The 56,174-nt window shown below is 68.2% G+C and carries 51 protein-coding genes (1 of these 51 running past the window's edge); 29 read left to right on the forward strand and 22 right to left on the reverse strand.

Going from position 1 to position 56,174, the window contains the following annotated elements:
• Positions 1-957, forward strand: a 957-nt coding sequence (locus ABNQ40_RS05440; protein WP_158285594.1) for a glycosyltransferase family 2 protein, incomplete at its 5' end; no start/stop codon positions are given.
• 61 nt (positions 958-1,018) lie between these two features.
• On the opposite strand, the gene ABNQ40_RS05445 is transcribed toward ABNQ40_RS05440, so the two are convergent.
• The 3 genes from ABNQ40_RS05445 to ABNQ40_RS05455 form a co-directional block, all read right to left on the reverse strand.
• Positions 1,019-1,789 (reverse strand): DUF3750 domain-containing protein, encoded by a 771-nt coding sequence (locus ABNQ40_RS05445; RefSeq protein ID WP_391345737.1) that lies wholly within the window; start codon positions 1,787-1,789, stop codon positions 1,019-1,021.
• Positions 1,790-1,919: 130 nt separating this feature from the next.
• Complete coding sequence (gene cysE, locus ABNQ40_RS05450; protein WP_247880191.1) at positions 1,920-2,756, reverse strand: serine O-acetyltransferase; 837 nt, start codon at positions 2,754-2,756, stop codon at positions 1,920-1,922.
• A 74-nt stretch (positions 2,757-2,830) separates the two neighbouring features.
• Positions 2,831-3,811 (reverse strand): helix-turn-helix domain-containing protein, encoded by a 981-nt coding sequence (locus tag ABNQ40_RS05455; protein WP_109050362.1) that lies wholly within the window; start codon positions 3,809-3,811, stop codon positions 2,831-2,833.
• A 161-nt stretch (positions 3,812-3,972) separates the two neighbouring features.
• On the opposite strand from ABNQ40_RS05455, the gene pobA reads away from it, so the two are divergent.
• Positions 3,973-5,172, forward strand: a complete 1,200-nt coding sequence (gene pobA, locus ABNQ40_RS05460) for a 4-hydroxybenzoate 3-monooxygenase (RefSeq protein ID WP_391345739.1) — start codon at positions 3,973-3,975, stop codon at positions 5,170-5,172.
• 112 nt (positions 5,173-5,284) lie between these two features.
• On the forward strand, positions 5,285-5,641 hold the full coding sequence (locus ABNQ40_RS05465; protein ID WP_109050360.1) for a Lin0512 family protein: 357 nt from the start codon (positions 5,285-5,287) through the stop codon (positions 5,639-5,641).
• Between the two features lie 10 nt (positions 5,642-5,651).
• Here the strand turns inward: ABNQ40_RS05465 and ABNQ40_RS05470 are convergent, their stop codons facing one another.
• A complete protein-coding gene (locus ABNQ40_RS05470) occupies positions 5,652-6,050 on the reverse strand; it encodes a DUF6157 family protein (RefSeq protein ID WP_109050359.1) in 399 nt (132 codons plus the stop codon).
• A 199-nt stretch (positions 6,051-6,249) separates the two neighbouring features.
• Between ABNQ40_RS05470 and ABNQ40_RS05475 the strand changes: the two genes are divergently transcribed.
• Positions 6,250-6,660 carry a DUF2000 domain-containing protein gene (locus tag ABNQ40_RS05475; RefSeq protein WP_109050358.1) on the forward strand — a complete coding sequence of 137 codons (411 nt, stop codon included), beginning with the start codon at positions 6,250-6,252 and terminating at the stop codon, positions 6,658-6,660.
• Between the two features lie 13 nt (positions 6,661-6,673).
• Positions 6,674-7,273 carry a LysE family translocator gene (locus tag ABNQ40_RS05480; RefSeq protein WP_391346064.1) on the forward strand — a complete coding sequence of 200 codons (600 nt, stop codon included), beginning with the start codon at positions 6,674-6,676 and terminating at the stop codon, positions 7,271-7,273.
• Positions 7,274-7,289: 16 nt separating this feature from the next.
• Here the strand turns inward: ABNQ40_RS05480 and ABNQ40_RS05485 are convergent, their stop codons facing one another.
• The 3 genes from ABNQ40_RS05485 to ABNQ40_RS05495 all read right to left on the reverse strand — a co-directional run bounded on the left by ABNQ40_RS05485 (position 7,290) and on the right by ABNQ40_RS05495 (position 9,973).
• Positions 7,290-8,105 (reverse strand): AraC family transcriptional regulator, encoded by an 816-nt coding sequence (locus ABNQ40_RS05485; protein WP_391346067.1) that lies wholly within the window; start codon positions 8,103-8,105, stop codon positions 7,290-7,292.
• A 107-nt stretch (positions 8,106-8,212) separates the two neighbouring features.
• On the reverse strand, positions 8,213-9,214 hold the full coding sequence (locus ABNQ40_RS05490) for an AraC family transcriptional regulator (RefSeq protein ID WP_109050356.1): 1,002 nt from the start codon (positions 9,212-9,214) through the stop codon (positions 8,213-8,215).
• 255 nt (positions 9,215-9,469) lie between these two features.
• Positions 9,470-9,973 carry a winged helix-turn-helix transcriptional regulator gene (locus ABNQ40_RS05495; RefSeq protein ID WP_391345742.1) on the reverse strand — a complete coding sequence of 168 codons (504 nt, stop codon included), beginning with the start codon at positions 9,971-9,973 and terminating at the stop codon, positions 9,470-9,472.
• Between the two features lie 85 nt (positions 9,974-10,058).
• Between ABNQ40_RS05495 and ABNQ40_RS05500 the strand changes: the two genes are divergently transcribed.
• On the forward strand, positions 10,059-10,712 hold the full coding sequence (locus tag ABNQ40_RS05500) for a glutathione S-transferase family protein (RefSeq protein WP_391345743.1): 654 nt from the start codon (positions 10,059-10,061) through the stop codon (positions 10,710-10,712).
• Positions 10,713-10,761: 49 nt separating this feature from the next.
• On the opposite strand, the gene ABNQ40_RS05505 is transcribed toward ABNQ40_RS05500, so the two are convergent.
• The 3 genes from ABNQ40_RS05505 to ABNQ40_RS05515 all read right to left on the reverse strand — a co-directional run bounded on the left by ABNQ40_RS05505 (position 10,762) and on the right by ABNQ40_RS05515 (position 13,532).
• A complete protein-coding gene (locus ABNQ40_RS05505; protein ID WP_109050353.1) occupies positions 10,762-11,406 on the reverse strand; it encodes an HdeD family acid-resistance protein in 645 nt (214 codons plus the stop codon).
• Between the two features lie 76 nt (positions 11,407-11,482).
• Positions 11,483-12,154, reverse strand: coding sequence for an outer membrane lipoprotein carrier protein LolA (locus ABNQ40_RS05510; RefSeq protein WP_109050352.1), 672 nt, complete (start codon positions 12,152-12,154; stop codon positions 11,483-11,485).
• A gap of 103 nt (positions 12,155-12,257) precedes the next feature.
• Positions 12,258-13,532 (reverse strand): UbiH/UbiF/VisC/COQ6 family ubiquinone biosynthesis hydroxylase, encoded by a 1,275-nt coding sequence (locus ABNQ40_RS05515; RefSeq protein WP_098736091.1) that lies wholly within the window; start codon positions 13,530-13,532, stop codon positions 12,258-12,260.
• Positions 13,533-13,936: 404 nt separating this feature from the next.
• Between ABNQ40_RS05515 and glnK the strand changes: the two genes are divergently transcribed.
• Entirely contained in the window at positions 13,937-14,275 is a 339-nt protein-coding gene (glnK, locus tag ABNQ40_RS05520) for a P-II family nitrogen regulator (RefSeq protein WP_012977707.1), read from the forward strand.
• A 113-nt stretch (positions 14,276-14,388) separates the two neighbouring features.
• Here the strand turns inward: glnK and ABNQ40_RS05525 are convergent, their stop codons facing one another.
• Positions 14,389-14,952 carry a DUF2239 family protein gene (locus ABNQ40_RS05525; RefSeq protein ID WP_391345747.1) on the reverse strand — a complete coding sequence of 188 codons (564 nt, stop codon included), beginning with the start codon at positions 14,950-14,952 and terminating at the stop codon, positions 14,389-14,391.
• Positions 14,953-15,212: 260 nt separating this feature from the next.
• Here ABNQ40_RS05525 and ABNQ40_RS05530 point away from each other — a divergent pair, with 260 nt between their 5' ends.
• Complete coding sequence (locus tag ABNQ40_RS05530; protein WP_109050350.1) at positions 15,213-16,469, forward strand: aminotransferase class I/II-fold pyridoxal phosphate-dependent enzyme; 1,257 nt, start codon at positions 15,213-15,215, stop codon at positions 16,467-16,469.
• Between the two features lie 59 nt (positions 16,470-16,528).
• Positions 16,529-19,129, forward strand: a complete 2,601-nt coding sequence (locus ABNQ40_RS05535; RefSeq protein WP_391345749.1) for a DNA translocase FtsK — start codon at positions 16,529-16,531, stop codon at positions 19,127-19,129.
• A 263-nt stretch (positions 19,130-19,392) separates the two neighbouring features.
• On the opposite strand, the gene znuB is transcribed toward ABNQ40_RS05535, so the two are convergent.
• Both znuB and znuC read right to left on the reverse strand, forming a co-directional pair.
• The gene (gene znuB, locus ABNQ40_RS05540; protein ID WP_109050349.1) at positions 19,393-20,178 is read right to left on the reverse strand and encodes a zinc ABC transporter permease subunit ZnuB; all 786 of its coding nucleotides are present in this window, start codon (positions 20,176-20,178) and stop codon (positions 19,393-19,395) included.
• Complete coding sequence (gene znuC, locus ABNQ40_RS05545) at positions 20,171-20,971, reverse strand: zinc ABC transporter ATP-binding protein ZnuC (protein ID WP_199235348.1); 801 nt, start codon at positions 20,969-20,971, stop codon at positions 20,171-20,173. Before znuC ends, znuB begins: the two co-directional genes overlap by 8 nt.
• Before the next feature lie 89 nt (positions 20,972-21,060).
• On the opposite strand from znuC, the gene znuA reads away from it, so the two are divergent.
• Positions 21,061-22,059: a zinc ABC transporter substrate-binding protein ZnuA gene (gene znuA / locus ABNQ40_RS05550; protein ID WP_109050348.1), complete on the forward strand. Its 999-nt coding sequence runs from the start codon at positions 21,061-21,063 to the stop codon at positions 22,057-22,059.
• 103 nt (positions 22,060-22,162) lie between these two features.
• The gene (gene dapB / locus ABNQ40_RS05555; RefSeq protein WP_109490995.1) at positions 22,163-22,960 is read left to right on the forward strand and encodes a 4-hydroxy-tetrahydrodipicolinate reductase; all 798 of its coding nucleotides are present in this window, start codon (positions 22,163-22,165) and stop codon (positions 22,958-22,960) included.
• A 37-nt stretch (positions 22,961-22,997) separates the two neighbouring features.
• Here dapB and ABNQ40_RS05560 read toward each other — a convergent pair whose 3' ends face one another.
• Complete coding sequence (locus tag ABNQ40_RS05560; protein WP_109050347.1) at positions 22,998-24,590, reverse strand: response regulator; 1,593 nt, start codon at positions 24,588-24,590, stop codon at positions 22,998-23,000.
• A gap of 115 nt (positions 24,591-24,705) precedes the next feature.
• Positions 24,706-25,344 carry a LysE family translocator gene (locus tag ABNQ40_RS05565; RefSeq protein ID WP_109490994.1) on the reverse strand — a complete coding sequence of 213 codons (639 nt, stop codon included), beginning with the start codon at positions 25,342-25,344 and terminating at the stop codon, positions 24,706-24,708.
• A gap of 372 nt (positions 25,345-25,716) precedes the next feature.
• On the opposite strand from ABNQ40_RS05565, the gene ABNQ40_RS05570 reads away from it, so the two are divergent.
• Together ABNQ40_RS05570 and ABNQ40_RS05575 are read left to right on the forward strand one after the other, a co-directional pair.
• Positions 25,717-25,965, forward strand: a complete 249-nt coding sequence (locus ABNQ40_RS05570; protein WP_098736097.1) for a hypothetical protein — start codon at positions 25,717-25,719, stop codon at positions 25,963-25,965.
• A 94-nt stretch (positions 25,966-26,059) separates the two neighbouring features.
• A complete protein-coding gene (locus ABNQ40_RS05575; protein ID WP_098736280.1) occupies positions 26,060-26,350 on the forward strand; it encodes a hypothetical protein in 291 nt (96 codons plus the stop codon).
• A gap of 102 nt (positions 26,351-26,452) precedes the next feature.
• On the opposite strand, the gene ABNQ40_RS05580 is transcribed toward ABNQ40_RS05575, so the two are convergent.
• Complete coding sequence (locus ABNQ40_RS05580) at positions 26,453-26,704, reverse strand: hypothetical protein (RefSeq protein ID WP_109048879.1); 252 nt, start codon at positions 26,702-26,704, stop codon at positions 26,453-26,455.
• Between the two features lie 497 nt (positions 26,705-27,201).
• Here ABNQ40_RS05580 and ABNQ40_RS05585 point away from each other — a divergent pair, with 497 nt between their 5' ends.
• Both ABNQ40_RS05585 and ABNQ40_RS05590 read left to right on the forward strand, forming a co-directional pair.
• Positions 27,202-30,759, forward strand: a complete 3,558-nt coding sequence (locus tag ABNQ40_RS05585; RefSeq protein ID WP_109048878.1) for a PAS domain-containing hybrid sensor histidine kinase/response regulator — start codon at positions 27,202-27,204, stop codon at positions 30,757-30,759.
• A gap of 54 nt (positions 30,760-30,813) precedes the next feature.
• Positions 30,814-31,545, forward strand: a complete 732-nt coding sequence (locus tag ABNQ40_RS05590; protein WP_109048877.1) for a response regulator transcription factor — start codon at positions 30,814-30,816, stop codon at positions 31,543-31,545.
• Between the two features lie 3 nt (positions 31,546-31,548).
• Here ABNQ40_RS05590 and ABNQ40_RS05595 read toward each other — a convergent pair whose 3' ends face one another.
• Positions 31,549-32,193 carry a LysE family translocator gene (locus tag ABNQ40_RS05595; RefSeq protein WP_109048876.1) on the reverse strand — a complete coding sequence of 215 codons (645 nt, stop codon included), beginning with the start codon at positions 32,191-32,193 and terminating at the stop codon, positions 31,549-31,551.
• A gap of 132 nt (positions 32,194-32,325) precedes the next feature.
• Between ABNQ40_RS05595 and ABNQ40_RS05600 the strand changes: the two genes are divergently transcribed.
• Both ABNQ40_RS05600 and ABNQ40_RS05605 read left to right on the forward strand, forming a co-directional pair.
• On the forward strand, positions 32,326-32,835 hold the full coding sequence (locus ABNQ40_RS05600) for an Lrp/AsnC family transcriptional regulator (protein WP_391345755.1): 510 nt from the start codon (positions 32,326-32,328) through the stop codon (positions 32,833-32,835).
• 125 nt (positions 32,836-32,960) lie between these two features.
• The gene (locus ABNQ40_RS05605; RefSeq protein WP_391345757.1) at positions 32,961-34,148 is read left to right on the forward strand and encodes a DNA polymerase IV; all 1,188 of its coding nucleotides are present in this window, start codon (positions 32,961-32,963) and stop codon (positions 34,146-34,148) included.
• Positions 34,149-34,957: 809 nt separating this feature from the next.
• Here ABNQ40_RS05605 and ABNQ40_RS05610 read toward each other — a convergent pair.
• Positions 34,958-35,437, reverse strand: coding sequence for an Lrp/AsnC family transcriptional regulator (locus ABNQ40_RS05610; protein WP_109048873.1), 480 nt, complete (start codon positions 35,435-35,437; stop codon positions 34,958-34,960).
• A gap of 218 nt (positions 35,438-35,655) precedes the next feature.
• Between ABNQ40_RS05610 and ald the strand changes: the two genes are divergently transcribed.
• The 7 genes from ald (at position 35,656) to ABNQ40_RS05645 (ending at position 43,965) form a co-directional block, all read left to right on the forward strand.
• Positions 35,656-36,780, forward strand: coding sequence for an alanine dehydrogenase (gene ald, locus ABNQ40_RS05615; protein ID WP_391345759.1), 1,125 nt, complete (start codon positions 35,656-35,658; stop codon positions 36,778-36,780).
• A gap of 756 nt (positions 36,781-37,536) precedes the next feature.
• Positions 37,537-38,442 carry a branched-chain amino acid ABC transporter permease LivH gene (locus ABNQ40_RS05620; protein ID WP_109491242.1) on the forward strand — a complete coding sequence of 302 codons (906 nt, stop codon included), beginning with the start codon at positions 37,537-37,539 and terminating at the stop codon, positions 38,440-38,442.
• 5 nt (positions 38,443-38,447) lie between these two features.
• The gene (livM, locus tag ABNQ40_RS05625; RefSeq protein WP_391345762.1) at positions 38,448-39,947 is read left to right on the forward strand and encodes a high-affinity branched-chain amino acid ABC transporter permease LivM; all 1,500 of its coding nucleotides are present in this window, start codon (positions 38,448-38,450) and stop codon (positions 39,945-39,947) included.
• Complete coding sequence (locus ABNQ40_RS05630) at positions 39,944-40,840, forward strand: ABC transporter ATP-binding protein (RefSeq protein WP_109047231.1); 897 nt, start codon at positions 39,944-39,946, stop codon at positions 40,838-40,840. Before livM ends, ABNQ40_RS05630 begins: the two co-directional genes overlap by 4 nt.
• Before the next feature lie 3 nt (positions 40,841-40,843).
• A complete protein-coding gene (locus tag ABNQ40_RS05635) occupies positions 40,844-41,554 on the forward strand; it encodes an ABC transporter ATP-binding protein (protein ID WP_014189439.1) in 711 nt (236 codons plus the stop codon).
• Position 41,555: 1 nt separating this feature from the next.
• The gene (locus ABNQ40_RS05640; RefSeq protein ID WP_391345764.1) at positions 41,556-41,909 is read left to right on the forward strand and encodes a DUF6867 family protein; all 354 of its coding nucleotides are present in this window, start codon (positions 41,556-41,558) and stop codon (positions 41,907-41,909) included.
• 370 nt (positions 41,910-42,279) lie between these two features.
• Entirely contained in the window at positions 42,280-43,965 is a 1,686-nt protein-coding gene (locus ABNQ40_RS05645) for a methyl-accepting chemotaxis protein (protein WP_109048506.1), read from the forward strand.
• A gap of 18 nt (positions 43,966-43,983) precedes the next feature.
• Here the strand turns inward: ABNQ40_RS05645 and ABNQ40_RS05650 are convergent, their stop codons facing one another.
• The 3 genes from ABNQ40_RS05650 to ABNQ40_RS05660 all read right to left on the reverse strand — a co-directional run bounded on the left by ABNQ40_RS05650 (position 43,984) and on the right by ABNQ40_RS05660 (position 47,670).
• A complete protein-coding gene (locus tag ABNQ40_RS05650; RefSeq protein WP_109048507.1) occupies positions 43,984-44,652 on the reverse strand; it encodes a hypothetical protein in 669 nt (222 codons plus the stop codon).
• 24 nt (positions 44,653-44,676) lie between these two features.
• Positions 44,677-46,095 (reverse strand): selenium-binding protein SBP56-related protein, encoded by a 1,419-nt coding sequence (locus ABNQ40_RS05655; protein ID WP_109048508.1) that lies wholly within the window; start codon positions 46,093-46,095, stop codon positions 44,677-44,679.
• Positions 46,096-46,491: 396 nt separating this feature from the next.
• Positions 46,492-47,670 (reverse strand): acyl-CoA dehydrogenase, encoded by a 1,179-nt coding sequence (locus tag ABNQ40_RS05660; RefSeq protein ID WP_098735821.1) that lies wholly within the window; start codon positions 47,668-47,670, stop codon positions 46,492-46,494.
• A 289-nt stretch (positions 47,671-47,959) separates the two neighbouring features.
• Between ABNQ40_RS05660 and ABNQ40_RS05665 the strand changes: the two genes are divergently transcribed.
• The 3 genes from ABNQ40_RS05665 (at position 47,960) to ABNQ40_RS05675 (ending at position 53,032) form a co-directional block, all read left to right on the forward strand.
• Positions 47,960-49,678 carry a VTT domain-containing protein gene (locus tag ABNQ40_RS05665; protein ID WP_109048509.1) on the forward strand — a complete coding sequence of 573 codons (1,719 nt, stop codon included), beginning with the start codon at positions 47,960-47,962 and terminating at the stop codon, positions 49,676-49,678.
• A gap of 42 nt (positions 49,679-49,720) precedes the next feature.
• A complete protein-coding gene (locus ABNQ40_RS05670) occupies positions 49,721-50,371 on the forward strand; it encodes a DUF1345 domain-containing protein (RefSeq protein WP_109048510.1) in 651 nt (216 codons plus the stop codon).
• Between the two features lie 270 nt (positions 50,372-50,641).
• Positions 50,642-53,032 carry a mechanosensitive ion channel family protein gene (locus tag ABNQ40_RS05675; RefSeq protein WP_109048511.1) on the forward strand — a complete coding sequence of 797 codons (2,391 nt, stop codon included), beginning with the start codon at positions 50,642-50,644 and terminating at the stop codon, positions 53,030-53,032.
• Here the strand turns inward: ABNQ40_RS05675 and ABNQ40_RS05680 are convergent.
• Positions 53,029-53,937 (reverse strand): LysR family transcriptional regulator, encoded by a 909-nt coding sequence (locus ABNQ40_RS05680; RefSeq protein ID WP_109048512.1) that lies wholly within the window; start codon positions 53,935-53,937, stop codon positions 53,029-53,031. The two genes, ABNQ40_RS05675 and ABNQ40_RS05680, sit on opposite strands and share 4 nt — an antisense overlap.
• Positions 53,938-54,090: 153 nt before the next feature.
• On the opposite strand from ABNQ40_RS05680, the gene ABNQ40_RS05685 reads away from it, so the two are divergent.
• Positions 54,091-55,464 (forward strand): aspartate aminotransferase family protein, encoded by a 1,374-nt coding sequence (locus tag ABNQ40_RS05685; protein WP_109048513.1) that lies wholly within the window; start codon positions 54,091-54,093, stop codon positions 55,462-55,464.
• Between the two features lie 92 nt (positions 55,465-55,556).
• Positions 55,557-56,174, forward strand: the 5' portion of a protein-coding gene (locus ABNQ40_RS05690; protein ID WP_109048514.1) for a CoA-acylating methylmalonate-semialdehyde dehydrogenase. Its footprint extends 882 nt past the window's final position; 618 of the gene's 1,500 nt are visible here — the first part of the coding sequence; its start codon is at positions 55,557-55,559; its stop codon lies beyond the right edge, outside the window.

The raw sequence follows: 56,174 nt of genomic DNA on the forward strand, positions 1-56,174 counted from the left end.
ATGAAATCCAGCATCGTTCTTAGCGTTCACAACAAAGCTCATTATCTTGATGTTTTTCTCGATCAACTTCGCCGATCCGCCCGTGACGCGGAACTGGTGGCGGTCGACGATGGAAGCACTGATGGCACTCAAGCGATTTTAGGATGCTATGCAGACCGGCTGATCGTCACCGACGACATCTGGGAGGTTCGTGCAAACAACGCCGGAATTGCTGCCACGACCGGAGATTGGGTCGCCATCGTGCAGGATGACGACTTTATATTGGCAGCCGACTGGCTTGATGTCTGTGTCGACTTCATGGAAAGCAATGGGATCGACATCCTGAGCGGTCGCGGAGTCGGACAGATTGGTGTGCGTTGCGTAGGTTCTGAAAATCCTCCACAAAGTTCCTGGCAGATACCGAACAAGATCGAAGCATTGGACAACATTCCGGACCCACCGGTAATTGATGGGGGCCATTATGTTTATCTCCATACCATCGCCAAACGATTCCGATTGCCTTCGGACAATCGGTTCGAGTCCATGGTTACATTATGCCCTATGGTGATTCGTTCGCCTCTGATCCTATCCCGACGAGCATTGAATATGGTCGGCCTTTTTGATGAGGGCTTTGCCCCTCTTCTTTATGACGATCTCGATTACTGTATGAGGGCAAATGCGCATGGGCTGAAAGTGGCGTTCACCAGCATACCTCATTTCAGTCGTTTTGCCGGCGGAAGCAAGATTCTCTATACCGATCCGAACAAGAAACGCCTCTTTCAGGAGGTCGAGCGCCGCAACAGGCACAAGCTTCTGGCACGCCATAAACATCATTTCGTAAAACCACAGGATATTTCCGTGCAGAACGTTGGAATTCTTCGATTCGATCTGCTGCCACCTCGATTTTCCTCCTGCGCCGGCTTTGCCGACGCGTATTTCTCCGCCCAATCATGGAATCCTCTCTTCAAGGCCCCCTAATTCCCTTGGGCTTTGCGATCGCCCTCAATCGGCGGGCGCCGTCCTTATGATCGGGCGCAAGTCAGGACTTGCCCTGCGCCGCATCGATGTTCCCCGACCCGAACCATCCCACCCGTCCGATCCCCGGCAGTTTGACCGCAAGGTCCAGCGGGTCGATGCCGATGGTCAGTCCCAGCACATTGACCTCAACCCCCTCCTCCAGAGCCAGCAGCAGGCCGGCGACGCCGAACAGGCTGATCTGCCAGCCGGTGCCGCTCGGCGCCCGCGCGAACACGCCGCGGCCCAGAAAATCCTTGCCCAATGCGGTCGATGGCAGGTCGAGCCGCAGTTCCGGCACGGCGCGGGCGACCCAGGCGGCGAAGGTGTTGCTGTTGGGGCCGGGCCAGACGCGGTACTCGCCGGCATAGGGGTAGCCGGCGGCGGCCTTGGCGATCTTGGGAATGGCGGCTTCGGCGGCGGGGCCGCGCAACTCCGCCAGCAGGGCGGGCTGGGCACCGAACCAGCGGCCGTCGGGGTCGCGGTTGCTGACGGACACCACCGACAGGCCGCGGTAGGCGCGCCAGCCGATCACCTCGTAGACCGTGTAGCTGCGGGCGCCGGCCGGTTTTACCGCGAACCAGGGATGCACGCCGAAGGCGCCGCGCCAGGACAGCACGCGGGCGGCATAGACCTGGACCACCGCCTCCGGCGTCGTCGTCGCATCGGGGGCGAGGCCGACCGGGCTGCGGTCGATGCGGCTCCAGTCGACGGCGGTCGGCACCGCACCGGAGGCGAGCAGGAACACCGGCCCGGCCAGAAGCAGGACCAGCGTCAACAGAAATGCCAGCAACACCCTCACGGCCCTCGCGCCCTGCCCTCAGCTCCGGGCTTCCCGCCCGCCTTCCATATAGGCACGGCCCATATAGGCACAATGACCGCGGATTTCCGGTGACAGCGGAGGGACAGCGCGCGGAAAAGGGTGCTCAGATGCTGTAATCGCCCTGTTGCAGGCTCTGGTCCATGGTGAGTGCGGGGGCCGGTTCGTCGCGGCACCAGCCGACCACCTTGGCCGGCACGCCGGCGACGGTGGCGCAGCCGGGAACGTCCTTCAGCACGACGCTGCCGGCGCCGACCTTGGCATGGGCGCCGATGATGATGTTGCCCAGCACCTTGGCCCCGGCGGACAGCAGCACGCCGTCGCGCACCTTCGGGTGGCGGTCGCCATGCTCCTTGCCGGTGCCGCCCAGCGTGACGTTCTGCAGGATCGACACGTCGTTGCCGATCACCGCCGTCTCGCCGATCACCACGCCGGTGCCATGGTCGATGAACACGCCGCGCCCGACCGGCACCGCCGGGTGAATGTCGACGGCGAAGGCTTCCGACACCCGGCTTTGCAGGAAATGGGCAAGGTCGTGCCGGCCGCCCCGCCACAGCCAGTGGGCGACGCGGTGCCATTGCAGGGCATGGTAGCCCTTGAAATAAAGGAAGGGCGTCAGGCAGCCGTCGGCGGCGGGGTCGCGCGCCAGGATGGCGGCAAGGTCGGCGGCGGCGGCCTCGACGATGGCCGGGTCGGCCTCCATCGCGTCGCGCACCACGGCGGCCAGCCGGTCCTCCGGCATGGCGCGGTCGGCCAGCTTGCGCACCAGCAGGGCGGCCAGCGCCGGGCCGAAGCCGTCGCGAGCAAGCACAGCGTCATAGAGGAAGGGAGCCAGGCCGCTCTCCTCCTCCGCCACCCGGACGGCGTCGGCGCGAAGGCGGCGCCACAGCGACTGTTCGACCGTTTCGGCCGGCTCGCGCATCGTGACGTCCAGGCTGTCCATCGCCACCACCCTCTCCGGCAAACCGGGCCCAAGCATTGAATCGGTCCGCATCCCCGCCACGGGACGCAAGGCTGTTACTGTGGTGAGACGCCCCCGGTCCGGTCAAGGCCGTTCCCGTCAAGGCTGCCTCCCGTTCCGCCATCCGCATGGGCGCGGCGGAAGGCCTGCGGCGACCGCCCCTCGCGCTTGGTGAAGAAGCGGGAGAAATAGGCCGGATCCTCGAACCCCAGGGCATAGCCGATCTCCGCCATGCCATGGCCGGTGTAGATCAGCGAGCGGCGCGCCTCCAGCATCAGCCGGGCATGCACCAGCTGCAGGGTCGACAGGCCGGTGACCCGGCGGCAGGCGGCGTTCAGCCGGCCCGGCGTGACGCCCAGCGCCGCGGCATAGCGCTCCACCGGCCAATGCTGGCTGAACCGTTCGTCGACCATCGGCCGCAACCGGGCGAGCAGCCTGAGGTCGGGCGACGCCCCCTGCCCGTCGCGGTCCGCGCTGTCCCGCCGCCGGTCGGCCGCCAGCCGTGCGGCGGCGACCAGCAGCAGCATCACCTGCGCCGCGATGGCGCTGGCCCGGCCGACATGGTGGGCGCGGAACTCCCGCCTGATCTCGGCGAAGCAGCGGTCCAGTGCCGCCGCCCCGTCCGAGCCGGCCTCGAGGTTCCAGGCCTGCGGCAGGGCCGGGGCGTCGCGCAGCTCCGCCTCCGGCGCCGCGGCCAGCACACCGGCCAGGAACCCCTCCGACATGGTCAGCACATGCCCGTCGGTGCCGGGATCGAAGCGGAAACCGTGCACCACCTGCGCCGGCACGACGATCAGCGCCGGGGCGCGGAACGCCACCTCCACCCCGTCGGCGGTCAGCCGCCCGCCGCCCTCCCCGACCAGCAGGGCATGGCTCAGCCCGTCGTGGCGATGCGGGCGGACCTCCCAATTGTACAAGCGCATCCGTTCCGGAATTGTCTCGATATGGACGAAGCGCAGCTCCGGCACCGCCGGCGGTTCGCCGTACAGCCAATAGCGGGGAATGGGTTCGGCACCGTGGGCAAGGTGGGCGGACATCGCACGGGGCTCCGTCGGGCAGGCGTTGAAAAGTACAAGCCTTTCGCCGGTTCGTCTATGTCCGGCCCTCCCGCCCGGGAATAGCATGAACACCAATGATTGGTGTGGACAACAATTTGCAAAAACACACCTGCCCCTGGTCCCCAAGGAGGGCGAGAGACATGCATTCCACCAAACCACCCCGCACCCAGGTCGCCATCGTCGGCGTCGGCCCGGCCGGCCTGTTCCTGTCCCATCTGCTCCACCGCCAGGGCATCGAGTCGATCATCCTCGAACACCGCAGCCGCGAGGAGATCGAGGGCACCATCCGCGCCGGCGTGCTGGAGCAGTGGGTGGTCGACCTGATGAACGGAATGGGGCTGGGCGAGCGCATGATGCGGGAGGCCCATTTCCATTCCGGCATCACGCTGCGCTTCGACCGCCGCAGCCACCACATCGACATGGCGGAGCTGACCGGTGGCAAGCGCGTCACCGTCTATGCCCAGCACGAGGTGATCCGCGACCTCGTCTCTTCCCGGCTGGAGGATGGCGGCACCATCCTGTTCGGCGTGTCCGACGTGCAGTTCCTCGACCTCGACGGCAATGCGCCGCGCGTGCGGTTCCGCCGCGGCCCCGATGGGCCGCTGGAAGAGTTGCGCTGCGACTTCGTCGCCGGCTGCGACGGTTTCCACGGGCCGAGCCGGCAGGCGATCCCCGAAGCCACCCGCAACGAATACCAGATGGTCTATCCCTTCGGCTGGCTCGGCATCCTGACCGAGGCGCCGCCGTCGCACCCCGAACTGATCTACGCCAACCACGAGCGCGGCTTCGCCCTGCTCAGCACCCGCTCGCCGGAGGTGCAGCGGCTCTACATCCAGGTCGATCCCAAGGACGACATCGCCAACTGGTCGGACGACCGCATCTGGTCCGAACTCCACCGTCGGCTGGAGGACGACAACGGCTGGACCCTGACCGAAGGGCCGATCTTCCAGAAAGGCATCATCGCCATGCGCAGCTTCGTCTGCGACCCGATGCAGTATGGCCGCCTGTTCATCGCCGGCGATGCCGCCCACATCGTGCCGCCGACCGGCGCCAAGGGGCTGAACCTCGCGGTCGCCGATGTGCTGGTGCTGTCGCGCGCCCTGACCGCCTATTACAAGTCCGGCACCACCGAGGGGCTGGACGGCTACAGCGCCACCTGCCTGCGCCGCATCTGGAAGGCGGAGCGCTTCTCGTGGTCGATGACCACCATGCTGCACCGGAACGAGCGGGAATCGCCCTTCGAGCAGCGCGTCCATCTGGCGGAACTGGACTATCTGGTCCACTCCCGCGCCGCCATGACGGCGCTGGCGGAGAATTACGTGGGGCTGCCGATGGAGTGAACGGGGGCCGATTGCCTTCCACCCCCCGAAAATCCGCCGCCGCCCCCTAGCCCTTGCCGCGGGTCCGCGCCATCATCCCCGTCATCCGACACCGACAGGAAAGCCCGGCGCGATGAAGCAGGTGATGTTCGTGGAACTCGGCATGGGGGTGGATCTGCATGGCCAGGACGTGACCAAGGCCGCCGTCCGCGCCGTGCGCAACGCCATAGAGCGCAACTCGATGCCGGGCATGCGGGCGCTGGTGGACGGCGACACCGGCAGGATGCAGGTGCGCGTCCACCTCGCCGTGCCGGCCGATGCCGACCGGCTGGACCACGAGGCGGTGAAGGCCGTCTTCCCCTATGGCGCGGTCAGCATCCACGTCACCAGCGGCGGCATGCTGGCGCCGAGCGGCATCTTCCTGGCCGACAAGAACGACCGCAACGAGCAGATCTACGTCGTCAACGCGGCGGTGGAGGTCGGCATCTGAACCGGCGCCGTCAGCCGCGGCTGTTGCGCATCCCGGCGACGACGGCCAGATCCGGGCGTCGGCTCAGGTCACGATAGGCATCGCTCTCGATTCCATAGGCGGCGACCCGCCCGGCGCCGTCATGGTGCAGGCCCCAGCCATACTGCTTCACCAGCGGTGACGCCCGCAGACAGGCCTGCGGCTTGGCGAAGAGACGGTCGCGCGCCGCCTCGCGTTCTTCCGGCGGGATGCCGTTGCGGATCATGTAGACCTCCAGCAACAGATCGTCGCTGGTCAGGACGTAGGGCCGCTCCAGCAGCAGCGAGATCTGCAGCGCGCCGACCGTGCCGGCCTTGGACGGAACGATGCCCGCCTGCACCTTACCGTCAGCTGCGGCCGTGATGAAGGTATTGATGTAGTTCGTGGACATCCCGGCGCCCCAAGTAACCGCAAGAAGCACCTCCAGGCGGTGGTGCTGCCGGGACAGTGTAGGCGGTGCGGGCACCGGTTGCAGCCCTGCTTCACCCCTGCTCTCCTTCCGGCCCTGGGTAATTTCCTTCAATACCCGCCCCCGCCCGCCCCGCGACAGTCCGCCGGCCCGACCTTGGTCCAACAAAGGGAAAGCCGACGTGACACGCTGCGCCTTCATCATCGACCATGCCCTGCCGCCGGGGCTGATCGCCAACACCGCCGCCGCCCTGTCGATGACGCTGGGGAAACTGCGGCCCGATCTGGTCGGCTGCGACCTTCGGGATGCCGACGGCGTCAGTCATCCCGGCATCACCACCATCGTGATGCCGATCCTGGTGTCCGATTCCGAAGGCCTGCGTGCGCTGCGCCGGCAGGCGGCGGAGCGGGAGGCCGAAGGGGTGGGCGTGGTCGGCATGACTGACATCGCCCAGCGCGCCAAAAGCTATGACGATTACAGCCGGCGCCTCGCCGCCACCCGGCAGGGGGAGCTGCGCTATCTCGGCCTCTGCCTGCACGGTCCGGCGGCGCTGGTGCGCTCGCTGACCGGCTCGCTGCCGCTGCTGAAATAGGACGGCGGCGATGATGACGCTCTATCTGTCGATGGCCGGCTTCGCGCTGGCCGCCTCAATCTCCCCCGGCCCGGTCAATGTGGTGGCGCTGTCCAGTGGCGTCTCCCACGGCCTGCGCGCCACCCTGCGCCATGTCGCCGGCGCCACGCTGGGGTTCGTCCTGCTGCTGGTGCTGGCCGGGCTCGGGCTGGCGGAACTGCTGCGCGGCTGGCCCGCCGCCGCCGCGCTCATCCGCTGGGCCGGCGTCGCCTTCCTGCTGTGGATGGGCTGGACGCTGTGGAGAAGCGACGGCAGAAGCGGCGGCGGGATCGCCGACGCCGAGCCGCCCCCGTCGCCCTCCGTCCTGCAAGGCGCCGCCATGCAGTGGCTGAATCCCAAGGCCTGGGTCGCGGCGTTGGCCGGGGTCGGCGCCTATGCCGGGGACGATCCGGCCCGGCTCTGGATCTTTGCCGGGCTCTATTTCGTCATCTGCTTCCTGTCCGTCGCCTGCTGGGCCTATGCCGGCGCCCGGCTGCGCCATCTGCTGGCGGATGGGCGGCGGATGCGGCTGTTCAACCGCGCCATGGCCGCCCTGCTCGCGGCCAGCGCCGTCCATATCGGCATCGCCGCCTGATTGCGCCGCCTGACCCTCACTCCCGGCACATGTACTGGCCGGGCGTGGCGGCGACATGGCGCTTGAAGGCCCGCTGGAAATGGGCCTGATCGGCGAAGCCGGCATCGAGCGCCACCTCCACGATCGGCCGGCCGCGCTGCAGCTCCCGCCGTCCGAACTGGATGCGGCGGTTGATCTGGTAGGCGTGCGGGGTCAGCCCGTAGCGCGCCTTGAAGGACCGCACCAGATAGGAGGGCGACAATCCCGACACCTCGGCGATGTCGGCCAGCCGCAGCGGCTGCGTGCAGTGGGCGGAGATGAAGTCGGCGGCCCGGTCCAGCGCCGCATGCCCGCCGTGCTCATCGACGGTGGACGGCACCCCGCCCAGCGCCTGCCGCAGCCCGGTGAAGAAGGAGCGGACCGCCTCCGCCCTCCCGGCACTGTCGGGCTCCGGATCGAACAGCACGCCGAACAGCCGGTCCAGCCGGCCGGCCAGTTCCGCATCGCGGCTCAGAGGCGGGGCGAAGGGCCGGAATACCGTTTCCCCCTCGACTGCCGCCAGCCAGGCAGCATCGGCATACAGCATCCGATAGGACCAGGGCCGGCTGTCCAACGGGTTGCAGGCATGGGCCTCGTCCGGGTTCATCAGCACGACGGTGCCCGCGCCGACCCGGTGGCACTCGGCGCCGATGCGGAAATCGCTGGCGCCGCCGGTGACCAGCCCGATGGAGAAGGTCGAATGGCTGTGCCAGCCGTAGCAGACCTCCTGCCCGTCCTCGATGCTGCGCGCTTCCAGATGCGGAAGTGCCGGGTCCCGCCAGAAGCGGTGACGATTCCTCGATGCGCGCGCCATGCCGGCCCTGCCCTGCCCCGGAGATGTCCCGGCGGCGATCTTATGGCAGGAGGCGCCCAGCCGCCACAAGGTCGCCGCCATCCAGCTCCGCCGGGGGGCTGGCGACATCAGCCCTTCGCGTCGCGCATCTTCGCCGGCGACATGCCGAACCAGCGGCGGAAGGCGCGGCTGAAGGCGCTGACCTCCGAATAGCCCAGCAGCGCGCCGATGTCGGCGACCGGGACATGGCGCTGACGGATATAGACCGCCGCCAGATCGCGCCGCACCCCCTCGACCAGATCGGAGAAGCTCAGCCCCTCGTCGGCCAGCCGGCGTTGCAGGGTCCAGCGGGCGATGCCCAGCCGGTCGGCGATGTCCTCGACGTAAGTCGGGCCTTCCGGCAGCCGCGCCCGCACCTCCGCCTTCACCCGGTCGAGCAGCGGCGGCGTGCCGGTACCGCGGGCGATGTCGATCAGCGTGCCGCACAGCCCGGTCAGCCGCGCCATGTCGCCGCCGGGCATGCGGCGGTCGAGATCGCGGTCGCGCAGCAGGATGGCGTTGGTGCGCTGGCCGAAATGGGCCGGCGCGTCGAACAGTGATTCATGCTGGCGCCAGCCTTCCGGCTTGGGATGCTCGAAATGCACCTCCTCCGGCATCCACGCCGGCCCAAGGCAGGCGCGCACGACATTGGCGAACATGCCCATGGTCAGCTCGGCATCCTGCCGCCGCTCGACGATGCGCCCGTCGAGGATGCGGTATTCCAGCCGCAGCAGTTCTCCCTCGCGGACGAAACGCGTCTCGGTCGCCTGCTGGTGGAAGGGGAACAGCCGGGCCAGATGGTCGAGCGCCGCTCCCAAGGTCGGGGCGGCCAGCGCGATGGAGCCGATCAGCCCCAGCATCTCCGGCTGGAACTGGCGGCCGAACATCAGGCCGAAATTGTCGTTGCCGGTCTCCGCCGCCGCCACCTCCATCATCGCCACATAGGCGCGGAGGTCGAGCGCCAGCGTCGGCTGGCCGAGCGCTCGCTCCTCCACGCCCGCGCGGTGGAACACCTGATCGGGGCAGCCGCCCTGGGCGGCGATGAAGTCCGACACCCCGCAGGCCGCGGCGGCCAGGATGTTGTGTTGCACAGTTCCTGTGCGGCTCCCGCCGGGCTGGCCGGCAGTTTGCCCAAGAGTCGGTCGGTGCGGCGTCATGACACAGCCCCTCGCAGCCGTTTTGCCGCAACGCAGCAAACATCGTGCCGATCTCAGGCTGCCAGAGACTGTTCGTGTAGGAAATTATACGATAGACTTACGATCATGCAGGGAAACTGCAAGCAATCGCCGCCCCATCCCAAGCGGACCGGGCCGGAGGCGGGCGTTCTCCCCTCGCCGATGGGCTTGTCAGTTCGACGCCTGCCGGATTGCCTCGTAGGCAGCGTTCAGTCGCTGCAAGACGGAATTCGAGACCGACGGGCCGCATGCGTCGGCATTCAAGTGGCGCGCGCGCAGTTCGTCCATCAACTCTTCCCACAAGGGAGGACCGCCCTCTTCGAGAAGCTGCGCACGGATCGACAGCTCTCTGGACGCAGGAGCATGCCGCCGCCCCCATGCCCCCATCTGCGTCAGCAACGGAACGAGTTGGATCGCCGGTTCGGTCAGGCTGTAGATCACGCTTTGCCGGTGACGCGGGTCGTCGGCCTTGGTCAGCAGGCCCGCGGCGAGCAGCCGCTTGAGCCGGTCCGCCAGCACATTGGACGCGATGCCCTCCTCCGAGCGGGTAAGGAGTTCGCGATACCGGCGCCGGTCGCCGAAAATGATGTCGCGGATGACGATCAGGCTCCAGCGGTCGCCCAGGACCTCCAGCGTCAGGTTGATCGGACACCCCGACCGATGTGCGTCCTGCAAGACCGGTCTCCTTCCACTTGCAAAGTAGGATCGGTCGCGGTAGATTTCAACTGCTTGCATATCGCAAGCGGTTGGAGGTGCCCCGATGTCGCTGACGCTCTATGCACATCCCTTCTCCTCGTATTCCCAAAAGGTGCTGATCGCGCTCTGGGAGAATGACATTCCCTTCACCTATCGGAATTTGGAGGACCCCGGCGCGGCGGCGGAGCGCGCGGCTCTCTGGCCGCTCGGGCGCTTTCCGGTGCTGGTGGACAATGGCCGCACCGTGGTGGAATCCAGCATCATCATCGAGCATCTGGATCTCCATCATGCCGGGCCGATCCGGTGGCTGCCCGACGACGGTGACGCCGCCCTGGAGGTCCGGCTGATGGATCGGTTCTTTGACAACTACATCATGACGCCCATGCAGGCCCCGGTGTTGGAGTCGATACGGCCGGACACGACGCGGCTGGACGAGGTGAAGGAGAAAGCCCGCCGGGATCTCGATACGGCCTATGCGTGGCTGGAGGAAAGGCTGTCGGGCAGACGCTGGGCGGCAGGCGACAGCTTCACCATGGCCGACTGCGCCGCAGCTCCGTCGCTCTTCTATGCCGATTGGGTTCATCGGATCGGCCCCAGCTTTCCGCAGCTGCGGGACTATCGCTCACGCCTGCTGGCGTGGCCGTCCATCGCGCGTGCCGTCGACGAGGGGCGCCCTTACCGGTCCTATTTCCCGCTCGGTGCACCCGATCGTGACTGACCGGTTACGGGAGCGGCTTCACGGGAACAGTCATCATCGACGGAACGGCTCAAACCGCCGCCGCCATTCCCCCGCCGCCCGAGGCGTCGTTTTCCCGATGGCAGTGCCGCAGGCGGAAGGCCGTCACCAGCGCCAGCACGCCGAAGGCGATCAGGTAGGCTGCGACACCCCAGGCGAGCGCCAGCAGGCCCAGCGCCGGCAGGATCCACATGCTGAGCCCGAACAGGATCGACATCGCGCCGGCGACGCCCCAGGCCCATTTGCCGTGGGTGCGCTCCATCCGCCATGCCCCCATCACCTCGGCGAAGCCGGTGATGACCGACCAGGCGGCGATCAGGAACACCAGCGCGAACAGGCTGGCGGCCGGCCACAGCGCGGCGACGATGCCGGCGATCAGGCTGACCACCCCTTCCAGGATGAAGGGCAGCGAGCGTTCATGGTGGCGGGAGGCGCGGAGCCCGGCCAGGATGGCGAAGACGCCGTCGAGCAGCAGATAAGCGGCGAAGGTCAGCGCCAGCGTCGCCACCGTCACCCCGGGCATCAGCAGGGCCAGCACCCCCAGCAGGATGGCCGCCGCCCCGCGCAGCGCCAGCGCCCACCAGTTGCGCGCCAGCACCCTGTTCATGCTGCGCAGACGGCCCGCCGGATCAAGCTTCAGATCCGGGCCGGGCCGACCGGCCTGATCGTTGGACATGGTAAGCCTCCCGCTGTCACCCTGTGCAATGACAACAGGAGGCGAAGGGTTTTGTTGCCCGACTCGCTCCGGCCGCTCAGTTGTTGCGGCCGAAGTCCGACCCGCGCGCCGGCTCCTTGAAATAGAACATCTCGCGGTCGAAGGTGACGTCGGTCCGCGGGTTCAGCAGCGCCACCTCGGTGGTCAGGCCCTGGGCGTCCAGCACCCGCCACTTGCGCAGCTGGAACGGCCGGTCCTCGAACACCAGGGTCAGGGTGCCCTTGCCGGCGTCCTTGGTCTCCAGCAGGCTGACCTCGATCACGCCGGGGGCCTGGAACACGTCGGTGACGGTGACGTCGCCCGACAGCCGGATGTTCTTTCGCAGGATGAAGTCGGCCAGCGTCGAGCCGATGGGGGCGCTCGACTGCTGGCGCATCTCGCCGTCCCAATAGAAGACGAAGGTGCCGTCGGCGACGATGAAGTCCTTCAGCGGCCGGTCATACTCCAGCCGCATCTTGCCCGGCCGCCACAGGGAGAAGGTGCCGGTCGCCTGCCGTCCGTTCGGCGCCACCTGCAGGAACTTCGATTGCAGGGTGGTGATGCCGTTCAGATACTCCTCCACCTTGGCGACGACCGCCTGGTCCTGCGCCGTCAGCGAAACGGGGGTGGCCGGCGCGGCGATGGCGGGCGGGGCGAAGGCGGCCGGCAGCGGGGCCAGCAGAGCGGCGGACAGCAGGGCGGCGGAAAGGCGGCGAAGCACGGTCTTCATCCTCGGTCGTTCGGAGCCCGGCTCCTTAACCGGCCGGTATGGCGGACATAAGGCGTCCGCCCCCCGCTGCCAAGGATTACCGGTGCCGACTCTTAGTGGCTGCTTAAAGAGGCTGGCCCTTGATCATCCGCGGCAGGTCGCCGACCACGCCCATGGCGTGCTTCATGAAGAAGCGCTTGACCGGCGGCAGCCGGTTGATCACCGCCATGCCCAGGTCGCGCGCCAGCTTCACCGGCGGGATGCTGTTGGAGAACAGATGGACCAGCCCGTCGCACACCGCCGCCAGCAGCACGGTGTCGAACCGGCGCCAACGCTGGAAGCGGGCCAGCACCTCCGGCCCGCCGACGTCCAGCCCCAGGCGATAGGCATCGACCACCACCTCGGCCAGGGCCGCGACGTCGCGCATGCCGAGATTGAGCCCCTGGCCGGCGATGGGGTGGATGGCGTGCGCCGCCTCCCCCACCAGGGCCAGCCGGTCGGCGATGAAGCGGTCGGCCAGCAGGACCGACAGCGGCCAAGCCTCGCGCTTGGTCAGCAGCGTGATCTCGCCGAGATAGCCGCCGGAGCGCCGTTGCAGCTCGTCGACGAACTGGTCGTCGGGCAGCTTCAGATAGGTGTCGACCAGCGAGGTCTTCTCGCTCCACACGATGGAGCAGCGGTTGTCCGTCATCGGCAGGACGGCGAAGGGGCCGTTGGGCAGGAAATGCTCGACCGCGACGCCCTTGTTCGGCTCGGTGTGGCGGATGGTGCAGATGATGGCGCTCTGGTCGTAAGACCAGCGCCGCACCCTGATCCCGGCGCTGTCGCGCGCCATCGACCGCCGCCCGTCGGCGCCGACCAGCAGCCGGCCGCGCACGGTGCGCCCGTCGGCCAGCCGGACCGACACGCCGGACCGCGTCCGCTCCACCGTCACCGCCTTGGCCGGCGCCAGATGGACCAGCCCCGGCAGTTCGGCCGCGCGGGTGAACAGGGCGTGGCGGATGTCCTTGTTGTCCAGGATCCAGCCGAAGGGCTGGTGCTTGCCCTCCATCGCCAGCTCGGTGTGGTCGTAATGGATGAACAGCGGCGAGAACTGGTCGGCGATGCGGATGTCCAGCATCGGGCCGGCCTTGTCGGCCATGTGGTGCCACACGCCCGCCGCATCCAGCACCATCTTCGAGGCGTAGGAGATCGCCGTCGTGCGGATGTCGAAATCCCGTTCGCCCATGCGCTCGGGGCTGTCCTGGTCGATGCAGACCACCGGCACGCCGGCACCGGCCAGCGCCGCCGCCATGGTCAGCCCGGCCAGGCCGCCGCCCAGCACCACGACCTCCGTGGTGATGTCTCCGCCCTGCGGGGGGACGGTCGCGTTGCCCGATTCGGTGCCCGGTACGGCCATGATGCTCGCTGCCTTCTCGCCTTAAAATGCCTGTGCCGGCCGCCGGCGGGACTTGAGCCTTGCCCCTGGACCTCACCGGTGACGCCGCGATCAGACAATTGTCGCACTGCGGCGTCCTGTCCAGTGTCCAGTCCCAGCCCGGCACAGGCAGACCGCCGGACAGATTGTCGCTGGACGTATTTTGGGCAAATGCCGCCTTTTTGGGCGCCCAATCAACAGGCATATTCCCATCGTTGCAGCGCATTTCAACCGGCACGATTCTTGTAATCGTTGATTTTTGCGGTCGACGCGAACAGGCTTGGGCCAACGGCGGGGGAACGGTACGGTGTCGGGCCGGACTGGAACCGCAACGGGGCTGCCACAGCCTTGCACGCGGCCGGAACAACGCTTTAAGGGGAAGCCACATGAAACTGGTTATGGCCATCATCAAGCCGTTCAAGCTCGACGAAGTGCGCGAGGCGCTGACGTCGCTCGGGATCCAGGGCCTGACCGTCAGCGAGGTCAAAGGCTTCGGCCGCCAGAAGGGCCAGACGGAAATCTACCGCGGCGCCGAATATTCCGTGAGCTTCCTGCCCAAGGTGAAGGTCGAGGTCGCCGTGTCCGACGACCAGTACGAGCAGGTTGTCGAGGCGATCCAGAAGGCCGCCAACACCGGCCGCATCGGCGACGGCAAGATCTTCGTGCTGGAGATCGCCCAGGCCGTGCGCATCCGCACCGGCGAGACCAACGCCGAGGCGCTGTAAGGCCGCCGACCCTCGGGGTCCGCTCCTTCCGGCGGGAACGGACCCGGCGGGCGCGCTTCCCGCGCGCCTGTCCTCACATCTTCAGCCGGCTTCTTATCCCTCGGTCGCCATCCTCAGTCGCCGAAGACATCCGCTGCCATCGCACCGGCATAGTCGCGCACGTCGGCCGGCCAGTCCGCCGTCAGCGCCTCGAACCGCGCGCGGTCCGCGGCATAGAGCGCCCGCACCGCCTCCTCATAGCCCGGACGGTCGCCGGCCAGTTCCAGCATGACACGGTAGGCGGTCTCCTGCGCCCGGCGCACCCGGTCCTTCGCCTCGCCGCCCTTGCGCGCCTCGTCCACCAGCTTGCGCAACGCCACCGACGCGCCGCCCGGCTGGGCGTTCAGCCAGTCCCAATGGCGCGGCAGCAGCGTCACCTCCCGCGCGACCACGCCCAGCTTCGGCCGTCCAGGCCCCCGCGGCGGCGGCGAGAGACGCCACGCAAGCTCGTCATCGCTTCCCCGCAGGTCGATGTCGACCACCTTGCCGGTGGCATCGTCGAACACCAGCACCGGCGGCCCATCCGGCTCCGCATCCAGTGCCGCCCGCACCGCCCGCGCAACGCTCAGCGCATCCCCGGCGGCCAGGCGGCGCTCGCCGCGGAAGGCGGTGCAGAGGGTTTCGGCGGTGACGGACATGGTCGGAACTCCTGTCGTGAGGAGCACATTTTACCCGGATAAAAATCCGGCGTCAATATCGCCCGGATGAAATAGAGGGGCGGCCCGTAAGGACACTGTCTTCCGTCTCCTGTGACCGTTCGGCCACCCGCCGCGCCCAAAGGTTCTGGGCGCTTGTGCCCCCCGTGCCCCGCCGATAGGATCGGTCCCTCATCGAAGACATGGCCGCCTCCCCGGGCCGGGGTGCGGCATCCGGGGTTGCGAAGAGGGTTGCGGTCGCCATGGTTTCTGCGGATTTCAGCGTCAACAGCGGTGCCGTCTTCACCGAGGCGATCGGCAACGACCGGCTCGACCTGCTGACCGATTATCCCTTCACCCGGCTGGCCAATCTGCTGGCGCCGATCACCCCGCGCGCCAACGTCGCTCCCGTCCTGCTGACGGTGGGCGAGCCGCAGCACACTCCGCCCGCCATCATCGAGGAGACGCTGCGCGCCGGCGCATCCGGCTGGAACAAGTATCCGCCGGTCGGCGGCACGCCGGAGTTCCGCGCCGCGACCGGTGACTGGCTGACCCGCCGCTACGATCTGCCGACCGGGCTGCTGCATGCCGACAGCTCCATCCTGCCGCTGTCCGGCACGCGCGAGGCGCTGTTCATGCTGGCCCTGCTGGCGGTGCCGACGCAGAAGGCCGGGCGCCAGCCGGCGGTGCTGATGCCCAACCCCTTCTATGCGCCCTATGAGGGGGCCGCCGTGATGGCGGGGGCGGAGCCGGTGTTCCTGTCGGCAACGCGCGAGACCGGCTTCCTGCCCGACCTCGACGCACTGACGCCGGAGCTGCTGGAGCGCACGGCGCTCTTCTACCTCTGCACCCCCGCCAACCCGCAAGGGGCCGCGGCGACGCCGGCCTATCTCGCCAAGGCCATCGCTCTGGCGCGGCAGTATGGTTTCGTGCTGGCGGTCGACGAATGCTATGCCGAGATCTGGCTGGACGCCCCGCCGGCCGGCGCGCTCCAGGTCGCGGCCAGCCTGCCGTATAAGGACGGCAAGCCCTGGTCCAACCTGCTGGTCTTCCATTCCCTGTCCAAGCGGTCGAGCGCCGCCGGCCTGCGCTCCGGCTTCGTCGCCGGCGACCCGGCGCTGATCGGCCGCTTCTCCCGCCTGCGCAGCTACGGCTGTGCCGGCATGCCGCTGCCGATCCTGGCCGCCAGCACCGCGCTGTGGCGCGACGAGGCCCATGTGGAGGAGAACCGCGCCGCCTACCGCGCCAAGTTCGCGGCGGCGGAGGCGGAGTTGGGCGGCCGCTACGGCTATCACCGCCCGGCCGGCGGCTTCTTCCTCTGGCTGGAGGTCGGCAACGGCGAGGAGGCCGCCAAGCGGCTGTGGGCGGAGGGCGCGGTCCGCGTCCTGCCCGGCGCCTATCTGTCGCGCAGCAACCCCGGCGAGCCGAACCCCGGCGAGGCCTTCATCCGCGTCGCCCTGGTGCAGGACACTGACACCGTCGCCCAGGCCTGCGCGTCCATCGTCCGCATTCTCGGCTGACCGGTTCCGGCCGGTCTCAGCTTTCAGTTTCGGTTTCTACAGCACGAGGTTCCCGTCCCATGGCCCGACCCGCCGGCCCCTCCTCCGCGCGCCCCCGGCCCAGCCTGGGACGGCCCGCCCCCAGCCCGCGCAAGGGAGCGCCCCGCGAGGCCGCGAAGGAGCCGGGGAAGGACCGCATGCGCTCCGGCCGCAACCGGCAGGAAAAGCCGCCCTTCTTCTCGCCGGCCATGCGCGCCTTCGTCGTCGCCCGCGCGCGCGAGGCGATGGGGTTCGTGCTGGGGCTGTTCGGACTGCTGCTGATGGTGCTGCTGGGCAGCTACGACCCGCATGACGCCTCGCTGAACTCGGTCCCCGCCACGGCGGGAGGCGCGCACAACCTGTTCGGCATCCCCGGCGCCTATGCCGCCGACCTGCTGATCCAGTCGCTGGGCTGGGCCGCCTTCGTCATCGCGCTGGTGCCGATGTTCTGGGGCTGGCGGCTGGGGGCCCAGCGCAAGCTCGGCAACCCGCTGTTCCGCACCGTCCTGGCGCTGTGGGGCGTGTTCCTGGTGGCGATGGCGCTGGCCGGCCTGACCGACGCCTCCACCGATCCGCTGGCCCCGCTTCCGGGCGGCAGCATCGGCCAGGTGCTGCTGCGCGGGGTCGGCAACCTGTTCGGGGCCGAGCCGATGGTGGCGACCGTCGCCGCGGTGGGCGGCGGGCTGGTGCTGTTCCTGGCGGCCGGGCTGTCGATCGGCGAATGGATCGCCAGCTTCCGCGCGCTCGGCCGCGGCATGGTCAACGGCGTCCGCCTGATCCGCCAGGGCGCCCGCAACGGCGTGGACTCCCTGCGCCGCCACGGCCGCACTGCCGCGCAGGCCGCCTCGGTCGCGGTGGACGCCTCGCTGCGCGGCGACAAACGCGACATCCCGCGCTTCGACGAAGCCGTTCAGGTGACGCCGCTTCCCCCCGCCGGCCTCGACGCCGGCCGGATTCCGCCGACGACCGGCACCGCGGCAAGCCCGGCCGCCGCCACCAGCGGAGCCGACAAGCCGGCACGCACCGTTCCCATCGTCACCCCGCCCAAATCCGCCGCACCGGAGAACAAGGGCGACAAATCGGACCCGCGCCAGAGCCGCCTGCCGCTGGGCGAGGAGGAGGGTCCGCAGGGCTACGAGCTGCCGCCGCTCGACCTGCTGCAGGTTCCGCCGACCGGCATCCGCGGCGAACAGCTGGACGAGGCGGCGCTTCAGCGCAATGCCAGCCAGCTGGAAGGCGTGCTGGGCGATTTCGGCGTGCGCGGCGAGATCCAGAAGGTCCATCCCGGCCCGGTCGTCACCCTGTACGAGCTGGAACCGGCCCCCGGCACCAAATCCTCCCGCGTCATCGGCCTTGCCGACGACATCGCCCGCTCGATGAGCGCGGTGTCGGTCCGCGTCGCCGTGGTCCCCGGCCGCAACGTCATCGGCGTCGAGCTGCCCAACGCCAAGCGCGAGACCGTGCTGCTGCGCGAGCTGATGGCGGCGGAAGGCTTCGACAAGCATGGCGGCAAGCTGGCGCTGGCTCTCGGCAAGGACATCGGCGGCCAGCCGGTGGTCGCCGACCTTGCCCGCTTCCCCCACCTGCTGGTCGCCGGCACCACCGGCTCGGGCAAGTCGGTGGCGATCAACACGATGATCCTGTCGCTGCTCTACCGGCTGCCGCCGGAGCGCTGCCGCTTCATCATGATCGACCCCAAGATGCTGGAACTGTCGGTCTATGAAGGCATCCCCCATCTGCTGACCCCCGTCGTCACCGATCCCAAGAAGGCGGTGGTCGCGCTGAAATGGACGGTGCGGGAGATGGAGGACCGCTACCGCAACATGTCCAAGCTGGGCGTGCGCAACATCGAGGGCTACAACGCCCGCCTGCGCGAGGCGCGCGAGGGCGGCGAGTCGCTGACCCGCCGCGTCCAGACCGGCTTCGACCCCGACACCGGCAAGCCGCTGTTCGAGGAGCAGCCGCTCGACCTGACCGAGCTGCCCTACATCGTGGTCATCGTCGACGAGATGGCCGACCTGATGCTGGTCGCCGGCAAGGACATTGAGGCGGCGATCCAGCGCCTCGCCCAGATGGCGCGCGCCGCCGGCATCCACCTGATCATGGCGACGCAGCGCCCGTCGGTCGACGTCATCACCGGCACCATCAAGGCCAACTTCCCGACCCGCATCAGCTTCCAGGTCACCAGCAAGATCGACAGCCGCACCATCCTGGGCGAGCAGGGCGCCGAACAGCTGCTGGGCCAGGGCGACATGCTCTACATGGCCGGCGGCGGCCGCATCACCCGCGTCCACGGCCCCTTCGTCTCCGACCACGAGGTCGAGCAGATCGTCAGGTTCCTCAAGGCCCAGGGCGAGCCGAACTATGTCGACGCCATCCTGGAGGACGAGGAGGGCGAGGAGTCCTTCGACGACGGCGCCCTGCCCGGCACCGGCGGCGGGTCGGGCGACGACCTCTACGACAAGGCGGTGGCGGTGGTCTGCCGCGAGCGCAAGGCCTCGACCAGCTTCATCCAGCGTCAGCTGCGCATCGGCTACAACTCCGCCGCCCGCCTGATCGAGCGGATGGAGACCGAAGGGGTGGTGAGCAAGCCCAACCACTCCGGCAAGCGCGAAGTCCTGGCCCGCAACATCGACGACTGAGTGGTTTCGGGCTGCCCGTTGACAGCGATGGGGTGCCGCACCAATATCGGGGGTAGGCGGGCCGAGGACGGCATTCCCCGGCCCGCCCGCCCGATCTTAGTGCGTCAGAAGGTCAAGCAGCCGCTTGACGATCTCCAGCACCAGGATCAGGAGAGTGAGGATCTTCTCCATCCTCCAGCCCTCCCTTGGTATGGCGGCAGTGGCGGCCAGTCCGCCACTGCGTCCGCCGGGGGACTATGGTGCTGCCGGCACGATGCTTCGCGTCAGCGCCGCAACGGCACCAGCGATCCCAGCAGGAACAGCGCGGCGGCAGCCACCACCACGCTCGGCCCCCCCGGCAGATCCCAGTTCAGCGAAGCCAAGATTCCGGCGATCACCGCCAGGATGCCCAGGACCGACGCCAGCGCCGCCATTCCTTCCGGCGTGCGGGCGAAGCGGCGGGCGGATGCCGCCGGGATGATCAGCAGCGAGGTGATCAGCAGGATACCGACGATCTTCATGGCGATGGCGATCACCAGCGCGATCAGCAGCATGAAGGCCAGCCGCAGGGCATCGACCGGCATGCCCTCCACCCGCGCCAGATCCTCGTCCACCGTCACCGCCAGCAGCCGGCGCCACAGCAGCGCCAGCCCGGTCAGCGCCACCGCGCCGCCGCCATAGATCGCCATCAGGTCGCCATCGGTCACCGACAGGATGTCGCCGAACAGGTAGGCCATCAGATCGACGCGCAGCGTCTCCAGAAAGGCCAGCGCCACCAGCCCCAGCGACAGCGAGCCGTGCGACAGGATGCCCAGCAGCGTGTCGGCCGCCAGATGGCGGCGGCGCTGCAACGCCACCAGCGCCAGCGCCAGCGACACGCAGACCACCATCACGCCGATCATCGGATTGACGCCCAGCAGGAAGCCCAGCGTCACCCCCAGCAGGGCGGAATGGGACAGCGTGTCGCCGAAATAGGCCATGCGCCGCCACACCACGAAGGAGCCCAGAGGCCCGGCCAGCAGGGCGATGCCGCCGCCGGCCAGCAGGGCGCGGATCACGAACTCATCCATGGCAGCAGTCCCCGTCATGGTCGTGCACGACCTTGCCGTCCTCGGCATGGGCATGGTCGTGGTGGTGGACATAGACCGCGAGGTCGCGGGCATGGCCGCCGAACAGGGCGTGGTATTCCGGGTGCCGGCTGACATCCTCCGGCCGGCCGGAACAGCAGACATGGGCGTTCAGGCAGATCACCCGGTCGGTGCGCGCCATCACCGTGTGCAGGTCGTGGCTGACCAGCAGCACGCCGCAGCCGCGCCGCTGCCGCACCTGGGCGATGCGGTTGAACAGCTCCGCCTGCCCATGCACGTCCACCGCCTGGTCGGGCTCGTCGAGCACCAGCAGGTCCGGCTCGCCCAGCAGGGCGCGGGCCAGCAGCACCCGCTGCATCTCGCCGCCGGAAATCGTCTGCACCGCCGAGTCGGCAAGCCGCGTCACCCCGGCCTCCTCCAGCGCCGCCGCCACCTGATCTGCGGTCACCGGACGCCACAGCGCCAGGAACCGGCGCACGGTCAGCGGCAGCGTCTGGTCCACCGACAGCTTCTGCGGCATGTAGCCGACGCGCAGGTTCGGACGCCGCAGCACCCGCCCGCCGTCGGGCGCCGTCAGCCCCAGCACGGCGCGCACCAGCGTCGTCTTGCCGGCGCCGTTCGGGCCGATCAGCGTCACCACTTCGCCCGGCTCGACGGCGATGTTGACGCGGTCCAGCACGGTGCGGCTGCCGAAACGGACGGTCAGATCCTCGGTCCAGGCGAGCGGGCCGGCGAAGAGGGCGGAGCTATCCCGGCTTGGGTACGGTGTTGACATGTTACGTTATAACGTGACACCAAAGTGAAACCGGTTTCCCTATGCGCTGAAACCGGAAGCCTGTCCAGCAAGTCTAGAGGATCCCTCCCATGCGTCGATTTGCCCTGTCCAGCTTTCTGACCGGCACCCTGAGCGCTCTTGTCGCCACCACCAGCGCCACCGCCGCCCTGCCGGCCTGGGCCGAGGCACCGAAGGTCGTGGTGTCGATCAAGCCGATCCATTCGCTGGTCGCCGCGGTCATGCGTGGGGTGGGCGACCCGGTCCTGCTGGTCCGCGGCGGCGCCTCGCCGCACAGCTACACGATGAAGCCGTCGGATGCGAAGGCGCTGTCGGCCGCCGATCTGGTGGTCTGGGTCGGTCCCGAACTGGAAGGGTTCCTGGAAAAGCCGCTGAAGGCCAACGCACCGAAGGCGACGCGGCTGACCCTGATGGAGCAGACGGGCCTGACCCTGCTGCAGACACGCGAAGGCGGCGCCTGGGAGGCACATGACCATGGGCATGAAGAGCACGGCCACAAGGATCACGACCACAAGGGCCATGACCACGCTGCGGATCACGACGACGACCATGACGAGCTGAACAGCCACATCTGGCTCGATCCCGCCAACGCCCGCGCCATCGTCACCGCGACGGCGGACGCGCTGGCCGCCAGGGATCCGGCCGATGCGGAGGCCTACCGCACCAACGCCGACCGCACGCTCCAGGCCATCGACGCGCTGGATGCCGAACTGAAAGCCACGCTGGCGCCGCTGAAGGACAAGCCCTTCGTCGTCTTCCACGACGCCTACCAGTATTTCGAGGCGCGCTACGACCTGTCGGCGGTCGGTTCCATCACCGTCAGCCCGGATCGCCGCCCGTCGGCCAAGCGGCTGTCGGCGATCCGCGCCAAGATCGCCGGGCTGAACGCCGCCTGCGTCTTCGCCGAACCGCAGTTCGAGCCGACGCTGGTCCGCACGGTGGTGGAAGGCACCAAGGCCAAAACCGGGGTGCTCGACCCCGAAGGCGCCGACCTGCCGGAGGGCGAGGCGCTCTACCCCACCCTGATGCGCAACCTCGCCGCATCGCTGCGCGGCTGCCTTGGCGCTTAAGCCACGGCCGGGCCTGTGCTAAACCGCTGGGAGGGCGGGAAAGTACGGCTGGAAGATCTGGCCGGAAGAGCTGGCCGCAAGCGTTGAACAGAGGATGGGCGTCATGAAGATCGGTGTCGTCGGGTGCGCTGGGCGCATGGGCCAGATGCTGGTGCGCGAGATCGCGGCAACCGCGGGCTGCACGCTGGCCGGCGGGACCGAGCGGCTGGGCGGTCCGGCGCTGGGCAAGGATCTGGGCATCCTGGCCGGGATCGACCCGCTGGGCGTGACCGCCATCGACGACCCGGTCGCACTCTTCGCCGAGGCCGACGCGGTGATCGACTTCACCAGCCCGGACTCGACGGAGCGGCACGCCGCGCTCGCCGCCCAGTCGGAGACCGTGCTGGTCGTCGGCACCACCGGCCTCAACCCGTCGCAGCAGGCGGCCATCGCCACCGCAGCCACCCACACCGCCATCGTCCAGTCGCCCAACATGTCGCTGGGTGTCAACCTGCTGCTGGCTCTGGTCGAGCAGGTCGCCCACGCGCTGGACGACGACTACGACATCGACATCCTGGAGATGCACCACCGCCGCAAGGTCGATGCGCCGTCGGGCACCGCGCTGGGCCTCGGCCGCGCCGCGGCGGCCGGCCGTGGGGTGGCGCTGGAGGAAGTCTGGCAGAAGGTGCGCGACGGCCACACCGGCGCCCGTCCGCGCGGCGAGATCGGCTTCGCCACGCTGCGCGGCGGCGACGTGATCGGCGACCACACCGTGTTCTTCGCCAGCGAGGGCGAGCGGGTCGAACTGACCCACAAGGCGTCGGGCCGCGGGATCTACGCCAAGGGCGCCGTCCGCGCCGCCCTGTGGGCGCAGGACAAGACGCCGGGCCTCTATAGCATGCGCGACGTGCTGGGCGTCTGAAAACCGGCCTCCTTAAAGCTGGATGGGGCGGCGGGTGTTACGTCCCCGCCCCGTCGCGTTCCAGCACCGTCAGGAAAGCGTCGACCACCCGCGGGTCGAAATGGCTGCCGGCCTCCGCCCGCAGCAGGTCCAACACCTCGGCGATGTCCCACGCCTTCTTGTAGGGGCGGCGGTGCAGCAGGGCGTCGAACACGTCGGCGACGGCGACGATGCGGCCGGCCAGCGGAATGGCGTCGCCGGCCAGCCCCTTCGGATAGCCGCTGCCGTCGAACTTCTCATGATGGCTCTCGGCGATCTCCGCGCCCATCGACAGATAGCCGTGGCGGTCGCCGCCGCAGGCATCGCGCAGGATGCTGCCGCCGATGGCGGCATGCTCGCGCATCACCGTCATCTCCGCCTCGTCCAGCCGGCCCGGCTTGCGCAGGATGGCGTCGGGGATGCCGACCTTGCCGACATCGTGCAGCACGCTGGCCAGCCCGATGGTGTCGCAGAACCAGTCGTCCAGCTCGTGCGCGAAAATGTTGCGGACCTGGAGTTCGCGGGCGATGGCGGTGGCCCAGCGGCCCAGCCGCTTCACATGGTCGCCGGTGACCTCGTCCTTGTATTCGGCCAGCTTGCCCAGCGCATGGACGGTGGCGATCTGTGCCTGGTTCAGCCGCTCGTAAAGCCGCAGATTGTCCAGCCCGACCGCCGCCTTGGCGCAGAGCAGCTCCACCAGCGGCCGGTCGCCCGCGGCGAAGGGGCCGCCCAGCAGGCAGAGCGCCAGCGGCGGCGCATCGCGGCCGCGCAGCACGGCGACTCCGCAGCGGTCGCTCCAGCGCGTCTGCCCGTCGGCCAGCGCCGCCATGATCGTGGCCGCGGCCTCCGCCGGCAGCATGTCGGTGGCCGCCTCCGGTGGCAGGTCGGGCGGCAGCCCGGCCTCCGCGACGATGGACGGCTGCCCGTCCTCCCCGGCGGCGCACAGCAGGGCGGAGTGGGCACCGGTCGCCAGCGCCGCCGCCCGCCCGACCAGCCCGGCCAGGAACTGCGGGCGCGAGCGCAGTCCGGCCAGATGGTCGGCCGCCTCCATCACCCGCTCCAGCCCCTGGCGGCCATGCTCGATGGTGGCGATGTGCTGGTAGGAGCGCAATGCGGCGACCACCGCAGTGTAGAGCTTCTGCGCCGTCAGTTCGCTCTTCGCCTTGTAATCGTTGATGTCGTAGGTGTCGATCACCTGCCGTTCGGGCGCCTGCCCGGGCTGGCCGGTGCGCAGGATGATGCGGATCTGCCGGTTGCCCATCTCCTCGCGGATGTGGCGGACCAGCTTCAGCCCGGCATCGTCGGTCTCCATCACCACGTCCAGCAGGATGGCGGCGATGCCCGGATGCTCGGCCAGCAGCGACCGCGCCTGCCTTGCGGTGTAGGCGGACAGGAAGCGGACCGGCCGCTCCTCGAACATCATCTCGCCCAGCACGACGCGGGTGATGGCGTGGACCTCGTGGTCGTCATCGACGATCAGGATCGGCCAGGGTGGATTGCGCCGCCCGCCGTCGGCGGTCCCCTCCGCTTCGGCGGCGAATTCCAGAACATCCCCGGCAGAGTCCCGCCGGAGAGTGTCCGCCCTGTCGGCCCCTTTGCCCCCGTCGACCATCACCGCCCCCGCGGATCGATTCGCCTTGGCCGGCGTCAAAAAATTACCGGCGCGTGCATCACCCCATTCGCAGACAATTTTCGGTGAAGTTATAATGATTTGTCAATGAACCGGTTCAGGCCGTCCGCTTCCAGGCGACGGTCAGCAGCCCGGCACCCATCAGCAGCGAACCGCCGACCCGGTTGACCGTCCGCTGCACCGACGGGGTTCTGACCGCGCGCCGCGCCGCCGAGGCCAGCAGGGCATAGCCGGCGGCGTTCAGCGTCGCCAGCACCAGGAAGGTCGCCTCCATCACCACCATCTGCCCGGCCAGCGGCCGGCCGGCGTCGAGGAACTGCGGCAGGAAGGCGACGAAGAAGACGATGCTCTTGGGGTTCAGCGCGGTGACGGCATAGGTGTGCAGCATCATGCGCCAGGGCCGCACCCCCTGCTCCCCTGCCGAGTCGTCGGCCACCGCCTCCGTGTCCCGGACCGGCGCCCGCCACAGCTTGATGCCGAGATAGAGGAGATAGGCGGCGCCCGCCCATTTCAGCAGGGTGAACAGCGCCGCCGAGGTCGACAGCAGCACCCCCAGCCCCAGCATGGAGGCGGTCATCGCCGTGAAATCGCCCAGCGCCACCCCGGCCACCGTCGCCATGGCCGATTTCCGCCCATGGCCCAAGGCATAGGAGACGACGATCAGCACCGTCGGCCCCGGGATCATCAGCATGATGGCGGAGGCGGCAGCGAAGGCGAGCCACAGGTCGGCGGACATGGTGCAGTCTCCGGTATGGATGGTGACCCACTCATCAATCCACAGCCGGCAGGCTTGCGCAATGGCGTTGGAGGCGGAACGGACCGTGGCGCCCATAGGCAAAAGCCATCCCGACGCAAGAGCGTAGTGGCGGACGAGCCGGCCGAAATTTGCCGCGTCAGACCCGCGAAACGGTCACAGGCGGAATAATTCGTCGCGACCTATGTTGGTCCCGGTATTGGCCGGTCCGCGGCGGCATCGCCCAGGCGCCGGTTGTGGCTCCATCGTCGAATTGTCACAGCCGAACGTCATAGGCACCATTGTGGAATCCGGAACGAAGGTCTAGTTTGTTTGTGATCCCAACGATTCCCCGAGCATGGGAAGGTGCCATCCATGAACCTGCACAATCTGGCCAGCGATATGGTGCAAACCGCTCTGGCCTGTGAAAAGGCGCTCCCCGGACGGGCGAACGCCGACGAACATGATCTCGCCCGGCACATCCTGGTCGAACCCGACCACGCCTGGCACGTTTGCGAGACCTACGCCCGCGCTGTCAGCATTCCGGTCGAACAGCTCCCGGTCAGCCAGCTCCGCGGCCTCATCAGCGACATCGTCCTGTCGAAGCTTCCCCGTTACGACTGAGTTTCTCGATCCCAAGGGCCGGCGCCGTATCCGGCCGATGGCCGGAACGATCCGGGTTTACCGAACCCCGCACTCCAAGTTCCGTGGTGCCACCATGGCGATCGAGCTTCATTCCTTTACCGTAACGCTGGCCGTCGCGGATGCGACCGGCTGTTCCAGCGCCGCCGAACACCGTGCCCGCATCTGGAAGGCCGTGTCCGACCTGTCGGCCGCCGTCCGCAATGCCGGCATGGCGACCGAGGCCCGTTTCCGCGGCCAGGACCGCCAGGGCCATGTCCTGTTCGAGGCGACCGACACCGGCGCCGCCTTCCTGCGCGGCCTTCCCGCCATCGCCAGCGTCGATGACGCGCGCAGGAACGGCGGGCGAGTCCAGCTTCGTCACTGAAGCCCCGTCACTGACGGGCCGGCGGGCACCGCTCCCGCCAAAAAAGCAAAGGCCCGCCGCTCCGATCCGGAGCGGCGGGCCTTGCCATGCCGGACACAGGGTTCAGCGCGCGCGGTGGCGCAGCGGCCGGACATTGCTTTCGGTCTCGACCTCTTCCTCGGTGGGGCGCACCTTCTTCAGCTGGACGATGAAACGCTCGGCGCCGTTCTCCATCACGGCGATGCCGGTCAGGCCATGCGCCCAGTCACAGGGAACGACGTGGATCTCCTTGATGGTGGCGGTGCCGGCCGCAAGCTCCGCACGGTCCAGGACCACGTCCCCGACCCGGAACCCCAAATAGGCGTCGATCAGCATTCTCTTGGGCGTCCGTCTTCCGTTTCAGGCCACGCACCGGGGCCGGCACCGACGGCCGGGCTCCCTTACGATGGACCATCTTGCCATAGATTGGGCCGTTCGCGACGCTTTCCCAGCGATGACGACGCAGTAAACCGACAGGGACCCCCGTTTGTCCCATTGCCGGCGGGGCCGGACGGCAGGCGCCGAAGCGGCCGTCCCCGTACGAGGGAGGAAGACGGAAACGGCCGCTTCGGCGGTCCCCGGACCCTTGGGCGGCCTTGGGCGTATGCCCAGGACCGGGGCGGGAACGCCAGCCGTCGCACCAGCGGCGACCGGGACGGCGGCGTCCGGCAGGTGCAGAATAGTTCCATCAACAAACCATTTGTGCCCCCTACCTTCGTTCAGCTCTGCACAGTTTCTGAGCAATGGCGAGCCCGCCCGTTGTTGGCGGCGGGAGCATTGCGATAGGGTCGTCGCACAGCTCCCCCTTCCCACCCCAAAGAGGTCCGTCGGTCGTGCAGAGTTGGCTGGTGCTGGCCGTTTCGGCGGCCTATCTGGGGGTTCTGTTCGCCATCGCCTGGTGGGGCGACCGGCGCACCGCCGGGGGCGCGCTGCTGTCGGCCTCGCCGCGGGCGACCGGCATCCTCTTTGCGCTGACGCTGTGCATCTACAACACCAGCTGGAGCTTCTACGGCTCGGTCGGCCGGGCCTCGGCCAGCGGGTTCGATTTCCTGCCGATCTATCTGGCGCCGATGATCCTGCTGCTGGCGGCCCGGCCGGTGCTGACCAAGACCATCGCCATCACCAAGGCGCAGAACGTCACCTCCATCGCCGACTTCATCGGCGCCCGCTACGGCAAGAGCCAGGCGGTGGCGGCGCTGGTGACGCTGACGGCGCTGGTCGGCGTGCTGCCCTACATCGCCTTGCAACTGAAGGCGGTCGCCGCCAGCTTCGACGTGCTCACGGCCCCCTCGCTGGCCGCCCCGGCGGCGCTGCCGCCACCGGTCTGGGGCGACACCGCCTTTGCCGTGGCGCTGTCGATGGCGGTCTTCACCATCCTGTTCGGCGTCCGCCACATCAACGCCAGCGAGCATCATCGCGGCCTGATGCTGGCCATCGCCTTCGAAAGCCTGGTGAAGCTGACCGTCTTCCTGGCGGTGGCCGCCTTCATCGTCTGGGGCATGTTCGACGGCTACACCGACCTGATCGCCCGGCCGCAGGCGGAGCCGCTGCTGTCGCCCGATTTCACCGACCCGACCTGGTGGTCGAACACGGCGATCTCGATCATCGCCTTCCTCTGCCTGCCGCAGATGTACCATGTGATGACGGTGGAGAACGACAGCCCCCGCCATCTGCGCGCCGCCGCCTGGATGTACCCCTCCTATCTGGTGGCGTTGAGCGCCCTGATGATCCCCATCGCGGTCGCCGGCCTCATCACGTTCGAAGACGGCATCAACCCCGACACCTTCATGATCACCCTGCCCATCGCGGCGGGGGCTGGCGGCTTCAGCCTGCTGTCCTTCATCGGCGGCCTGTCGGCGGCGACCGGCATGGTCATCGTCGCCGCGGTGTCGCTCAGCACCATGCTGTGCAACGACGTGGTGATGCCGCTGCTGCTCAGGCGCAAGCACTTCGCCGCCCGCGTCGGCCGGCGCGACATGGTCGGCACGCTCCTGCTGGTGCGGCGGCTGTCGGTGGTGGGCATCCTGCTGCTGGCCTATGCCATGCACCGGCTGGTCGACCACGATTACCCGCTGACCGTCATCGGCCTCTTGTCCTTCGTCGCGGTGGCGCAGTTCGGGCCGGCCTTCTTCGGCGGGCTCTACTGGCGGCGGGCCAACCGGGTGGGGGCGCTGGCCGGGCTGGGCGCCGGCTTCCTGCTGTGGGTCTACACGCTGCTGGTGCCGTCGATGGCGCGCATCGTGCCGGTGCCGGACGCCTTCCTCGATTTCGGCCCCTGGGGCATCGGCTGGCTGCGCCCGCAGGCGCTGTTCGGGATCGAGGGGCTGGACCCCATCTCCCACGCCAGCCTGTGGAGCCTTCTGGCCAACCTGATCGCCTTCGTCGCCGGCTCGCTGCTGGCCCGCCCCAGCGCGGTGGAACGCACCCAGGCCGTCTTCTACACCAGCGCCAGCGCCGACCGCGACGAGGACGACACCCCCCAGGCTCTGGCCAGGCTGGCCGACCTGCGGGCGCTGGCCATCCGCTTTGTCGGGGCGGAGCGCGGCAACGCCGCCTTCGATGCGTACGCCGCCGGACGCAAGGGCGAGACCGGACCCGCCGACCTCGACGCCGTCCGCTTCACCGAGACGCTGATCGCCGGCGCCATCGGGGCGGCGTCGGCGCGGGTGGTGATGGCCGCCTCGCTCCAGGGCCGCTCGCTGTCGCGCGGCGACGCCATGGCGATGCTGGACGAGGCGTCGGAGGCGCTGCGCTTCAACCGCAAGCTCCTCCAGGCGACGCTGGAGAACATCGGCCAGGGCATCTGCGTGATCGACGCCGACCACCGCATCGCCGCCTGGAACCACCGCTACCTGGAGCTGCTCGACCTGCCGGCCGACATGGTGCGGGTGGGCGTGCCCTTCGCCGACCTGATCCGCTTCAACGAGCGGCGCGGCGAATACAGCGCCCACGACATGACGGCGCTGCTGACCAACCGCGACACCGCCAACCAGCAATGGCCCTACCGTTACGAACGGCGGCGCCCCGACGGCACGGTGCTGGAAATCGTCGCCAACCCGCTGCCGGAAGGCGGCTATGTCTCGACCTACACCGACGTGACCGAGCGCTACCGCGCCGCCGAGGCGCTGCGCGAGGCCAACGAAAGCCTGGAGCACCGCGTACAGGAGCGCACCGACGCGCTGCAACAGGCGAAGGCGGAGGCCGAGGCGGCGAATGCCAGCAAGACCCGCTTCCTCGCCGCCGCCAGCCACGATCTGCTGCAACCGCTGAACGCCGCCCGCCTGTTCGTCTCGGCACTGGAGGAGAGCATGCGGGGACCGCTGCCGACGCCCGACCAGCGGGAGTTGGAATGCGGCATGATCGACAACGCCGCCGCCTCCCTGCGCTCGACCGAGATGCTGCTGGGCGGGCTGCTCGACATCTCCTCGCTGGACGCCGGCAATGTCCGCGTGAAGATGCGCAGCTTCGCCATCGACGAGTTGCTGGGCGGGCTGGGGGTGGAGTTTTCCGCCCTGGCGCAGGAGCGCGGGCTGACCTTGAAGGTGGTGGGCTGCGGCGCGGTGGTGCGGTCGGACCCGCAGCTTCTGCGCCGGGTGTTGCAGAACTTCCTGTCCAACGCCATCCGCTACACGCCGAAGGGCCGCGTCCTGCTCGGCTGCCGGCGCCGCCGCGACCCTCTTCACGGCAATTCTCTGGGGGGCGACCGCCTGCGCATCGAGGTGTGGGACACCGGCCCCGGCATCCCCGAGGCCAAGCGCCACGAGGTGTTCGAGGAGTTCCGCCGGCTGGGCGGCGAAAACGGCGGCGGCAATCCGGCCGACAAGGGCCTCGGCCTCGGCCTCGCCATCGTCGACCGCATCGCCCGGCTGCTCGACCATCCCGTCAGTCTGCGCTCCACCGTCGGGCGCGGCACCGGCTTCGCGGTGGAGGTGCCGATGGAGCAGTCGCGCGCCACCCCGGTCACCCGGCCGGTCTCCACCCCCGCCGCCCTGTCGGCCGGGCTTCTGGTCCTGTGCATCGACAATGAGGAGCCGATCCTGGCCGGCCTGCGTGCGCTGCTCGGCCAATGGGGCTGCCGGGTGGCGACGGCATCGGATGTCGCCGGGGCGCTGGCGGCGCTCGCCCCCTTCGACGGAGCGCTTCCCGATGTGGTCTGTGTCGATTATCACGTCGGCGACGGCCAGACGGGGCTTGCGGTTCTGGAGCGGTTGCGGGAATTGTGGGACCGCCCGGTCAAGGGGCTGCTGCTGACCGCCGACCGCTCCGAAGCGGTGCGGGCGGAGGCGGAGCGTTGCGGCTGCGGGGTGCTCTACAAACCGGTGAAGCCGGCGTCGTTGCGCCGCTTCCTGAACGGGGCGGCCTTGCAGACGGCGGCCGTTGCCGAGCGTTAAGGCTGGAACCGGACAAAAGCCGGGCGGCCGCAAATGGGGGGGAGTGCGGAAGCCATGGGCGAGGACAGCGCAGCAGGCGCATCGGCAACGGCTGGACAAACGGCGGCCGGGCAAACGACAGCCGGACAGACGACCGCCGGACAGACGACAATCGTCATCGGCGACGACCATCCGCTGGTGCAGGCGGCGCTGCGCGACGCGCTGGGCAGGGCGATGCCGGAGGTGCGGGTGATCGAATGCCCGGACCTCGATTCGGTGATGACCGCGGTGGGGCAGCGGCCGGACGGGATCGACCTCGTCCTGCTCGACCTGAACATGCCCGGCACCCACGGCTTCGCCGGCCTGTTCCTGATGCTGGCCCACCATCCAACCGTGCCGGTCGCCATCCTGTCGGCCTTGCAGGATCCCGACACCATCCGCCGGGCGCTGGCCTATGGCGCCTCGGGCTACATCCCGAAATCGCTGTCGATGCCGGCGATGGCCGACGCCATCCGCGCCATCCTGTCCGGCGAGACCTGGGCGCCGCCGCTGTCGGCGGTGTCGTCGGAAGCCGACGAGGCCGACGCTGCCCGCCGCTTCGCCTCGCTGTCGCCGCAGCAGCTGCGCATCCTGACGATGATCGTCGACGGCAAGCTGAACAAGCAGATCGCCGGCGAACTGAACGTGTCGGAGCAGACGGTGAAGGTCCATGTCTCCAGCATCCTGCGCAAACTGAACGTGGTCAGCCGCACCCAGGCCGCCGTCGTCGCCGGCCGGCTGGCGGTGGGCGGGGATGTGCTGCGGTAGCCCCTACAGCCGCTGAACGGCGGCGAGCCGCAGGCCGAAGCCGATCAGCAGGGCGGCGAAGCTCCAGCGCTGCACCAGTTCCACGATCCGGTGGCGGGTCACCAGTCCGGCAAGGGCCGCTCCGGCAAGGGCGTAGAGGCTGTCGAAGGCCAACCCGACGCCGACGAGGATCGCACCCAGCATGGCGAATTGCCCGGACACGCCGCCGGCGTCGGTCTGGATGAACTGCGGCAGCAGGACCGAGCAGAACAGCAAAGCCTTGGGGTTCAGCAGGTTGGTCAACAGGCCGCGCAGAATGTCCGCGAGGTAGGATGCGGCACCCCTCTCCCCTTGTGCTCCCGCTGCACCGCCCGCGGCAGCGGGGCTGAATGGCGGCATGCGCAGGACGCCGATGCCCAGCCAGACCAGATAGGCGGCTCCGGCGATGCGGAGGAGGTCGAAGACCGCGGGTGCGGTGCGCAGCAGCGCCGCCAGCCCCAAGGCGGCCAGCGCCACATGGGTGGCCCGCGCCATCGCCAACCCCAACGCCGTCGCCAGTGCATGCCGCCGACCCCGCCGCGCCCCCGTCTGCAACAGCAAGAGCATGTCGGCTCCCGGCACCAGATAGGCCACCGCCAGCGCGGCGATGAAGATCGAAAGTCCCGGCATTTCCGCCTCCCTCGTCCGAAATCGATGACCGAATTTAGCTCCGGGAGCGCTGGCAGGTCCTTGCGAGTTACGCTGCCGAGGCGCAGCATCCTGGTGGATCATGCCAAGAAACTAACGATCAACATAAAGGTCGTGCCAATCATGAAGTTCGATGCCATCGACCGCCGCATTCTGGCGGCCTTGCAGCGCGACGCCCGGCTGACCAATGTCGAATTGGCCGAGGAGGTCGGATTGTCGCCATCCCCCTGCCTGCGCCGGGTCCGTCTGCTGGAGGAAGCCGGCGTCATCGCCGGTTACCATGCCTCGCTCGACCGCAAGGCCGTCGGCCTTGGCCTGACGGTGTTCGTCGGCATCAAGGTGGAGCGCCACCACGACCGCGAGGCGACCGCATTTCGCGAAGCGGTGAAGGCGCTGCCGGAGGTCGTGTCCTGTCATCTGGTCTCGGGGGAGTCCGACTTTCTGCTTCAGGTCGTCGGTCCGGAACTGGCCGGGTACGAGAAATTCCTGCTGGGAACCCTGTTGAAGCTGCCGGGCGTCGCTGACATCCGCAGCAACTTCGCAATCCAGACGGTCAAGGCCGGCGGCGCGTTGCCGCTCGACCATCTGCCGGCGCCCCACCCGCCGGCCGACGGCAAGACCTGACCAGACCTGACACCGCCTGTCGGTTCCGTTCACCATACGTACCCAAAGACTGGCCCCCACCGCCATGTCTTGCTACTCTCGGCCTTATCATACCGCCGGACCGAGAAGGCCACGGGTCAGCCATCATGACCACCGCTCTGCACAGCGTCTGCCGCGACTGCGCCGCCGCCCTCCCCGGCGCAGGATCGGGTGACGTGACGCGCTGCCCGAAATGCGGCAGCCGGCGGCTGTTCCGCCATGCCGAGCTGCACAGCCTGCCCATCGGTCACATCGACTGCGACAGCTTCTACGCCACCGTGGAGAAGCGCGACCGGCCGGAGCTGGCCAGCCGTCCGGTGATCGTCGGCGGCGACGACCATCGCGGGGTGGTCGCCGCCTGCTGCTATATCGCGCGGATATCGGGTGTGCGCTCGGCCATGACGATCCGCGAGGCGCTGGACCGCTGCCCCGACGCCACCATCATCCGCCCCAACATCGCCAAATACAAAGAGGTCGGCCATCGGGCCCGCGAGATCATGGAGGCCTTCACCCCGCTGGTCGAGCCGATCAGCATCGACGAGGCCTATCTCGACCTGACCGGCGTGGAAGACCGCCTCAGCATCAGCCCGGCCCAGGCGCTGGTGGAGATCGTCCGCCGCTTCGAGCGGGAACTGCGCATCACCGCCTCCATCGGCCTCAGCTACAACAAGCTGCTGGCGAAGATCGCGTCCGACCTCGACAAGCCGCGCGGCTTCTCCGCACTCGGCCGGGCGGAGGCGGCGGCCTTCCTGGCGCCCAAGCGGGTCACCATCCTGTGGGGCGTCGGCCCGGCGCTGGAGCGCAAGCTGTTCGCCGACGGCATCACCCGCGTCGGTGACCTTCAGGACAGGGACGAGCATTGGCTGGTCAAGCGCTACGGCGCCATGGGCCGGGTGCTCTACAGCTACGCCCGCGGCGAGGATTCCCGCCGGGTCCATCCCGAGTCGCCGAGCAAGAGCATCTCGTCGGAGGAAACCTTCGACTGGGACGTGACCACCCTGCCCGCCCTGGCGCAGGAGCTGCGCCCGCTGGCCGACAAGGTCGCCCGCCGGCTGGAGCGCGAGGGGCTGCTCGGCCGCAGCGTGGTGCTGAAGCTGAAGACCAAGGATTTCCAGCAGCTGACCCGCTCCCGCCGGGTGGAGCCGACCCGCTCGGCCGAAGCGATCCTGGCGGCCGGCGTCGCCCTGTTGGAGCGCGAGGTCGATGGCCGCGCCTTCCGCCTGATCGGCATCGGCTGCACCGACCTGACCCACCCGGAAACCGCGCCCGACCCGGAACTCGACCTGTTCGGGTGAAGGGGGGCTCAGTGCATCGCTTCCGCGACCATATTGGCATCACGGTTGCGTTTTCGGCGATAGGCTTGGCAAGCGAACACTTGAGCATCTCCCCCGCGTCGACCCGTGGGGCTTGTTGGAACTCCTGGCGCCCCACACTGCCTTACAATCCGATCCGGGTATGGACAGGTACGATGCGGATCAGCGCTTTGACGCCATGGCCACCGCCAGCGGAGTAGCGGCCACCAAGACGCGGACAATGGGGTCGGGATCGAGGAGACCAGTGCCGAGGAGGATGAAGGCGAGGGTGGTCAAGCAGGCGATAGGATGGCGCACTAAGGCATGCTTTAGGATGGACATGGGCGGGGTCCTTTTGGGGATTGCGCGCCGCTTCTGGCCAATAAAAAAGCCGCGGCTCACGCTTGGTTTCACAAGCGCTAGCTGCGACCCATCCAGGCCCGCTTTGCCCCGCCGCCAAGACTTCCTGACGGTCTCCAGTTGCTTGCCTTTGGCTCGCAGGAGCATCCCCCCGTAGCGCATCCACGCGCGAACACCAAAGATACCGACCCAACAAGCATCTAATGGCTAGATAGATCCGGCCATAATCTCTGTCAAGAGAGGCAAAAACAGCGTCGACATTTTTCCTGAGACATCCATGGCATTGTTTGGCGCCGTGAACCTTCGGTGAAATGATCGCAAAGCCGAGACCGTGAGAGCGATCGGCTAACTGTGGGGAAAGGTATACCAGAGCACGGCTGCACTCATCTTCGAACCGTGCCCTCGACTCCCAGACAATTCGCACAGTTTCGCGCTGTAGACGGCCTCCGCTTTCAGTCCGCCCGATCCTCCTGCACCGGCAGGCTGCCGGCGCGCACGACGCTGCGGATGGCGAAGCTCGACTGGATGCGCACCACGCCGGGCAGGCGCGACAGCGAGTCCTTGTAGATGCGGTCGTAATCGCCCGGATCCTGCGCCACCACCCGCAGCAGATAGTCGGAACTGCCGGACAGCAGATAGCACTCCCGCACCTCCGGACAGCGGCGGACGGCGGCGTCGAAGCGGCGCAGATACTCGTCGGTCTGCCGCTCCAGCGTGATCTGGACGATGACGGTGACCGACTTTTCGTCATCCGCCGTCTCGATGATGGCGGTATAGCCGCGGATGACGCCGGAATGCTCCAGCATGTGCAGGCGGCGCAGGCAGGCGGAGGGCGACAGCCCGACCTCCGCCGCCAGCTTGGCGTTGCTCATCCGGCCGTCCTTGCGGAGAAGGCGCAGGATCTTGTGGTCCAGGGCGTCCAGGGCGTGCATGCAACTTTATTCGAAGACGTGGTGGATCGTGTGAAAGCTCCACCACACTATGGGGGATTCATGCAAGGCTTTGCAGAGATTCACCCGCTTCGCCAGCCGTATAGTGACATCGCTGAGACAATCCGCCCCACCGATGGTTTCCTGGGATACCAGATGGTTCTGCTGGATTCGATTGGCCGGATTGACTGAAACGGGCGTTCGGATCGGGGAGATCTCGCATGGTCACGCGCATCGGCGTTCCCAAGGAAATCAAGAACCACGAGTACCGCGTCGGGCTGACGCCGGCATCTGTCCGCGAACTGGCGGCGGACGGCCATTCCCTGCTGGTGCAGAGCGGCGCCGGCGCCGAGATCGGCTTTTCCGACGAGGCCTACCGTGCGGCAGGCGCCGAGATCGCTGAAACCGCCGAGGAGGTCTTTGCGAAGGCCGAGCTTATCGTGAAGGTCAAGGAGCCGCAGCCGGCGGAATGTCGCAGGCTGCGGCCGGATCAGGTGCTGTTCACCTATCTGCACCTCGCCCCCGATCCCGAACAGGCCCGGCTGCTGATGGACAGCGGCTGCACCGCCATCGCCTATGAAACCGTCACCGACCGTGCCGGCCGCCTGCCGCTGCTGGCGCCGATGTCGGAGATCGCCGGCCGCATGGCGATCCAGGTCGGCGCCGTCGCCTTGCAGAAGAGCAACGGCGGCTCCGGCATCCTGCTGGGCGGCGTGCCCGGCGTGCTCCCCGGCAAGGTTCTGGTCATCGGCGGCGGCGTGGTCGGCGCCAACGCCGCCCGCATGGCAATGGGGTTGGGCGCCGACGTGACCATCGCCGACCGCTCCATGCCGCGGCTGGCCCAACTCGACGACCTGTTCGGACCGCGGCTGAAGACCGTCTATGCGTCCGCCGACACGCTCGACCGGCTGGTCGCCGATGCCGATCTGGTGATCGGCGCCGTGCTGGTGCCGGGCGCCGCCGCGCCGAAACTGGTGCGCCGCGACCAGCTGGCCGGCATGCGCCGCGGCTCGGTTCTGGTGGACGTCGCCATCGACCAGGGCGGCTGTTTCGAGACCAGCCACGCCACCACCCATTCCGACCCGACCTATGTGGTGGACGGCGTCGTGCATTATTGCGTCGCCAACATGCCGGGTGCGGTCGCCCGCACCAGCACCGAGGCGCTGAACCACGCCACCCTGCCCTTCGTCCAGGCGCTGGCCGGCAAGGGCTGGAAACGGGCGCTGGCCGAGGATCCGCACCTGCTGGCCGGGCTGAACGTCCAGGCCGGCCGGCTGACCCATCCGGCGGTGGCCGAGGCGCTTGCACAGCCCTTCACCGACCCGCGCGAAACGGTCGGCGGATGATGTGAACAGCTGTTGACAATAAACTGAACGATATTTCTCGAAAACGCAAAGGGCAGAAATTTTGAACGGAAAAGGCGCGATGCTTCGGAACGATTGTTGTTTTTTTCGACCCTTGGAAAGAGAGTGTTGCGCCTACGGATCAAGTTGCATTACCTGTCTGTCACAAGAAAAAGGGTAACATATGCAACCGGTGCTTAAGTGCCGGGGCCAAAGACCAAGAACAGTTTTGAACAGGGTAAGGCACGGCGCCTTTTGCCGACTGGTGCTGTCTGGACGGTCACTCCGCCCGAACTGGCCCGCGATTCACAACAGGATGTCCGGCAACGATGCCGGTGGGGACGCCACGGCTGCAAGCCCGTGCCGCGCAAGTGGGAGCTGTTGACCATGGTCGAACGACGGAATGCCGCTCGGGTGCATGACCGCACCCCCGCGACCTCGTCGCGTATCCGGATGGCGTCTGCCTGGATGCCCGTCCGGATGAAGGCCGGCCTTATCCCGGCTCCCTGCATGCCGGCCCGCAGCGGTCCCCTGTAACGAATTCGCCCGAAGCCCCGCCGGATCCCGCATCCGGCGGGGCTTCGGCAAGAACCGGGTGCGGCGGCGGGATTCCAAGCGTCCCCTGCCTCGGTCCTGGATGTTCTCCCCCGTTCATCCGGATCGGAACTCCGCTGCCGCACACGGCTTAAATCCAGTTTTTGCCCGGTTTTCGCGTGCCTGCCTATTCGTTGATCTGGGAGAGTGGGAGAAGCCTGCCTGATGGAATATTTTCTTCAGCAATTGATCAACGGCTTGTCGCTTGGAGCGATCTACGGCCTGATCGCGATCGGCTACACGATGGTGTACGGCATCATCGGGATGATCAACTTCGCCCATGGCGAGATTTACATGATCGGCTCCTTCGTGGCGCTGATCACCTTCCTGGCCATCGGCGCGCTCGGCATCACCTGGGTGCCGTTGGCGCTGCTGATCATGCTGCTCGCCTCCATGCTGTTCACCAGCGTCTATGGCTGGACGGTCGAGCGCATCGCCTATCGGCCGCTGCGCTCCTCGCCGCGGCTGGCGCCGCTGATCTCCGCCATCGGCATGTCGATCTTCCTGCAGAACTACATCCAGATCCTCCAGGGCGCCCGCTCCAAGCCGCTGCAGCCCATCCTGCCCGGCAACCTCACCCTGATGGACGGCGCCGTCTCCGTCAGCTACGTGCGCCTCGCCACCATCATCATCACGCTGGTCCTCATGGTCGGCTTCACCATGCTGATCAACCGCACCTCGCTGGGACGCGCCCAGCGCGCCTGCGAGCAGGACAAGAAGATGGCCGGCCTGCTCGGCGTCAACGTCGACCGCGTCATCTCGTTGACCTTCGTCATGGGCGCCGCGCTCGCCGCCGTCGCCGGCATGATGGTGCTGCTGATCTATGGCGTCATCGACTTCTACATCGGCTTCCTGGCCGGGGTGAAAAGCTTCACCGCCGCCGTGCTCGGCGGGGTCGGCTCGCTGCCCGGCGCCATGCTCGGCGGCGTGGTCATCGGCCTGATCGAGGCCTTCTGGTCCGGCTATGTCGGCTCCGAATGGAAGGACGTCGCAACCTTCTCCATCCTCGTCCTCGTCCTGATCTTCCGGCCCACCGGCCTGCTCGGCCGGCCCGAGATCGAGAAGGTGTAAGCGCCATGACCACCCATTCCAACACCGTCTCATCCGGCGCACGCACCGCACCGCGCGGCGTCGACTGGGCCGCCACCATCAAGGACGCCGGCCTCGCCGCCTTCGTGGCATTGCTGTTGACCGTGCCGCTGGTCGGCCTGCGCACCGTCGACCGCCCCACTGGCCTCGGCATCGAAGCCCGGCCGGAGGAGGTGGTCGCCTCCCTCCTGCTGGTCTTCCTCGGCCGCCTCGGGCTCGGGCTGATCCGCCAGGGCATGGCGCTGCCGGTGCTGGTCCTGGCGCTCCTTTGCGCCGGCGTCGGGCTGGTGCTGCCGATGCCGACCCAGGTGCTGCGCCTGGTGCTGGTGCTGGGCGGCGGCGTCATCGCGCTGCGCGCCGCCATGACGGTCGCCACCGGCCGCTCCAAGCTGTCCCAGGCCGACCGCGACAAGCGCATGGACCGCGTCGCCGCCAAGGTGCAGCACGCCAGCAAATACATCGGCCCGGTCGCCGTGGTCTTCGCCGCCATCCTGCCGATGACGCCGCTGGCCGACCGCATGCTGCTGGACATCGGCATCCTGCTGCTGACCTACATCATGCTGGGCTGGGGCCTGAACATCGTCGTCGGCCTCGCCGGCCTGCTCGACCTCGGCTATGTCGCCTTCTACGCCGTCGGCGCCTATTCCTACGCGCTGCTCGCCCATTACTTCGGCCTCAGCTTCTGGCTCTGCCTGCCGCTGGCGGGCCTGCTCGCCGCCTGCTCGGGCGTGCTGCTGGGATTCCCCGTCCTGCGGCTGCGCGGCGACTATTTCGCCATCGTGACCTTGGGCTTCGGCGAGATCATCCGCATCATCCTGGTCAACTGGTACCAGTTCACCGGCGGCCCGAACGGCATCTCCGGCATCCCGCGGCCGAGCTTCTTCGGCATCGCCGACTTCTCCCGCACGCCCTCCGAGGGCATGGCCGCCTTCCACGAGCTGTTCGGGCTGGAGTTCTCGCCGCTCCACCGCATCGTCTTCCTCTACTACCTCATCCTGGCGCTCGCGCTGGTGGTGAACCTGTTCACGCTCAGGGTGCGCAAGCTGCCGCTGGGCCGGGCCTGGGAAGCACTGCGCGAGGACGACATCGCCTGCGCGTCGCTCGGCATCAACCGCACCAACATGAAGCTGGCGGCCTTCGCCATCGCGGCGATGTTCGGCGGCTTCGCCGGCTCCTTCTTCGCCACGCGCCAGGGCTTCATCAGCCCGGAGAGCTTCACCTTCATCGAGTCGGCGATCATCCTGGCCATCGTGGTGCTGGGCGGCATGGGCAGCCAGATCGGCGTGGTGGTCGCCACCCTGCTGGTGATCGGCCTGCCCGAAGCGTTCCGCGAGCTGGCCGACTACCGCATGCTGGCGTTTGGCGCCGGCATGGTGGTGATCATGCTGTGGCGTCCGCGCGGCCTGCTGGCCCACCGCGACCCGACCATCCTCCTGCACGCCAACTCCCATGGGGCCAAGAAGCCCGCCGCGGGAGCCGTGAAATGAGCGCCGTCATGACTGAAAAGCCGCTTCTCAGCGTCGAACACCTGACCATGCGCTTCGGCGGTCTGGTGGCGAACAACGACGTGTCGTTCGAGGCGCGGGCGGGCGAGATCACCGCGCTGATCGGCCCGAACGGCGCCGGCAAGACGACGCTGTTCAACTGCGTCACCGGCTTCTACACGCCCACCGTGGGGCGGCTGACGCTACGTCATCCCGCCGGCAAGGAGTTCCTGCTGGAGCGGATGCCGGGCTACCGCATCGCCCAGCTGGCGGGTGTGGCGCGCACCTTCCAGAACATCCGGCTGTTCAGCGGCATGAGCGTTCTGGAGAACCTGATCGTCGCCCAGCACAACAAGCTGATGCGGGCGTCCGGCTTCGCCATCGCCGGCCTGCTCGGCCTGCCCGGCTTCCGCAAGGCCGAGCATGAGGCGGTGGAGCTGGCGAAATACTGGCTGGACCGGGTCCGCCTGACCGAGTTCGCCGACTGGGAGGCCGGCAATCTGCCCTACGGCGCCCAGCGCCGTCTGGAGATCGCGCGGGCGATGTGCACCGAGCCGGTGCTGCTGTGCCTGGACGAGCCGGCGGCCGGCCTGAACCCGCGCGAGTCGGGGGAGCTGGCCGAGATCCTGACCTTCATCCGCGACGTGCAGACGCCGCAGGGCCACCGCACCGGCGTGTTGCTGATCGAGCATGACATGAGCGTGGTGATGCGCATTTCCGACCATGTGGTGGTGCTGGACTATGGCCGGAAGATTTCCGACGGCACACCGGAGCATGTGAAGAACGACCCGGCGGTGATCCGCGCCTATCTGGGCGAGGACGAGGACGAGGCGCTGCCGCCGGAGGTCGCCGCCGACCTGAACATCGCGCCCACCGCCGGCCAGAAGGGAGCCTGAGCCATGCTGAAGGTATCGGGCGTCCACACCTTCTACGGCGCCATCGAGGCGCTGAAGGGGATCGACATCGAGATCGGCGCCGGCGAGATCGTCTCGCTGATCGGCGCCAACGGGGCGGGCAAGTCGACGCTGCTGATGACGATCTGCGGCAGTCCGCGGGCGCGCCAGGGCCGGGTGTTCTTCGAGGGCGAGGACATCACCGACCTCCCCACCCACGAGATCGTGCGGCGCGGCATCGCGCAGAGCCCGGAAGGCCGACGCATCTTCCCGCGCATGACGGTGCTGGAGAATCTCCAGATGGGCTCCATCGTGGCGCAGCCCGGCAGCTTCGAGCGCGAGCTTGAGCGGGTGTTGACGCTGTTCCCGCGGCTGAAGGAGCGCATCAACCAGCGCGCCGGGACGATGTCGGGCGGCGAGCAGCAGATGCTGGCGATCGGGCGGGCCTTGATGAGCCAGCCGCGTCTTCTGCTGCTGGACGAGCCGTCGCTGGGACTGGCGCCGCTGATCGTGAAGCAGATCTTCCAGGTGATCCAGGAGATCAACCGGGAACAGAAGATGACGGTGTTCATGGTGGAGCAGAACGCCTTCCATGCGCTGAAGCTGGCGCACCGGGCCTATGTGATGGTGACGGGGAAGATCACGATGACGGGGACCGGGGCGCAGCTTCTGGCCGACCCGGAGGTCCGCGCGGCCTATCTGGAAGGGGGACACTGAGATGGAAACGATCCTCGGCTCTTCGCTTCCGGTGTTCGTGTTCCTGACGCTTCTGGTGTTCGGCGGCTGCGGGGTTCTGACCGGGCAGACGTTGGCGGAAGGCTGGAAGCCGGTCTCCAGCGTGCTGGCCTATTCGCTGTTGCTGGGGGTGGGCGACCGCTTCCTGGCCTGGGGCCTGTTCGGCGAGCAGCTTCTGTCGCTGTGGGGCTTCATCGTCCACACCGTCGTGATCGGGCTGATCACGCTCACCGCACACCGCATCGCCATCGCTCGCCGCATGGTCAACCAGTATCCGTGGTTGTACGAGACTGCCGGCCCCTTCGGCTGGCGGGAGCGCAACCCGGCCCGCGGCTGAAGCGGTTCCGAAAAAGCACGGCAGAAAAAGAATTGAAGCCGGATTTGTAAAACTTCCGGCACGAAAAGGCGCCGCTTCGTCCAAGCGACGGCGGCGCCTTCACTTTGTCCGAGCCGGACCACGACTTTGGGATTGCCGCGACAACTGGCAATCTTCCGAAAGTCAGAGAAGAAGATCATGGTGCAGACCATGATGTGCTGTTACAATATCATTTAAATTTTGCAATTCGTTGACGCTTTTATGGCGGACGCCGGCCTTGCCGGCGGTGCTTCGCCGTGCCCTGCGTCGTGCCTCCATGGGTGCCTTGACGGGTGCCTCCATGGCCGGCGGCCGGGCGGGAAGCGGAGGCGGCACGGGAAGGGGCAAGAGCATGGCAGTGGACAAGGCGGCCGCATCCCGGCCGCGACGGTTCTGGAGCGTGGGACGGAAGGTGACGGCGGCCTTCGTCGCGGCCATCGTCGGCGGCTTCATCGTCATCATGGGGCTCCAGGCCAAGATGCAGTATGACGACGCGGTGCGGCTCGCCACGCACGACGCCCGCGTCAAGACGGACATGCTGGCCAACGCCACCAAGACCAGCTTCGTCGCCGGCGACGGCGCCTCCATCGAGACGGAGTTCATGCCGCTGGCCGACAGCGGCGAGGTCCAGCTCGCTTCGCTGCGGGCGGCGACTGCCGCCGGCACGCTCGCCGACTTCTCCAACCAGCGCTTCGCCAAATACGATCTCAGGGCCGACCAGGATCTGGTCGAGGCGGTGCTGGCCGGCAAGGGCGCGCAGACCCGCCCGGCCAACGGCCACATCGTGGTGACGGTGCCGGTGGTGACCGGCAAGAGCAACCGGCTGGTCGGCGCCCTCCAGATCGCCTGGAGCCTGGACCAGCAGGTCGACGCCATCGCCGCCCAGATGCGCAACCAGATCGCCATCTGCCTGATCGCACTGGTGGTGCAGATCGCCCTGCTGAACGTCCTGCTCGGCCGCATCGTCATCCGCCCGCTGCGCGCCATGTCGGCGGCGATGGCGAAGCTGGCCGACGGCGACACCGCGGTGGAGGTGCCCGGCAACGGCCGTTCCGACGAGATCGGCGCCATGGCCGGCTCGGTCACCGTCTTCCGCGACAATGCCCGCGCCATCGAGCGCATGCACGCGGCCCAGGCCGAAGCCGACGCCAAGGCGGAAGCGGCCAAGCGCGCAGCATTGCTCGACCTCGCCGACCGTTTCCAGGGCACGGTGAAGCGTCTGGTCGAGGGCATCGCCGAGTCGGCCTCCGGCATGGCCGACAGCGCCGACCGCATGGCCGCGGTGGTGGGCGAGGCGACCAGCCAGACCCGCAACGTCGCCCGCGAATCCGACGACATCCAGTCCAACGTCCGCTCCGCCGCGGCGGCGGCGACCGAACTCGCCAGCTCCATCGGCGGCATTTCCGATCAGGTCGGCCATTCCGCCCGCATCGCCGGCGAGGCGGTGTCGCACACCGACCGCACCAACGCCACCGTCCAGGGTCTGATCGCCAACGCCGAGCGCATCGGTCAGGTGATCGGGCTGATCCACGCCATCGCCAAGCAGACCAACCTGCTGGCGCTGAATGCCACCATCGAGGCGGCGCGGGCGGGCGAAGCCGGCAAGGGCTTCGCCGTGGTGGCGACCGAGGTGAAGGGGCTGGCCGACCAGACCGCCAAGGCCACCGACGAGATCGCCGCCCAGGTGAACGCCATGCAGTCGGTGACCCGTGAGGCCGCCGACGCCATCGGCGCCATCGGTTCGACCATCACCGAAATCGACGGCATTTCCGGCACCATCACCCAGTCGGTGCAGGAACAGAACGCCGCCACCCAGGAGATCGCGCGGGCGGTGGAGATGGCGGCACTCGGCACCCAGGACGTGTCGGCCACCATCGCCGCCCTGGCCCAGACGGCGGAGAGCGCCGGCAGCACCGCGCTCGGCGTCCAGGACGCCGCCCGCGGCCTGTCCGGCCAGACCCGCGCCCTGGCGACCGAGGTGGAGCGCTTCCTGACCGAGGTGCGCCAGCAGGCGAACGGAGACGTGAGAGCGGCGTAAGGTCCCTGACGGCGGGGCTCACCCCAGCAGCAGGAACCCCGCTCCGGTGCCGATCAGGGCGCCCGCCCACAACAGGTCGAAATTCACCCAGCCGCGGCGCAGGATGCCGAGCCCGACGGTCTCGAAGACCGCCAGCCCGATGACGGCGATCACCGTCAGCATCGCCGCCATATGCACCAGAACCACCGCCAGCCCGGCCGCCGCCGATCCCAGTGCGGCGACCGGGCCGGTCATCTCCGCCCCCGGTCCGCACAGAGACAGCGCCATCAGCTGCGCCGGCGCCAGCATGCCCAGCAGCAGGGGCAGGATCATCAGCCCGGCCCCGTGGGCCGACGCCATCAGGAAGGACCAGAGCGTCAGCCCGGCAAAGCCGGTGCGCATGCCGACCCGCAGCCGGTGGCGGTATCCGCGCACAAGCCGGTAGAGGCCGAAGCCGATCAGGAGGGCGGGCGTGACGAGCCTCAGCGGAGCCGTCGTGACGACCAGCTGCATGATGGCGAAGCCCGCCACCACCACCAGCACCGACAGGGCGTGGCCCAGCGCGATGGGGGGCAGAGCCCTGATGACGGCGCCCCGCCGCCCTTCCTGAAGACCGAGAGCCACGGCGAAGAGCCATCCCATCGCCGGGTTCACTCCATGAAAGGCGCCGAGCCCGGCCAGCGCCAGCCATTGCCAGGGGTCATCCATGGAGAAGCGTCCCTCAGACGGCGGTCATGGATAGCAGTAGGAATCCGAAGAGGCGTCGCCGCCTTCCAGCCGGATCTGGTGACCGCGGAACTCGTCGTCGAAGCGCAGGAAGAACCGCTCGTCGATGGTCAGGCCGCCGTCGGGATCGGCATCGAGCTTGACCATCCAGCTCTTGATGCCGTCCGGGTAGAACTGGTCGTCCCAGCTCCGGTACAGCGAGTTGGTGAAGTAGACCCGCTTGCCGTCACGGCTGACCTCGACCATCTGCGGGCCGCCGTTGAGGGTGCCGCCATCGGCATCGCCGCCGGGATGGCGGCTGCGCCCGACGATCCCTCCCAACCGCACCGAGCCGGTCAGCCTGGGCTGGAACGGATCGGAGACGTCGTACCGCCGCATCTCCCCCGTGCCCCAGCAGGACACGTAGAGCCAGCGGTCGTCCAGCGACAGGTCGATGTCGGTGACGAGCGGCGGCACCGCCTTGAAGCCCTTGAGCAGCGGCGGCAGCTGATCCGGGTCCGCCGGTTCGGCCGGGATGTCGATCACCTTCCGCATGGCCCACCGGCCGGACCTGCTGCCGTCAGCCTCGCGATGCCAAAGCCAGATCGACGAGGACAGGTCGGACAGGTTTACCACGGCATTCATGAACCCATGGGCCCTGGTCGGGTCGTGGGCCGGCCGCAGTTCGAGCGCCAGCTGGTACTCCGGCCCCAAATCGATGGTCTGCCGGTGCCGGCGCTTGCGCAGATCCCAGAAATGGACCTGATGGCCGTATTTCGCACCGAGCAGCAGTTCGGGGTTCAGCCCGCCCTCGATCATGTCGGGCGTGCCCCATTCGCTGGTGATCATCGTATCCTGTGCGAGATGCCACCACACATCGTAGGCCAGGAACTGCGGGCCGCGGTCGATCTCCCACTGGCCGAGCACCTCGAAGGTTTCGTGGTCCATCAGGAAGACGCCGCCCGGCCCGCCGCCATCGCCCTTCCCGTTGCCGAGCGCGCTGACATAGATGCCTTCCGGTCCGCAATGCAGCGTGTGCGGGCGGGAATAATTGGCGCGCGCCGCGAGTTCCTCGGGCTCGATGACCTTGACGATTTTGGGGTTGGCCGGATCGGGCTTGGTGTCCAGGATGTGGATGCGCGACGACCGCAGCCCGGGCACGATCAGGTACCGCCGCTCCACATGCGGATGCGGGGCGTAGGGGCACAGGGCGGAACTGCAGGCGTTCCAGCCGAAATGGTGCAGCTCGTCACCGGCATTCGGCATGTCGACCCGTCGAAGGAGCCGGCCGTAGCTGGCCGAGGATGGATCGACATCGACCACCCCCAGCGCATCCGGCCCCCCTGCGACATTCAGCATCGCCACATAGGCCAGCCGCTCCGGAGCGGCCTGCATCGCCATGCGTGGCGAGGGGTAGAAACTGGGATCAGGAGTCCAGGTTGCCATGGAAATTCCTCCCAAACCGGCATGCGCCGAATTGGAAAGGATATCTCAGCCTTGACAGACACAGGCTGAGGAAAACGGGGAGCATTGTCTATATACCGAGGCGACAATCACCCCAATTCCGAAGTAGGTTTCGGAGCGGACCAGCCAAGCTCCCGGAGCGCCCGGCGTACAATGGAAAAATTCCCGCCTCGGGATGAAGGAAGCCGGTATCGGCCGAGAACAGGAGTTTGCTCCGGGAATCCGCAACCACACCGATTCCCGCAACGTCCCCGCACATCTGCCGCATCGCGATGGCTTCCCTCCCCTCCCCGGCACCGGGCGGATTTGCGATCCGTCCGATGCCGCCGGCAACGCATGCGTTGGCGCGAGAGGCGGGAAAGGGGATGGATTTTCCGCTTAGAAGAACGCCTGCAGGCCCGTCTGCGCCCGGCCCAGGATCAGGGCATGGACATCGTGGGTGCCTTCGTAGGTGTTCACCGTCTCCAGGTTCACCATATGGCGGATGACCTGGAATTCCTCGGAGATGCCGTTGCCGCCGTGCATGTCGCGGGCGACGCGGGCGATGTCGAGCGCCTTGCCGCAATTGTTGCGCTTGATCAGCGAGATGGCTTCCGGCGACCAGCTGCCGTCGTCCATCATGCGGCCGACGCGCAGGCAGGCCTGGAGGCCCAGCGTGATCTCCGTCATCATGTCGGCCAGCTTCTTCTGGACCAGCTGGGTCTGGGCCAGCGGACGGCCGAACTGCTTGCGGTCCAGCGTGTACTGGCGGGCGGCGTGCCAGCAGAACTCCGCGGCCCCCAGCACGCCCCAGGCGATGCCGTAGCGCGCCTTGTTCAGGCAGCCGAACGGACCGCCCAGGCCCGACACGTTGGGCAGCAGGTTCTCGTCGGGGACGAAGGCCTCGTCCAGCACGATCTCGCCGGTGACGGACGAGCGCAGCGACAGCTTGCCCTCGATCTTCGGCGTCGAGAAGCCCTTGGTCCCGCGCTCGACCACGAAGCCCTTGATCTTGTTGTCATGGGCGTCCGACTTCGCCCAGACGACGGCGAGGTCGGCGATGGGGGAGTTGGTGATCCACATCTTGGAGCCCGACAGCAGATAACCGCCGTCGACCTTGGTGGCGCGGGTCTTCATGCCGCCGGGGTCGGAGCCGTGGTCCGGCTCGGTCAGGCCGAAGCAGCCGATCAGCTCGCCGGTGGCCAGACGCGGCAGCCACTTCTTCTTCTGCTCCTCGCTGCCGTACGAATAGATCGGGTGCATGACCAGCGAGGACTGCACCGACATGGCGGAGCGGTAGCCGCTGTCCACCCGCTCGACCTCGCGGGCGACCAGGCCGTAGGCGACGTGGCTGACGCCCGGCCCGCCATACTCCTCCGGAATGGTCGGACCGAGCAGGCCCAGCTCGCCCATCTCGGTCATGATCTCGCGGTCGAACCGCTCCTCGCGGAAGGCGGAGATGACACGGGGCTGCAACCGGTCCTGGCAGTAGGCGCGGGCGCTGTCGCGCACCAGCTTCTCATCCTCGGTCAGCTGGGATTCAAGGAGGAAGGCGTCGTCCCACTGGATGCTCTGCACGGTGCGTCTCCTGGTCGTGTCACAGGGCGGTTGATCCGCCGGTCATCGATGGGCCGCCGTCCAAACGGCTGGTCATCGGCCAGCCATCGATTGAAACGCACTCTGCCGCGCCGGCGCCATAGCTGCAAACACATATTTTCTATCATAGCCATAACGTTCCTATATGGCTCAAAAGAAACAGTCGCTATGTCGCACGGTTCCATAAAAGTTTTAACGTGAAGCTTACCATTTCCTATGCAATTTTGCCGACGGCACCGTAACCGCCCCCTACCCAACGGACACCCCGCACGTGTTTGCTGCATTGCAACCAATAACCGCTTTCGCCGGTTTTCCCCTGTTGCTGGGCCTTGCTTTGCTTACGCTTCTGCACGAAGACGTTGCAATTGCGGTTGGAGCGAGCCTCGTCAGCGTCGGCACCGTCAGCATCGGCGTGACCGCCATCACGCTGCTGTGTGGGATTGTTATCGGCGATTTGTTCATTTATGTCCTTGGACTATTGTCCCTGCGGATCAGTTGGATCCGGCGGCGGACCGAAGGTCCTATGCTTGAACGCTGCCGCGGAGCCTTGCAGAGGAACCTGTTGCCGACCTTGGTGACTTGCCGGCTGGTTCCCGGCGTCTTGTTCCCGACCTACTTCGCCTGCGGCGTGATGCGGGTGCCGTTCCTGCGCTTCATCGCCATCACGCTGGCGACCGCCGGGGTGCATGTCGGGCTGCTGCTGACGCTGATGACCTCGTCGCTCGAAGCGGCGGCGATCCAGGTGCAGGTGATCGGCATCGGCTGCGCCGCGCTGCTGATGATCCTGCGCACCAAGCGGGCGCAGTCCGTCGTCCGCGCGCTGTTCGCCCGCATCCGGGCGGTGCTGGAACCGCTGCTGCCCGAGGCCCTGCGCGACGCGCTGCACGGCAGCCCGACCCCGCGCGCCATCGCCCTGCCCGGCCTGCCGGTGGTGCCGGCCGGTGCCCCCACCATCGGCTGGGCGGAGCGCATCCCGCCGCTGCTGTTCTACATCCCGCTGGTGGCGCAGTGGCTGGCGCTCGGCGTCCGCTACCGCAGCCTGTCGCTGCCGACCGCCGCCAACCCGTCCATCGAGGCGGGCGGGCTGCTCGGCGAATCGAAGATCGCCTGCATGGACCTGATCGGGCCGGAGGCGCGCCGATGGGCGGCGAAGTCCGTCGCCCTGGTCAACCGCCCGTCGCTGACCCCGGCGCAGCTGGAGTCGCTGGCATCGGGCGCCGGCCTGTCCTTCCCGCTGGTCGCCAAGCCGGACATCGGCTGGCGCGGCATCGGCGTGCGGCTGGTGCGCGACGCCGCCGATCTCCGCACCTATCTCCACGGCTTCCCGGCCGACGTCCGGCTGATCCTGCAGGAGCATGTGCCTTATGCCGGCGAGGCCGGCATCTTCTATGTCCGCAAGCCGGGGGAACGGCACGGGCGCATCTTCTCCATGACCTTCCGCTATTACCCGCATGTGGTGGGCGACGGCCGCTCCACCCTGCGCCAGCTGATCGCCGCCGATCCGCGCGCCTCCTGGAAGGCCGAGCTGCACCACGAGGCGCTGGCCGACCGGCTGGACGAGGTGCCGGAAGCCGGGCGCACGGTGCGGCTGTCGCTGGTCGGCAGCAGCCGGGTCGGCGGCCTCTACAAGGATGCCTGCGGCCATGTCACCGCGACGCTGACCGCGCGCTTCGACGAGATCGCCGACCAGATGCCGGGCTTCCATTTCGGCCGCTTCGACGTGCGCTTCGCCTCGGTGGAGCGGCTGGCGGTGGGCGAGGATTTCCGCATCATCGAGGTGAACGGCGCCGGGGCCGAGGCCATCCACATGTGGGACCCGGAATTCAGGCTGGGCGACGCCTACGCCACCCTGTTCCACCAGCAGGCGCTGATGTTCGAGGTGGCGGACGCCTGCCGGTCCGCCGGGGCGCAGCCGCTGACCGCGCTGGAATTGGTACGCTATCAGCGCCGCCAGCAGACCTTGCTTCCGCTCTATCCCGCCTCCAACTGAACGGGCGTGCGCATCGCCGCACGCCAATCGGTTGGAGACGAGATGCGCGGCAGCCTGACCCATCTGCGCAACCGCCCGTCACTGAGCGGGGCGCTGGCCGTAGCATTGCTGGCCGGGGGCCTCGCCGCCGTCTGGCTGCGCCCCACCACCGCGGTGCTGACCGGCTGGGATTGCGGGGTCGCCGCCTACATCCTGCTGGCCGGCATCCTGATGAGCCGGGCCACGGTGGCGTCGATGCGCCGGCGGGCCAGGCTGCTCGACCCCGGCAAATGGGGGGTGCTGGCCGGGGCGGTGCTGGCCTCGCTCGCGGCGCTGGTCGCCATCGTGGCGGAGCTGGTGTCGGCCAAGGGCTCCCCGCACGAAGGGATGGCGGCGGTGCTGTCGGGGGTGACGGTCCTGCTGTCCTGGGGCTTCCTGCATGTCTTCTTCGCCCAGCATTACGCCCATGATTATTGGCTGGGCGGGCAGTCGGGCCAGGACCGCAGCCTGGATTTTCCCGGCAACGACGCGCCGGATTACCTGGAGTTCCTCTATTTCAGCTTCACCGTCGGCATGACCGCGCAGGTGTCCGACGTGACCACCCGCGGCGCCGGCATGCGCCGTCTGGTGCTGATGCACGGCGCGCTCTCCTTCCTGTTCAACACCGCGGTGCTGGCGCTGGGCGTCAATCTGGCCGCCGGACTGGTCAGCTAGGGGCGGTTCAGGCTCCCTCTCCCGCCCTGGGAGAGGGATGGGGCCCATGCGCAGCATGGGAAGGGTGAGGGGTGATCCAAGGATCAGGAATCCATGTCCGAATAACCCCTCACCCTCCCCACTTCGTGGGCCCCCTCCCTCTCCCGGGGCGGGAGAGGGCGTTTATCGCCATACGCGATAGACCTGCCTCGAACAGTAGGAACCCCTTCCCGGCCGCGCGATCTACGCTACTCTCATCGGATCGAACGCCACGCTTCGCGACGCAAGGCCATGCCGACCCCTCCGTTCCCCGCCCGTGCCTTTTCCTTGCGTCTCCGCTGGCCGGCCCGGCTCCGGGCGGCGACGCTGATTTTGCTGCTGGGGCTGCTGTCGCTCGGCTTGGCGTTCGCCGAGGCGTCGGCCCAGACCGCGGCACAGCCTCCCGCCCAAACCACCGCCCCACCCCCCGCTGCCACACCCGCGGCGCCCGCCCCGACCGGCACCGCACCGCCCACACCCGCACCGCCCTCCGCAGCCGCCAGCGCGGCCGACGGCATGATGATGCTGATGCTCAGCGAGGGGCGCGACCGCATGGCGGGGTTCCGCGGCAAGCTTGCCAAGCGGCTGCGCGCCACGCCCGCGATCCCGTCGGCCATCGTCGCCACCCTGAAGGCCCAGAGCCCGACCGGCGAGCCCGCCTATTTCCTGCAAGTCATCGCCCTGACCTTCGCCCTGATGGCGGCCGGCCATGGCGTGCAGCATCTCGTCTATCAGCGGCCGGTCGCCCGCCGCCTGCTGCCGCCGCCGGCCGAGCCGAGGCCGGGCGGCTCCATACTGGCCGCCCGCTTTCCCCGTCTGGTGGCGCACGCGCTGCTGACGCTGGTCGGCATGCTGCTTGCCACGCTGATCGCCTTCGGGCTCGCCACCGCGCTGGTGCCGGAGCCGACGCCGATGACCGAGAAGACGGTCATCCTCGCCGGGGCCGGCTATCTGCTGGTCTGGGCCATCGCCCTGTTCTGGCGGCTGGTGATGCCGCCCGGGGCGGCGGCGGATGCCGGCGTGGCCCCGGCGGTGCGCCGGCTGCGGCGCGACCTGACCGCCAGCGGCGCCGTGGGCGTCGCCCTGATGATCGGCACCATCTGGCTGGAGGCGCTGGGCATGCCCTACGACCCGCACGCGGTGCTGGTCGCGCTGTTCGGGCTGCTCACCGTGCTGGCGACGGTCGGCGCGCTCTATGCCAACCGCCGGACGGTCGAGCGCGCCTTCCTGGCCGGGCGACCGGCGACGACAGTGGCGCCGCTGGAACGGCTGACCCTGCGCCTGTGGTTTCCGGCGGTCCTGGTTTATTTCGCCTATGCCCTGGCGACGCTGGTCAACCGCCTGATCCTGGGCTGGCCGACCGAACTGCCGCTGCTGCTCGGCGCCTATGCCGTCGCCGCGGCGATCCTGGCCGTCTATGCCACCGTCACCTATGCCACCGAATGGCTGTTCCACCATCGCCGCACCCTGTGGCGGCCGTTGGAGGAAAGCCGGGAGGGAGCGCCGGACGGCGACGGCCAATTCCCCGACACTCCCAGGCCCGCCACCCTCGACAGTTACGAGGCGCTGGCCCGGCGGGTGGCGGGCATCCTCGCCGCCGCCGCCGGGGTGGCGGTGACCCTGTCGGTGTGGAACATCCCGCGCATGCACGGCGATGCGGCGGACAAGCTCATCAGCATCATGACGGTCTGCCTGATCGGCTACGTCGCCTATCACGGCGTCCGCATCTGGATCGACCGCCGGATCGCCGAGGAGGGGCCCACCCCCGGCGTCATTCCCGGCGACGAGGGAAGCGGCCACGGCTCGGCCAGCCGGCTGGCGACGCTGCTGCCACTCGTGCGCAACTTCATCCTGCTGTCGATTATCGGCGCCATCCTGCTCAGCGTCCTGATGGATCTCGGCGTCAACATCGCACCGCTGTTCGCCGGGGCGGGTGTGGCCGGCATCGCCATCGGCTTCGGCGCGCAGACGCTGATCCGCGACATCTTCTCCGGCGCCTTCTTCCTGATCGACGACGCCTTCCGCAAGGGCGAATACATCGAGATCGGCGCCATCCGCGGCACGGTGGAGAAGATCTCTGTGCGTTCGATGCAGCTGCGCCATCATCGCGGCCCGCTGCACACCGTCCCCTTCGGCGAGATCCACCAGCTGACCAACTATTCGCGCGACTGGGTGATCATGAAGCTGCCGCTGCGCATCACCTACGACACCGACGTCGAGAAGGTGCGCAAGCACATCAAGCAGCTGGGCCAGATGCTGCTCGACGACCCCGATCTGGGGCCGAAATTCCTCCAGCCGCTGAAATCGCAGGGCGTCATCCAGATGGAGGACTCCGCGATGATCCTCCGCGTCAAGTTCATGACCCGGCCCGGCGACCAGTGGGAGATCCGCAAGCGGGTCTATCAGGAACTCAACGCCCTGTTCCGCCGCGAGGGCATCCGCTTCGCCAATCGCGAGGTGACGGTCCGCTTCGCCGGCGAGGCGACAGCGACCAGCCGCAGCGGCGATCCCACTGGCGGCGATCCGGTGACGATGCAGATCGGCGAGGAGGAACGCACCCTGGCCGCCGGCGCCGTCCTGCACGCGCTGGGCGAGGACATGCCGGACGCCAAGCCCGCAGCCGGACGGCGCCTGAAACCTTAAACGCTCTCCCCGCTGCCGCGCAGGACTTCCAGGAAGCGGTCCAGCACCAGATTGGGCTGGGCCCCCTTCTTGGTCACCACCTGGAACTCCAGGGCATGGCGGTAGGTGCCGGGCAGCAGCGCCCGCATCATGCCGCGCTCGACCCATTGCCGCGCGTAATGGATGGGCAGGAAGCCGACATAGCATCCGGTCAGGATCAGGAACGCCACCCCCTCGCGGTCGGTGGCCGTCGCGGTGTTGTTCAGCTCATGGGGAAGCTGCGCCTGGGTCGGCGCCACCGCGTCGGCCGCTTCGACATCCTCCCGCGTCACAGCCCCCTCGGGACGGTCGAACAGCGGATGGCCATCGCCGCAATAAAGCAGCGATTCCTCGCTGTAGAGCGGCAGGCCGGCCAGCCCCGGCAGGCCGCGGCGGACCGGGACGACGCCGACATGCAGCTGCCCGTCCAGCACGCCGCGCTCGATCTCGTTGGGCGGGATCATGCGGATGTTGACCCGGACCTCCGGCGCCAGCTGCTTCAGGCCGCGCAGCGCGTGGGTCACCCGCATCTGCGGCATGGTGACGAGGTTGTCGGTGATGCCGATGTTCAATTCGCCGCGCAGCCGGCGATGGACCGTGTTGATCTCGCTGCGGAAACTCTCGGTGCTGGCGAGCAGGCGCAAGCTCGCCTCATAGGCCAGCCGCCCCTCCTCCGTCAGCCGGAAGCCCGCCCGCCCGCGCCAGCACAGCGTCAGGCCGAGCCGGCGCTCCAGATCGGCCATATGCTGGCTGATCGCGGCGCGGCTGATGTTCAGCTCCACCTCGGCGGCGGAGAAGCCGCCGCACTCCACCACCGTCCGGAACACGCGCAGCAGACGGATGTCGGCATCGCTGATCGGGGCCATCGACCGGGCCGGCTTGCTCATACTGGTGCCTGGGAAAGTTAAGCGGGAAAGTTAAGCGAATGGTTACGTGAAGTTCTTCCACTTTGGATTTGATGGCAACCGGGAACCGCTCACACTGGCTGCCGAACGCGCCCCTGACAATGCGCCCCCCCAATCGAACCGGGAGAACAGCGGATGGCCCCCCTCGACAACGATCACGCCCACGCCAGTGCTCATGCCCTTGGCACGGCTGCCGGACTGACGCGCGAGGAGCTTGACGCGCACTGGATGCCCTTCACCGCCAACCGCGAGTTCAAGAAGAACCCGCGCATCATGACGAAGGCGGAGGGCGCCTGGTACTGGGACGCGCAGGGCCGCAAGATCTATGACAGCCTGTCCGGCCTGTGGTGCAGCGGCGCCGGCCATTGCCGCCGCGAGATCGCCGACGCGGTGGCGCAGCAGATCGCCACGCTCGACTACAGTCCGGCCTTCCAGCACGGCCACACCGCCGCCTTCAAGCTGGCGCACAAGCTGGCCTCGATGACGCCGGCCGGGTTGGATCATGTCTTCTTCGTCAATTCCGGGTCGGAGGCCGCCGACACCTCGCTGAAGATGGCGCGGGCCTATTGGCGGATGAAGGGGCAGCCGGCCAAGACCAAGCTGATCGGCCGGGTGAAGGGCTATCACGGCGTCAATTTCGGCGGCACCAGCCTGGGCGGCATCGTCGGCAACCGCAAGCTGTTCGGCACCGGCGTCGATGCCGACCATTTGCCGCACACCCTGCTGCCGCAGAACCTGTTCACCAAGGGCATGCCGGACGAGGGCGCCCATCTGGCCGACGCGCTGGAGGATCTGGTGGCTCTGCACGACGCCTCCAACATCGCCGCGGTGGTGGTGGAGCCGATGGCCGGGTCGGCCGGCGTGCTGCCGCCGCCCAAGGGCTATCTCCAGCGCCTGCGCGAGATCTGCACCAAGCACGGCATCCTGCTGATCTTCGACGAGGTCATCACCGGTTTCGGCCGCATGGGCACCGCCTTCGGCGCCGATTATTTCGGCGTGGTCCCCGACATCATGAACGTCGCCAAGGGCCTGACCAACGGTGCGGTGCCGATGGGTGCCGTGGTCGCCAGCCGCGAGATCTACCAGACCTTCATGGACAATGGCGGCCCTGAGTATCTGGTGGAGTTCCCGCACGGCTACACCTATTCCGCCCACCCGGTCGCCTGCGCCGCCGGTCTGGCCGCGCTGGAGCTGTTCGAGCGCGAGAAGCTGGCCGACAAGGCCGCGGCGCTGATGCCGCATTTCGAAGGGCTGATCCACGGGCTGAAGGGGCTGAAGAACGTCGCCGATATCCGCAACTGCGGCCTTGCCGGCGCCGTCACCATCGCAGCCCTGCCCGGCGAGCCGGCCCGCCGGCCCTACGAGATCGCCATGAAGTGCTGGGACGCCGGCTATTACGTGCGCTACGGCGGCGACACCCTCCAGTTCGGCCCGCATTTCATCAGCGAGCGCGAGGATCTCGACCGGCTGTTCAACGTCGTCGCCGACGCGATCCAGGCGACCGCGTAACGGCGCGCCATCGGCGCGGCCCCCCTCTCCCGCAAGGCGGGGAAAGGGGGGCCGCGCACTCCGCACATCGAAATCTCCCCAGGAACCGCTCCATGCCCATCGTTCCGCACCTGATCGGCGGCAAGACCGACGCCCCGGCCGACAGCCGCACCGCCGACATCGTCAATCCCGCCACCGGCGAGATCGCCGGTCAGGTGGCGCTCGCCAGCCGCAAGACGGTCGAGGAGGCGATATCCGCCGCCGAGGCCGCCTTCCCGGCCTGGCGCGCGACGCCGCCGGCCAAGCGCGCCCGCGTCATGTTCCGCTTCAAGCAGTTGCTGGAGGAGAATGCGCAGCGCGTCTGCGCCCTGATCACGGCGGAGCACGGCAAGGTGCTGGACGACGCCTTCGGCGAGCTGACCCGCGGCATCGAGAATGTCGAATATGCCTGCGGCGTGCCGGAGCTGCTGAAGGGCGAGTTCTCCAAGAATGTCGGCCCCAGCATCGACAGCTGGTCGGAATTCCAGCCGCTGGGCGTCGTCGCCGGCATCACGCCCTTCAATTTCCCGGCGATGGTCCCGCTGTGGATGTACCCCATCGCCATCGCCTGCGGGAACACCTTCATCCTCAAGCCGTCGGAGCGCGACCCGAGTGCGGCGCTCTATGTCGCCCAGCTGGCTGAGGAGGCCGGCCTGCCGCCGGGCGTGCTGAACGTCGTCAACGGCGACAAG

It is taken from the genome of Azospirillum sp. A23, from assembly GCF_042938965.1.
Lineage (GTDB): Bacteria > Pseudomonadota > Alphaproteobacteria > Azospirillales > Azospirillaceae > Azospirillum > Azospirillum melinis.

Excerpts from the sequence above, each read along its gene's own strand:
- cysE (WP_247880191.1), bottom strand. The coding sequence starts at position 2,756 with ATGGACAGCCTGGACGTCACGATGCGCGAGCCGGCCGAAACGGTCGAA.
- ABNQ40_RS05455 (WP_109050362.1), bottom strand. The coding sequence starts at position 3,811 with ATGTCCGCCCACCTTGCCCACGGTGCCGAACCCATTCCCCGCTATTGG.
- pobA (WP_391345739.1), top strand. The coding sequence starts at position 3,973 with ATGCATTCCACCAAACCACCCCGCACCCAGGTCGCCATCGTCGGCGTC.
- ABNQ40_RS05465 (WP_109050360.1), top strand. The coding sequence starts at position 5,285 with ATGAAGCAGGTGATGTTCGTGGAACTCGGCATGGGGGTGGATCTGCAT.
- ABNQ40_RS05470 (WP_109050359.1), bottom strand. The coding sequence starts at position 6,050 with ATGTCCACGAACTACATCAATACCTTCATCACGGCCGCAGCTGACGGT.
- ABNQ40_RS05480 (WP_391346064.1), top strand. The coding sequence starts at position 6,674 with ATGACGCTCTATCTGTCGATGGCCGGCTTCGCGCTGGCCGCCTCAATC.
- ABNQ40_RS05485 (WP_391346067.1), bottom strand. The coding sequence starts at position 8,105 with ATGGCGCGCGCATCGAGGAATCGTCACCGCTTCTGGCGGGACCCGGCA.
- ABNQ40_RS05500 (WP_391345743.1), top strand. The coding sequence starts at position 10,059 with ATGTCGCTGACGCTCTATGCACATCCCTTCTCCTCGTATTCCCAAAAG.
- ABNQ40_RS05505 (WP_109050353.1), bottom strand. The coding sequence starts at position 11,406 with ATGTCCAACGATCAGGCCGGTCGGCCCGGCCCGGATCTGAAGCTTGAT.
- ABNQ40_RS05510 (WP_109050352.1), bottom strand. The coding sequence starts at position 12,154 with ATGAAGACCGTGCTTCGCCGCCTTTCCGCCGCCCTGCTGTCCGCCGCT.
- ABNQ40_RS05515 (WP_098736091.1), bottom strand. The coding sequence starts at position 13,532 with ATGGCCGTACCGGGCACCGAATCGGGCAACGCGACCGTCCCCCCGCAG.
- glnK (WP_012977707.1), top strand. The coding sequence starts at position 13,937 with ATGAAACTGGTTATGGCCATCATCAAGCCGTTCAAGCTCGACGAAGTG.
- ABNQ40_RS05525 (WP_391345747.1), bottom strand. The coding sequence starts at position 14,952 with ATGTCCGTCACCGCCGAAACCCTCTGCACCGCCTTCCGCGGCGAGCGC.
- ABNQ40_RS05530 (WP_109050350.1), top strand. The coding sequence starts at position 15,213 with ATGGTTTCTGCGGATTTCAGCGTCAACAGCGGTGCCGTCTTCACCGAG.
- ABNQ40_RS05535 (WP_391345749.1), top strand. The coding sequence starts at position 16,529 with ATGGCCCGACCCGCCGGCCCCTCCTCCGCGCGCCCCCGGCCCAGCCTG.
- znuB (WP_109050349.1), bottom strand. The coding sequence starts at position 20,178 with ATGGATGAGTTCGTGATCCGCGCCCTGCTGGCCGGCGGCGGCATCGCC.
- znuC (WP_199235348.1), bottom strand. The coding sequence starts at position 20,971 with ATGTCAACACCGTACCCAAGCCGGGATAGCTCCGCCCTCTTCGCCGGC.
- znuA (WP_109050348.1), top strand. The coding sequence starts at position 21,061 with ATGCGTCGATTTGCCCTGTCCAGCTTTCTGACCGGCACCCTGAGCGCT.
- dapB (WP_109490995.1), top strand. The coding sequence starts at position 22,163 with ATGAAGATCGGTGTCGTCGGGTGCGCTGGGCGCATGGGCCAGATGCTG.
- ABNQ40_RS05560 (WP_109050347.1), bottom strand. The coding sequence starts at position 24,590 with ATGGTCGACGGGGGCAAAGGGGCCGACAGGGCGGACACTCTCCGGCGG.
- ABNQ40_RS05565 (WP_109490994.1), bottom strand. The coding sequence starts at position 25,344 with ATGTCCGCCGACCTGTGGCTCGCCTTCGCTGCCGCCTCCGCCATCATG.
- ABNQ40_RS05570 (WP_098736097.1), top strand. The coding sequence starts at position 25,717 with ATGAACCTGCACAATCTGGCCAGCGATATGGTGCAAACCGCTCTGGCC.
- ABNQ40_RS05575 (WP_098736280.1), top strand. The coding sequence starts at position 26,060 with ATGGCGATCGAGCTTCATTCCTTTACCGTAACGCTGGCCGTCGCGGAT.
- ABNQ40_RS05580 (WP_109048879.1), bottom strand. The coding sequence starts at position 26,704 with ATGCTGATCGACGCCTATTTGGGGTTCCGGGTCGGGGACGTGGTCCTG.
- ABNQ40_RS05590 (WP_109048877.1), top strand. The coding sequence starts at position 30,814 with ATGGGCGAGGACAGCGCAGCAGGCGCATCGGCAACGGCTGGACAAACG.
- ABNQ40_RS05595 (WP_109048876.1), bottom strand. The coding sequence starts at position 32,193 with ATGCCGGGACTTTCGATCTTCATCGCCGCGCTGGCGGTGGCCTATCTG.
- ABNQ40_RS05605 (WP_391345757.1), top strand. The coding sequence starts at position 32,961 with ATGACCACCGCTCTGCACAGCGTCTGCCGCGACTGCGCCGCCGCCCTC.
- ABNQ40_RS05610 (WP_109048873.1), bottom strand. The coding sequence starts at position 35,437 with ATGCACGCCCTGGACGCCCTGGACCACAAGATCCTGCGCCTTCTCCGC.
- ald (WP_391345759.1), top strand. The coding sequence starts at position 35,656 with ATGGTCACGCGCATCGGCGTTCCCAAGGAAATCAAGAACCACGAGTAC.
- ABNQ40_RS05620 (WP_109491242.1), top strand. The coding sequence starts at position 37,537 with ATGGAATATTTTCTTCAGCAATTGATCAACGGCTTGTCGCTTGGAGCG.
- livM (WP_391345762.1), top strand. The coding sequence starts at position 38,448 with ATGACCACCCATTCCAACACCGTCTCATCCGGCGCACGCACCGCACCG.
- ABNQ40_RS05630 (WP_109047231.1), top strand. The coding sequence starts at position 39,944 with ATGAGCGCCGTCATGACTGAAAAGCCGCTTCTCAGCGTCGAACACCTG.
- ABNQ40_RS05635 (WP_014189439.1), top strand. The coding sequence starts at position 40,844 with ATGCTGAAGGTATCGGGCGTCCACACCTTCTACGGCGCCATCGAGGCG.
- ABNQ40_RS05640 (WP_391345764.1), top strand. The coding sequence starts at position 41,556 with ATGGAAACGATCCTCGGCTCTTCGCTTCCGGTGTTCGTGTTCCTGACG.
- ABNQ40_RS05645 (WP_109048506.1), top strand. The coding sequence starts at position 42,280 with ATGGCAGTGGACAAGGCGGCCGCATCCCGGCCGCGACGGTTCTGGAGC.
- ABNQ40_RS05650 (WP_109048507.1), bottom strand. The coding sequence starts at position 44,652 with ATGGATGACCCCTGGCAATGGCTGGCGCTGGCCGGGCTCGGCGCCTTT.
- ABNQ40_RS05655 (WP_109048508.1), bottom strand. The coding sequence starts at position 46,095 with ATGGCAACCTGGACTCCTGATCCCAGTTTCTACCCCTCGCCACGCATG.
- ABNQ40_RS05670 (WP_109048510.1), top strand. The coding sequence starts at position 49,721 with ATGCGCGGCAGCCTGACCCATCTGCGCAACCGCCCGTCACTGAGCGGG.
- ABNQ40_RS05675 (WP_109048511.1), top strand. The coding sequence starts at position 50,642 with ATGCCGACCCCTCCGTTCCCCGCCCGTGCCTTTTCCTTGCGTCTCCGC.
- ABNQ40_RS05680 (WP_109048512.1), bottom strand. The coding sequence starts at position 53,937 with ATGAGCAAGCCGGCCCGGTCGATGGCCCCGATCAGCGATGCCGACATC.
- ABNQ40_RS05685 (WP_109048513.1), top strand. The coding sequence starts at position 54,091 with ATGGCCCCCCTCGACAACGATCACGCCCACGCCAGTGCTCATGCCCTT.